The sequence below is a fragment of the Rhizobium sp. CF080 genome, assembly GCF_000282095.2.
In the GTDB taxonomy this organism is placed as follows: domain Bacteria; phylum Pseudomonadota; class Alphaproteobacteria; order Rhizobiales; family Rhizobiaceae; genus Neorhizobium.
Genome location: NZ_AKKC02000002.1, coordinates 1 through 55,935, shown reverse-complemented (window position 1 = coordinate 55,935; position 55,935 = coordinate 1). Strand labels below are relative to the sequence as shown.

General features: G+C 61.5%; 56 protein-coding genes and 1 pseudogene (1 of these 57 only partly in view). 31 read left to right on the top strand and 26 right to left on the bottom strand.

The genetic code is table 11. The annotated features are described in order from the left end of the window. On the bottom strand, positions 1–8 hold the start of the coding sequence (locus PMI07_RS01490; RefSeq protein ID WP_007759730.1) for a sigma-70 family RNA polymerase sigma factor. Its footprint begins 541 nt before the window's first position; only the first 8 of its 549 coding nucleotides appear in the window; the start codon lies at positions 6–8; its stop codon lies off the left edge, out of view. A gap of 186 nt (positions 9–194) precedes the next feature. Here PMI07_RS01490 and PMI07_RS01485 point away from each other — a divergent pair, with 186 nt between their 5' ends. The 3 genes from PMI07_RS01485 (at position 195) to PMI07_RS01475 (ending at position 2,162) form a co-directional block, all read left to right on the top strand. After that, positions 195–458 carry a pentapeptide MXKDX repeat protein gene (locus tag PMI07_RS01485; protein ID WP_007759733.1) on the top strand — a complete coding sequence of 88 codons (264 nt, stop codon included), beginning with the start codon at positions 195–197 and terminating at the stop codon, positions 456–458. Positions 459–546: 88 nt separating this feature from the next. Continuing rightward, the gene (locus PMI07_RS01480; RefSeq protein ID WP_007759735.1) at positions 547–1,389 is read left to right on the top strand and encodes a cytochrome b/b6 domain-containing protein; all 843 of its coding nucleotides are present in this window, start codon (positions 547–549) and stop codon (positions 1,387–1,389) included. Continuing rightward, positions 1,386–2,162: a molybdopterin-binding protein gene (locus PMI07_RS01475; RefSeq protein ID WP_007759737.1), complete on the top strand. Its 777-nt coding sequence runs from the start codon at positions 1,386–1,388 to the stop codon at positions 2,160–2,162. The genes PMI07_RS01480 and PMI07_RS01475 overlap by 4 nt, the downstream gene beginning before the upstream one ends. An 8-nt stretch (positions 2,163–2,170) precedes the next feature. Here the strand turns inward: PMI07_RS01475 and PMI07_RS33450 are convergent, their stop codons facing one another. The 4 genes from PMI07_RS33450 to PMI07_RS01455 all read right to left on the bottom strand — a co-directional run bounded on the left by PMI07_RS33450 (position 2,171) and on the right by PMI07_RS01455 (position 7,539). Continuing rightward, positions 2,171–4,081 carry a sensor histidine kinase gene (locus tag PMI07_RS33450; RefSeq protein WP_007759745.1) on the bottom strand — a complete coding sequence of 637 codons (1,911 nt, stop codon included), beginning with the start codon at positions 4,079–4,081 and terminating at the stop codon, positions 2,171–2,173. Positions 4,082–4,087: 6 nt separating this feature from the next. Then, a complete protein-coding gene (locus PMI07_RS01465) occupies positions 4,088–6,340 on the bottom strand; it encodes an EAL domain-containing protein (protein WP_197032457.1) in 2,253 nt (750 codons plus the stop codon). Between the two features lie 196 nt (positions 6,341–6,536). Beyond that, positions 6,537–7,166: a glutathione S-transferase N-terminal domain-containing protein gene (locus PMI07_RS01460; RefSeq protein WP_007759752.1), complete on the bottom strand. Its 630-nt coding sequence runs from the start codon at positions 7,164–7,166 to the stop codon at positions 6,537–6,539. A 7-nt stretch (positions 7,167–7,173) separates the two neighbouring features. Then, on the bottom strand, positions 7,174–7,539 hold the full coding sequence (locus tag PMI07_RS01455) for a metalloregulator ArsR/SmtB family transcription factor (protein WP_007759754.1): 366 nt from the start codon (positions 7,537–7,539) through the stop codon (positions 7,174–7,176). 217 nt (positions 7,540–7,756) lie between these two features. Between PMI07_RS01455 and PMI07_RS01450 the strand changes: the two genes are divergently transcribed. The 5 genes from PMI07_RS01450 (at position 7,757) to PMI07_RS01430 (ending at position 13,182) form a co-directional block, all read left to right on the top strand. After that, positions 7,757–8,599 (top strand): ABC transporter substrate-binding protein, encoded by an 843-nt coding sequence (locus PMI07_RS01450; protein WP_007759759.1) that lies wholly within the window; start codon positions 7,757–7,759, stop codon positions 8,597–8,599. Between the two features lie 10 nt (positions 8,600–8,609). Continuing rightward, complete coding sequence (locus tag PMI07_RS01445) at positions 8,610–9,740, top strand: LLM class flavin-dependent oxidoreductase (RefSeq protein WP_007759760.1); 1,131 nt, start codon at positions 8,610–8,612, stop codon at positions 9,738–9,740. Between the two features lie 62 nt (positions 9,741–9,802). After that, positions 9,803–11,596 (top strand): TRAP transporter large permease subunit, encoded by a 1,794-nt coding sequence (locus PMI07_RS01440; protein ID WP_245277093.1) that lies wholly within the window; start codon positions 9,803–9,805, stop codon positions 11,594–11,596. 29 nt (positions 11,597–11,625) lie between these two features. Beyond that, positions 11,626–12,624, top strand: a complete 999-nt coding sequence (locus PMI07_RS01435) for a TRAP transporter substrate-binding protein (protein WP_007769051.1) — start codon at positions 11,626–11,628, stop codon at positions 12,622–12,624. Between the two features lie 312 nt (positions 12,625–12,936). Next, positions 12,937–13,182, top strand: coding sequence for a helix-turn-helix domain-containing protein (locus tag PMI07_RS01430; protein ID WP_007769053.1), 246 nt, complete (start codon positions 12,937–12,939; stop codon positions 13,180–13,182). An 81-nt stretch (positions 13,183–13,263) separates the two neighbouring features. Here the strand turns inward: PMI07_RS01430 and PMI07_RS01425 are convergent, their stop codons facing one another. Beyond that, a complete protein-coding gene (locus tag PMI07_RS01425; RefSeq protein ID WP_007769054.1) occupies positions 13,264–14,145 on the bottom strand; it encodes a LysR family transcriptional regulator in 882 nt (293 codons plus the stop codon). A gap of 122 nt (positions 14,146–14,267) precedes the next feature. Here PMI07_RS01425 and PMI07_RS01420 point away from each other — a divergent pair, with 122 nt between their 5' ends. The 4 genes from PMI07_RS01420 to PMI07_RS35920 all read left to right on the top strand — a co-directional run bounded on the left by PMI07_RS01420 (position 14,268) and on the right by PMI07_RS35920 (position 18,300). After that, entirely contained in the window at positions 14,268–15,764 is a 1,497-nt protein-coding gene (locus PMI07_RS01420) for a CoA-acylating methylmalonate-semialdehyde dehydrogenase (protein ID WP_007769057.1), read from the top strand. A gap of 184 nt (positions 15,765–15,948) precedes the next feature. Beyond that, positions 15,949–17,040: a YjgN family protein gene (locus tag PMI07_RS01415; RefSeq protein WP_007769060.1), complete on the top strand. Its 1,092-nt coding sequence runs from the start codon at positions 15,949–15,951 to the stop codon at positions 17,038–17,040. Next, entirely contained in the window at positions 17,030–18,094 is a 1,065-nt protein-coding gene (locus PMI07_RS01410) for a M48 family metallopeptidase (RefSeq protein ID WP_007769063.1), read from the top strand. The genes PMI07_RS01415 and PMI07_RS01410 overlap by 11 nt, the downstream gene beginning before the upstream one ends. A 74-nt stretch (positions 18,095–18,168) precedes the next feature. Beyond that, positions 18,169–18,300, top strand: a complete 132-nt coding sequence (locus PMI07_RS35920; RefSeq protein WP_007769065.1) for a hypothetical protein — start codon at positions 18,169–18,171, stop codon at positions 18,298–18,300. A 12-nt stretch (positions 18,301–18,312) separates the two neighbouring features. Here the strand turns inward: PMI07_RS35920 and PMI07_RS01405 are convergent, their stop codons facing one another. After that, positions 18,313–18,561: a hypothetical protein gene (locus tag PMI07_RS01405; RefSeq protein WP_210164775.1), complete on the bottom strand. Its 249-nt coding sequence runs from the start codon at positions 18,559–18,561 to the stop codon at positions 18,313–18,315. Between the two features lie 277 nt (positions 18,562–18,838). On the opposite strand from PMI07_RS01405, the gene rirA reads away from it, so the two are divergent. Both rirA and PMI07_RS01395 read left to right on the top strand, forming a co-directional pair. Beyond that, positions 18,839–19,321 (top strand): iron-responsive transcriptional regulator RirA, encoded by a 483-nt coding sequence (gene rirA, locus PMI07_RS01400; protein ID WP_007769073.1) that lies wholly within the window; start codon positions 18,839–18,841, stop codon positions 19,319–19,321. A 171-nt stretch (positions 19,322–19,492) separates the two neighbouring features. After that, on the top strand, positions 19,493–20,524 hold the full coding sequence (locus PMI07_RS01395) for an AbrB family transcriptional regulator (protein ID WP_007769076.1): 1,032 nt from the start codon (positions 19,493–19,495) through the stop codon (positions 20,522–20,524). Positions 20,525–20,527: 3 nt separating this feature from the next. On the opposite strand, the gene PMI07_RS01390 is transcribed toward PMI07_RS01395, so the two are convergent. Beyond that, positions 20,528–21,766, bottom strand: a complete 1,239-nt coding sequence (locus tag PMI07_RS01390) for a TadE/TadG family type IV pilus assembly protein (protein WP_007769079.1) — start codon at positions 21,764–21,766, stop codon at positions 20,528–20,530. A gap of 169 nt (positions 21,767–21,935) precedes the next feature. On the opposite strand from PMI07_RS01390, the gene PMI07_RS01385 reads away from it, so the two are divergent. After that, complete coding sequence (locus PMI07_RS01385) at positions 21,936–22,466, top strand: gluconokinase (RefSeq protein ID WP_007769081.1); 531 nt, start codon at positions 21,936–21,938, stop codon at positions 22,464–22,466. 218 nt (positions 22,467–22,684) lie between these two features. Next, a complete protein-coding gene (locus PMI07_RS01380; RefSeq protein ID WP_007769083.1) occupies positions 22,685–23,341 on the top strand; it encodes a TetR/AcrR family transcriptional regulator in 657 nt (218 codons plus the stop codon). Between the two features lie 8 nt (positions 23,342–23,349). Here PMI07_RS01380 and PMI07_RS01375 read toward each other — a convergent pair whose 3' ends face one another. Together PMI07_RS01375 and PMI07_RS01370 are read right to left on the bottom strand one after the other, a co-directional pair. Continuing rightward, positions 23,350–24,648, bottom strand: a complete 1,299-nt coding sequence (locus tag PMI07_RS01375) for an FAD-binding oxidoreductase (protein WP_024163472.1) — start codon at positions 24,646–24,648, stop codon at positions 23,350–23,352. Between the two features lie 81 nt (positions 24,649–24,729). After that, positions 24,730–25,977 carry an FAD-binding oxidoreductase gene (locus PMI07_RS01370; RefSeq protein WP_024163471.1) on the bottom strand — a complete coding sequence of 416 codons (1,248 nt, stop codon included), beginning with the start codon at positions 25,975–25,977 and terminating at the stop codon, positions 24,730–24,732. A 235-nt stretch (positions 25,978–26,212) separates the two neighbouring features. On the opposite strand from PMI07_RS01370, the gene PMI07_RS34710 reads away from it, so the two are divergent. The 13 genes from PMI07_RS34710 (at position 26,213) to PMI07_RS01315 (ending at position 39,505) form a co-directional block, all read left to right on the top strand. Further along, the gene (locus tag PMI07_RS34710) at positions 26,213–26,392 is read left to right on the top strand and encodes a hypothetical protein (protein WP_007760784.1); all 180 of its coding nucleotides are present in this window, start codon (positions 26,213–26,215) and stop codon (positions 26,390–26,392) included. An 11-nt stretch (positions 26,393–26,403) separates the two neighbouring features. Further along, a complete protein-coding gene (locus PMI07_RS01360) occupies positions 26,404–26,694 on the top strand; it encodes a hypothetical protein (RefSeq protein WP_007760779.1) in 291 nt (96 codons plus the stop codon). 11 nt (positions 26,695–26,705) lie between these two features. After that, positions 26,706–26,870, top strand: a complete 165-nt coding sequence (locus PMI07_RS34705; protein WP_007760776.1) for a hypothetical protein — start codon at positions 26,706–26,708, stop codon at positions 26,868–26,870. A gap of 311 nt (positions 26,871–27,181) precedes the next feature. Then, positions 27,182–27,271: a K(+)-transporting ATPase subunit F gene (locus tag PMI07_RS01355; RefSeq protein WP_007760774.1), complete on the top strand. Its 90-nt coding sequence runs from the start codon at positions 27,182–27,184 to the stop codon at positions 27,269–27,271. A gap of 51 nt (positions 27,272–27,322) precedes the next feature. Then, complete coding sequence (gene kdpA / locus PMI07_RS01350; protein ID WP_007760772.1) at positions 27,323–29,026, top strand: potassium-transporting ATPase subunit KdpA; 1,704 nt, start codon at positions 27,323–27,325, stop codon at positions 29,024–29,026. Positions 29,027–29,046: 20 nt separating this feature from the next. Next, positions 29,047–29,199 carry a hypothetical protein gene (locus PMI07_RS34700; RefSeq protein ID WP_007760770.1) on the top strand — a complete coding sequence of 51 codons (153 nt, stop codon included), beginning with the start codon at positions 29,047–29,049 and terminating at the stop codon, positions 29,197–29,199. 56 nt (positions 29,200–29,255) lie between these two features. After that, positions 29,256–31,343, top strand: a complete 2,088-nt coding sequence (gene kdpB / locus PMI07_RS01345) for a potassium-transporting ATPase subunit KdpB (RefSeq protein ID WP_007760761.1) — start codon at positions 29,256–29,258, stop codon at positions 31,341–31,343. Positions 31,344–31,355: 12 nt separating this feature from the next. Further along, positions 31,356–31,922: a potassium-transporting ATPase subunit KdpC gene (gene kdpC / locus PMI07_RS01340; RefSeq protein WP_024163470.1), complete on the top strand. Its 567-nt coding sequence runs from the start codon at positions 31,356–31,358 to the stop codon at positions 31,920–31,922. Positions 31,923–31,986: 64 nt separating this feature from the next. Next, positions 31,987–34,692, top strand: coding sequence for a sensor histidine kinase KdpD (locus tag PMI07_RS01335; RefSeq protein WP_024163469.1), 2,706 nt, complete (start codon positions 31,987–31,989; stop codon positions 34,690–34,692). After that, on the top strand, positions 34,689–35,381 hold the full coding sequence (locus tag PMI07_RS01330; RefSeq protein WP_007753375.1) for a response regulator transcription factor: 693 nt from the start codon (positions 34,689–34,691) through the stop codon (positions 35,379–35,381). The genes PMI07_RS01335 and PMI07_RS01330 overlap by 4 nt, the downstream gene beginning before the upstream one ends. A gap of 30 nt (positions 35,382–35,411) precedes the next feature. Further along, positions 35,412–35,861: a PTS sugar transporter subunit IIA gene (locus PMI07_RS01325; RefSeq protein ID WP_024163468.1), complete on the top strand. Its 450-nt coding sequence runs from the start codon at positions 35,412–35,414 to the stop codon at positions 35,859–35,861. 110 nt (positions 35,862–35,971) lie between these two features. Further along, positions 35,972–37,879, top strand: coding sequence for a diguanylate cyclase (locus tag PMI07_RS01320; RefSeq protein ID WP_007754848.1), 1,908 nt, complete (start codon positions 35,972–35,974; stop codon positions 37,877–37,879). A 165-nt stretch (positions 37,880–38,044) separates the two neighbouring features. Further along, positions 38,045–39,505 carry an MDR family MFS transporter gene (locus tag PMI07_RS01315; RefSeq protein WP_007754846.1) on the top strand — a complete coding sequence of 487 codons (1,461 nt, stop codon included), beginning with the start codon at positions 38,045–38,047 and terminating at the stop codon, positions 39,503–39,505. Positions 39,506–39,640: 135 nt separating this feature from the next. On the opposite strand, the gene msrA is transcribed toward PMI07_RS01315, so the two are convergent. The 5 genes and pseudogenes from msrA to PMI07_RS01290 all read right to left on the bottom strand — a co-directional run. After that, complete coding sequence (msrA, locus tag PMI07_RS01310) at positions 39,641–40,369, bottom strand: peptide-methionine (S)-S-oxide reductase MsrA (protein ID WP_007754843.1); 729 nt, start codon at positions 40,367–40,369, stop codon at positions 39,641–39,643. Positions 40,370–40,422: 53 nt separating this feature from the next. After that, on the bottom strand, positions 40,423–40,914 hold the full coding sequence (gene msrB, locus PMI07_RS01305; RefSeq protein ID WP_007754829.1) for a peptide-methionine (R)-S-oxide reductase MsrB: 492 nt from the start codon (positions 40,912–40,914) through the stop codon (positions 40,423–40,425). A 169-nt stretch (positions 40,915–41,083) separates the two neighbouring features. After that, positions 41,084–43,477, bottom strand: coding sequence for a phosphoketolase family protein (locus tag PMI07_RS01300; protein ID WP_007754827.1), 2,394 nt, complete (start codon positions 43,475–43,477; stop codon positions 41,084–41,086). A gap of 73 nt (positions 43,478–43,550) precedes the next feature. Then, positions 43,551–44,750 (bottom strand): acetate/propionate family kinase, encoded by a 1,200-nt coding sequence (locus PMI07_RS01295; protein WP_007754826.1) that lies wholly within the window; start codon positions 44,748–44,750, stop codon positions 43,551–43,553. Continuing rightward, positions 44,747–45,688 (bottom strand): annotated as a pseudogene (locus PMI07_RS01290) (bifunctional enoyl-CoA hydratase/phosphate acetyltransferase); the annotation flags it as partial. The gene PMI07_RS01295 and the pseudogene PMI07_RS01290, both read right to left, overlap by 4 nt. A 281-nt stretch (positions 45,689–45,969) precedes the next feature. On the opposite strand from PMI07_RS01290, the gene PMI07_RS01285 reads away from it, so the two are divergent. Next, the gene (locus PMI07_RS01285) at positions 45,970–47,484 is read left to right on the top strand and encodes a bifunctional aminoglycoside phosphotransferase/ATP-binding protein (protein ID WP_007754822.1); all 1,515 of its coding nucleotides are present in this window, start codon (positions 45,970–45,972) and stop codon (positions 47,482–47,484) included. Positions 47,485–47,523: 39 nt separating this feature from the next. Here the strand turns inward: PMI07_RS01285 and adhP are convergent, their stop codons facing one another. Next, positions 47,524–48,561 carry an alcohol dehydrogenase AdhP gene (gene adhP, locus PMI07_RS01280; protein ID WP_007754820.1) on the bottom strand — a complete coding sequence of 346 codons (1,038 nt, stop codon included), beginning with the start codon at positions 48,559–48,561 and terminating at the stop codon, positions 47,524–47,526. A 213-nt stretch (positions 48,562–48,774) separates the two neighbouring features. Here adhP and PMI07_RS01275 point away from each other — a divergent pair, with 213 nt between their 5' ends. After that, entirely contained in the window at positions 48,775–49,218 is a 444-nt protein-coding gene (locus PMI07_RS01275; protein WP_155956358.1) for a hypothetical protein, read from the top strand. A 95-nt stretch (positions 49,219–49,313) separates the two neighbouring features. Here PMI07_RS01275 and PMI07_RS01270 read toward each other — a convergent pair whose 3' ends face one another. The 10 genes from PMI07_RS01270 to PMI07_RS35530 all read right to left on the bottom strand — a co-directional run bounded on the left by PMI07_RS01270 (position 49,314) and on the right by PMI07_RS35530 (position 55,192). Then, the gene (locus PMI07_RS01270; RefSeq protein ID WP_007754814.1) at positions 49,314–49,577 is read right to left on the bottom strand and encodes a DUF1488 domain-containing protein; all 264 of its coding nucleotides are present in this window, start codon (positions 49,575–49,577) and stop codon (positions 49,314–49,316) included. Positions 49,578–49,654: 77 nt separating this feature from the next. Beyond that, positions 49,655–49,798 (bottom strand): hypothetical protein, encoded by a 144-nt coding sequence (locus PMI07_RS34695; RefSeq protein ID WP_007754813.1) that lies wholly within the window; start codon positions 49,796–49,798, stop codon positions 49,655–49,657. A 200-nt stretch (positions 49,799–49,998) separates the two neighbouring features. Next, positions 49,999–50,289 (bottom strand): hypothetical protein, encoded by a 291-nt coding sequence (locus PMI07_RS01265; RefSeq protein WP_037085330.1) that lies wholly within the window; start codon positions 50,287–50,289, stop codon positions 49,999–50,001. A gap of 136 nt (positions 50,290–50,425) precedes the next feature. Continuing rightward, positions 50,426–51,466: a fatty acid desaturase gene (locus tag PMI07_RS01260; RefSeq protein ID WP_007754809.1), complete on the bottom strand. Its 1,041-nt coding sequence runs from the start codon at positions 51,464–51,466 to the stop codon at positions 50,426–50,428. Positions 51,467–51,550: 84 nt separating this feature from the next. Next, positions 51,551–51,931, bottom strand: coding sequence for a DUF6481 family protein (locus PMI07_RS01255; RefSeq protein ID WP_007754807.1), 381 nt, complete (start codon positions 51,929–51,931; stop codon positions 51,551–51,553). A gap of 180 nt (positions 51,932–52,111) precedes the next feature. Then, on the bottom strand, positions 52,112–52,321 hold the full coding sequence (locus tag PMI07_RS01250) for a cold-shock protein (protein ID WP_007754805.1): 210 nt from the start codon (positions 52,319–52,321) through the stop codon (positions 52,112–52,114). A 286-nt stretch (positions 52,322–52,607) separates the two neighbouring features. Further along, positions 52,608–53,423, bottom strand: coding sequence for a transglutaminase family protein (locus PMI07_RS01245; RefSeq protein WP_007754803.1), 816 nt, complete (start codon positions 53,421–53,423; stop codon positions 52,608–52,610). Between the two features lie 75 nt (positions 53,424–53,498). Next, positions 53,499–54,395, bottom strand: coding sequence for a transglutaminase family protein (locus PMI07_RS01240; RefSeq protein WP_007754802.1), 897 nt, complete (start codon positions 54,393–54,395; stop codon positions 53,499–53,501). Between the two features lie 173 nt (positions 54,396–54,568). After that, positions 54,569–54,814 carry a hypothetical protein gene (locus tag PMI07_RS01235; RefSeq protein ID WP_007754801.1) on the bottom strand — a complete coding sequence of 82 codons (246 nt, stop codon included), beginning with the start codon at positions 54,812–54,814 and terminating at the stop codon, positions 54,569–54,571. Positions 54,815–54,898: 84 nt separating this feature from the next. Then, complete coding sequence (locus tag PMI07_RS35530; RefSeq protein WP_245277078.1) at positions 54,899–55,192, bottom strand: hypothetical protein; 294 nt, start codon at positions 55,190–55,192, stop codon at positions 54,899–54,901. Positions 55,193–55,935: the final 743 nt, after the last annotated feature.

Sequence of the window (55,935 nt, the reverse complement as noted above, 5' to 3'; positions counted from 1 at the left end):
CTCATCATGCTGTTTCAATGATCATTCGGAAAGGCACGTAAACGGTTACAGGCGGAATGGAAAATTCTCCGGATGCCTCAGGCCTATCACATCGCCGTGAAGCTGTAACGACTTTCTGCGGGGATCGAATGGATGGTTGTGAGCCTTCGGCAGGCGGCCGGCGGACACATTGATTGATCCCAGGAGGACATCCCATGACCAAGCTTCTTTCCTGCCTCGCAGCCTGCACCTTCCTTGTCGGCCTTTCGCTTGCCGGTGTGGCGAGCGCTCAGAGCAGCATGAGTTCCGACGCGATGAAGAAGGACAGCATGAAGACCGACGCCATGAAGCCGGACGCGATGAAGAAGGACTCGATGGCGACGGGCAGCACCAAGACCGACTGCATGCACAACGCCGGCATGGAAAAGGATGCGATGAAGAAGTCCGACATGATGAAGGCCTGCGACGCGATGAAGTGATCCCATGAAATCCGCGGCCGCTGAAACTTTTTGTATCGCGGCCGCGTCTCATTGCCGAAGCCCACTTCCCGCATTCGGAGGAAACACCATGGCCACCATCGATGCCGGCGCTGCGACCGGCCGGACGGTCATCTACCGCCACAGCCTGCTGGTGCGCCTGTCGCACTGGGTGAATGTACTCTGCATGACCGTGCTGCTGTTCAGCGGCCTGCAGATCTTCAATGCCCATCCAGCGCTCTATTGGGGGCAGTATGGCGCCGACAACGATCCCTCCTTCATCTCCATGGAGGCGGTCGAAGAGGGTGACAGGGCCAAGGGCCTAACGCATGTCGGTTCGCTGACTTTCAATACGACCGGATTTCTCGGTCTCTCCGAAGTGGACGGCGAGGCTACCGCACGGGGCTTCCCCGACTGGCTGACGATGCCAAGCTATCAGGATCTCGCGAGCGGTCGGCGCTGGCATTTCTTCTTTGCCTGGCTGTTTGTCATCAACGGCTTCGCCTACCTCCTCTACGGGCTGTTGAGCCGGCATTTCCGCCGCGATCTGCTGCCCGCCGGAAATGAATTGACCCCCGCCCATATCGGCCACGAGATCGTCAATCACGCCCGGCTGCGGTTTCCGAAAGGGCCGGAGGCGCGGCACTACAACACGCTGCAGAAGCTCACCTATGTCGCGGTGATCTTCCTGCTCCTGCCGCTGATGGTCTTGACGGGCCTCACCATGTCGCCCGGCTTCAACGCGGTTGCGCCCTGGCTGCTCGACGTGTTCGGCGGCCGGCAATCTGCCCGCACGATCCATTTCCTGACGGCCTTTTCCCTCACCGCTTTCGTGGTGGTCCACGTGGCGATGGTGATCCTGTCGGGCGTCTTCAACAATCTGCGTTCGATGATCACCGGCTATTACGCCATTGAACAGGGAGACAAACAATGAGCCGCATCATCACCCGGCGCCGTTTCCTGATCGGCGCGACCATGACCGCCTCGGCGCTGGGCCTCAGCGGCTGCGACGCGCTCGTCGAAAGCGACCGGACGAAATCCGTCCTCAAGATCGCGGAAGGGTTTTCGATGAAGACCCAGCGTTTCCTGCTCGGCGACGATGCGCTGGCGCGCGAGTTCACCGAGGCGGATCTCTCCCCGGTCTTTCGTGCCAACGGCACCAGCATGCCGGACAATCCGCAATATCTCGACTGGATGAACCGGCAGTTCTCCACCTGGAAGCTCGAAGTCGGCGGCCTGGTCGAAAAGCCGATGCAGCTGTCGCTCGCCGAACTGAAGGCCTTGCCGGCCCGCTCCCAGATCACCCGGCACGATTGCGTCGAGGGCTGGAGCGCCATCGGCAAATGGACCGGCGTGCCGCTGGGTGCGCTTTTGAAGACGGTCGGCCTGAAGCCGGAAGCGCGCTACATCGTCTTCCATTGCGCCGACGAGTACGAAAAGACGCTGGACGGCAGCGGCTGGTATTATGAGAGCATCGACCTGGTCGATGCCTTCCATCCACAGACCATCCTCGCTCACACCATGAACGGCCGCGACCTTGAAGTCGCCCATGGCGCGCCGCTGCGGCTGCGCGTCGAGCGGCAGCTCGGCTACAAACAGGCGAAATACCTGACCCGTATCGAGGCGGTGGCGGATCTTGGCCGCCTCTATGGCGGCAGCGGCGGTTTCTGGGAGGATCGCGGCTATGAATGGTATGCCGGGATCTGAAGCGGGGCTTAGGTTTCCGCCTGTGCCGGAGCACTTTTCGGAAGCCGGATGATGAACCGGGTGCCGCGGACCTCGCCATCCGGTGGGCTCTCGACGGCGATCGAACCGCCGAGAACCTCGGTCACGATCTGGTGGACGATGTGCAGCCCAAGCCCGGTACCGCCGCTGTGACGGGCAGTGGAAAAGAAGGGTTCGAATATCTTCTGAATGTCCGTATCGTTGATCCCGCGGCCGTCGTCGGTGAATTCGATGAGGACCTGATCTGCCAGTTTCCGGACATTGATCGTGATCATGCCGGGTTTACCCGCATCGAAGGCATGCAGCAGCGAATTGTTGAGCAGGTTCGACAGGACCTGGGCAAGAGGCCCCGGATAGGTGGTTATCGCCACGTCCTGAGGGACGTTCAACGTCAAACCGATCCCGGCGCTGGCGTCCCATCTGCGCAGGCGCGGGTCGGCATCGGGAATGAACAAGGCGAGATCGATATCCCGCCGCTCCAACGTTGCTCGGTCCACCGCAACCTGCTTGAAGCGTTGAACCAGCGCGGCACATCGGTGGATGGCGTCGCGGACCATATCCAGGCTGACATCGCTGTCTGCGATATAAAGGTCGAGATCGGAGCGGCGCAGTCCCGTGGCGATCCTTTCCTTGAAAAGCCTGAGATCCTTGGCGGCTTTGCTGAGTACGAGTGCCGCGCTTCCAAGCGGCGTGTTCATCTCATGCGCGACGCCGGCAACCATGAGGCCCAGCGACGACAGCCGTTCGGCCCGCGCCAGTTCCCGTTGAGTTACGCTCAGTTTTTCATTCGTCTCGCGCAGCGTTTGGTTCGTGTCCTCCATTTGCCGTGCCCATTCCGCTTCGGCCTCCATGCTGTTGGCGAGGCGACCCGTTACCGCGAGCGCCACCACGGCGAGAATGGCCGCCACCATGCCGAGGATGAGTTTTCCCCTTGTTTCCTGGCTGTTGATCGCCCCCGCCGCGTCACGGGCAAGCAGATAGAGACCGGCATCCGGGGCACGCATTTCCACGACCTCGCCAGTTATCAGCAAGCCCGCACCCGGGTCGAAGCGACGGTAGCTCCAATCTCCGCCGACAGTGTGAAAAAGGCCCTTGTTTCCGGTGCTGACTCCCCGCAACAGCTCGGCTCGAGCCGCGTCGGGTGTCGGAATCCCGAGCTGCCAGGCCCAGTTCGCTTCTGGGTTGGGTCCCTGGATCCAGTATCCGGCCTGGTTCATCAGATAAAGGTCTACGCTCGTGTCGAGCCGCTTCAGGCGTTCGAGCAAACGTGTGGCGCGATAGTTGATGACGATGATGCCCTGCTTGATCCCGTTGCGGAAAACAGGGCTTGCAACACGCAATGTCGGCAGATGGGGCACCTCGACCACGCCGTTTTCGACATTGAGATCGAGAGTGGAGAAATACAGGCCATGCAGCGGCAGCGCCGCCGTGTCGCGAAAGTAAGGCCGGTCCACCTTGTTCTGCAATTGATCCTCGGCAACGACGATCGGTTCTCCGCCGCCCCGATGGTTGACGCGCAGTCGTTCATTGCCGCTAGTATCCAGCCACCGCACCTGATCGTAGTCCGGCGAGCTCGAGGCGAAACTCTGGAATATCTCGACACTCAACGGAGTGATCGGAGTTTCCGTATCGCCGAAACGCGATTGCAGGTCGGCAAGGAACAGGGCGTCGCGGCCGAGCCGGTCCAAGGTTCTGCTGAGAATGTCATAGGCCTGCGACAGGGTCTCCTCCCTGTTGCGGATCTGAGGTTCCCGCGCATTCACGACGATCTGATGCCAAAGCAATGGCACGCCGAGGCCGAGCCCGACGACCCACGGTATCACGAAGACGGCGAGGCGCCTGCGATGGCGATAGGCGGCCCAGAGAGACGGAAAGATGCGGGTTGCAGGCGTATGGATCATCAGCAGCTACGCAGTCTTGGCTGGCGAATTTCGCAGCCTTGCAAGAAATTGCTCGAAGGATTCCGGCGGGGCGTAGAGATAGCCCTGCGCCAGCATGCACCCTCTTGACTGCAGCCATTCCGCCTGCTGCTCGGTCTCGACACCCTCGGCAAGGACACGCATGTTCATGCGTTCGCCAAGCCGAATGATCATCTCGACGATCATCTCGTTCTGGATGGATTCTCCGAGACCGGCAATAAAAGACCCATCGATCTTGAGCATGGCGGCCTCGAAGGACCGGAGTTTCGTCAGGGAAGAATAGCCGGTGCCAAAATCATCGATTGCGATCGCGAATCCTTTTCGTCTGAGGGTGGAAAGCACATCGTTTGCGTGTTGATGTTCGTCCATAGCGACCGTCTCGGTGATCTCGAGCTCCAGCCGGTCCGGCGACAGGCCATAGCGGCGCGTGGTCGCGATCAGTTCGTCGATAAATTCCTGTCGGCCGAGCTGCACCGGCGAGACATTGACGGCGAGGGTGACCGCTGGGAAGCCCGCTTCGTCCATGGAGCGGAGAGCGCTGCAGGCCTGTTCGAGGATCTGCTGGCCCAGGGGCACGATCAGCCCGTTCGCCTCTGCCAGGGGAATGAAATCCGCTGGAAAGATGGTCGATCCGTCCGGACGCGTCCAGCGTGCCAGGATCTCCGCGCCGACGATCCGATTGTCGGTCAGGTCGATCTGTGGCTGGAACACGACACTGATTTCCCGGTTGAGCACCGCCTTGTAAAGCTGCTGCGAAAGAGCGTACCGGCGGCGCGTTTCCTCTTCGACATTGGGATCGTATTCGACGAGTTGCCCGCTTGTGCCCTTCAGTCCAGCCTTCTTCAAGAGCAGAAGTCCGGTCGCGATGACGGTTTGAGCCGACGTGAAATGATTGAGATCGAGAGAGGCTGCCTCTGCGCCGAAGAACAGGGCTTCGGGCGAATGGGCGCCCGCTTCGAGACGGTTTACATACTCGATCCGCACCAGATATTCCGGTCCGAGCACGGCAAATATGTCTTCGTGCAGACGCGCGATCATGCAGGGGGGCGGAAAGGCCGCGGCGAGGCGCTTCGCGAAAGCGCGTAGTAGGCGATCGCCCTGTTCGACGCCGAGGGAGACGCAGCTTCTCGCATATTGGTTCAGCTCGATGAACAGGACCTTCCGCCTGCGGGGCGGGGGAATCTCGAGTGCAGCCTGCACGCCGCGCTTCAGCGCATTGCCATTCGCAATTTCAAGCAGTCCATCTTCGTAGGCGATACGGTCGAGCTGGCTCGTCAGCGCTACATTGACCAGGCCCGTACCGATATTGGTCGCAAAGACCCGCAGCAGTTCCCGCTCCGTATCGTCGATCCGCCTGTTCGTTGCGATGTAGGCCGCCGCAGGAGGCGCGACGGCCTGGCCCGGGAAAAACAGGACCTGCGCCATCGCCGTCTCCATATTCGCCTGCTCGTCGAGCGCGTGCTGGATCAAGTCGCGGACGGATTCGTCATTGATGGTATCGAGGGTCTGGTTGAGGACGGAGGCGAAGCGCCCCGCCGACCCGATGATTTTCGGCGGCTGTTCCTGGTCACGCCCGCGAACGCAGACGATGCCGTCCTCGCTGACGCCCAGAAGCGACGCCAATTCGTGGATCATCCGGCGGGAGAAATCTTCAAATCCCGACGACTTCGCTAAGCTGTTGCTCGCCTCGACAATGCTCTGGAGGCCCCGGCGCGCACGGTTCAGCACATCGATCTGCTCGAATGTCCTGAGATTTGCGGTCAGAATGCTGTGAAGCCGCTCGTTGGTCAGATCGGTCTTCAGCCAGTAATCGCTGATATCGTAGGTCTCGAGCGACGACTGCATCGGTGCGATGCCCGGTTGTCCCGTGAGAAGCACGATACGCAGCTGCGAGTTACCGAGAACTTCGCGGATCGTGCGAACCAGCCGCAACCCCGCATCGTCGGTCTCCATCACGATATCGAGCAGCAGGACCGCGGTCGAAGGTGTTTCAAGCAGAAGTTTAGCTGCTTCGTTGGCGGAGCTGGCGACCAATATGCGCGGAGCGATGCCGCGATAGCTGAAGCCCGAGAGTGAGAGACGGAGGGAGTTCTGGAACATCTCGTCGTCATCGACGCTCAAGATGGTGAAATCATTCATCTCTGGGCGGAACTGGTGGGGCGAGTCCGGCGCTGCGGAATCGACTTCCGGTTGAAACTGAAAGAGATCCTGAGATGGTGTTTCTTTTTCGATATCGCCCACGGACACATCCCCCGATTGCCGTGCAAGGACTGCGCCCTGCATTTCCGCGAGTCTATTAATTGATCCAAAAACCTAGCATGTCTCGCAAAAAATGGACGCTGGCGAAAATTTTACCTCGTCGTAATCGCGCGGCAGCTTGGCGGCTCCTCCTGTCTGCAGCCGCACCTACTGTTTCCGCCGTGGTAGAAAATGGTGGTTATGGGACAGGTATCGTCGTGGTGAAATGCGGCACTTCGTAGCCCCGCTTGACCTGGGGCCGGGCTGCAAGCCCCAGATACCAGCGCCTGACATTCTGAAAATCGTTGAGATCGACCTTGTGGCGCTGAAACCGCGAGACCCAGGGCCAGACGGCCATATCGGCGATCGAATAGTCGTCGACCAGATAGTTGCGCCCCTGAAGGCGGGCGTCGAGCGTTTCGTAGAGGCGGCGGGTTTCCCTGGCAAACAGGGTTTCGGCGAAGGGCGCTTCGCCGGCGTTGTAGGTCAGGAAATAATGGGCATGGCCGAGCGTCGGGCCGAACCCGCCCATCTGCCACATCAGCCATTCGATCACCTGCAGCCGGGCGGGGCCGGAGGCGGGCATGAAACGGCCTGTCTTTTCGGCAAGATAGATGAGGATTGCACCGGACTCGGTGAGCGTGATGCCCGTCTCATGATCGACGATCGCCGGGATTTTCGAGCCCGGATTGATCTTCACATAGTCCGGTGAGAATTGGTCGCCTTTCGTGATGTCGACCGTGTGGGTGTGGTAGTCGAGGCCGAATTCCTCAAGGGCAATCGAGATCTTCAGGCCGTTCGGCGTAATCCAGGTATAGAAATCGATCATCGCCCGATCAATCGAACATCATTTCGTCGACCGGCAGCGTCTGCATGCCGTGCCGATTGGCGACGTCGTCGAGGCCGGAAAACAGGTCGCGCAGGGTGTAGACGATCGCCTGCACCTTCGGATCGCCGACCCGGTAGACGACCGCCTTGCCGTCACGGCGACCTTCGATCACACCGGCTTCGCGCAGTTCCGCAAGCTGCTGAGAAAGCGTCGGCTGGCGGATGCCGAGCTCGTGTTCGAGGGCAGATACGGACGCTTCCGTTTCCATCAGGTAACAGACGATCGCCAGCCGATTGGTATTGCCAACCAGCTTCAACAGCTCGCTCGCTTCGCCCACGCTGCGGCAGATTCGGTTCGATACAGGCTTCGTCACGGCATAGCGTCCCGCTTGGTTCTATAAAAAAGTAAAGTGTTCGCCGTTGAATTTCAATGACCTGTTGGGCGCTTGCCGCAAAAAGCGGCAGGAATTTTTGCATTCCAGCAATTCTGTAGATTTCTCATTTCTATTTCGGCCTCTTGTCAGGAGACGGTTCCTCGTCAACAATCTATAAAAAAGTAGATTGTTGTGCATTGCGAGGAGCGAAATGAATATGCGAATCGGGGTTCATCCGAACAATCTTCATCTGCGGCTGGCGCGGCTGTGGCCGGGCGCGTTTGCGGAGTTGAAACCGGAATTCGTCCCCTATGCCGAGGGCCGGGATACGGCGTCGCTTCTCGAAAGCGGAGCGATCCATTTCAGCGGAACCGGCTCGACACCACCGATCGAGGCGGATTTCCGCGGCCTCGGCGTCGAATACGTCGCGGCTTCCGCACCGCGCCCGGCAAACGGCGCCATTCTCGTGAGGGCGGATAGTCCGATCCATGCGGTCGCCGATCTCGCCGGCAAACGTATCTCGCTGGTCGACGGCTCGTTCCACACCTATCTGCTCGCCCGCAGCCTGGAAGGCGAGGGGCTCGGCCTGGCCGATGTCACCCGTGTCGAAAGCGGCAATTCGGATTCGCTGAGCGACCTGCTCGAAGGCCGGGTCGATGCCTGGGTCGCCATGTCGCCGCGCCTCGAAAAGGCGCTCGACCGCGACGATCTCCGCCTGATCGTCCGCTGCGGCTCGACCATTCCCAACCGTTCCTTGTTCTGGACGCTGCAGCGCCACGGGCTTTCGGCGAGCGACCTCAATGCCATCGCCGCAGAGCTCGACCGGCTCGGCAGGGCCGTCACCGCCGACCTGCGCAAGGCAGCCGAGCTGCTCGCGGCCGAGCCGGACAGCGAAGGCGATGCAGAGTCCTGGGAGCGAGTTCTTCGCTCGCGTGATTTCACCGTCGTGCCGATCGACGAGGCGATCATCGACGAACAGCAGGCCGAGGCCGATACGCTCTATCGGCACGGCCATTTCGACAAACCGGTCGCCCTGAAGCGGCCCCTGGCCATCGCCTAAGGAGCCGGACATGAACGTTTTCTGGTATATGTGCGCGCCCGACGGCGCCTATCCCTGGCAGCCGGAAGGCTCCCGCAAGGTCGATCTCGGTTACTACAAGCAGCTCGCCCAGGCCTATGACCATCTCGGCTATACAGGCGCGCTGTTTGCGACCGGGGCCCACGATGTCTGGGTGCTGGCGGGCGCCCTGCTATCTTACACAGAGCGGATGAAATTCCTCGTCGCCATCCATCCGGGCCTCGTGGCCCCGACGCTGCTCGCGAAAATGGCCGCGACGCTGCAGGAGTTCTCGCGCGGCCGCCTGCTGATCAACGTCGTGTCAGGCGATGCCAAGATGCTCGGCGCCTATGGCATGACCATGCCGCATGACGAGCGTTACGACATGGCCGACGAATACCTGCAGATCTGGCACCGACTGTTTGCCGGCGAGAGCGTCAGCTACCAGGGCAAATACTTCCAGACGGACGGCGCCAAGCTGGCGCTGCCGGTCAGCGATACCATCGCCCCGCCGCCGCTCTGGTTTGGCGGCTCTTCCGACAAGGCGCTCGATGTCGCGGCAAAGCACGTCGATACCTATCTCTCCTGGGGCGAGACGCCGGAGCAGATCGGCGCCAAGGTTGAAGCGGTCAAGGCGAAGGCCACGCAATACGGCCGCACGCTGGAATACGGCATCCGGCTTTATGTCATCGTTCGCGATACCGACGAGAAGGCCTGGGAAGCCGCTGCCGATCTCTATGGTCGGATGGACGACGCGGCGATTGCCGCAAACCAGCGTTTTGTCGGAAAAAGCGATTCCGTCGGCCAGCAGCGCATGACCGCCATGCATGGCGGGTTGAAGCCAGCAAACCTGCGCGATCTCGAAGTCGCCCCCAATCTCTGGGCCGGCATCGGGCTCGTCCGCCCGGGCCCCGGCACCGCGATCGTTGGTTCGCCCGATACGGTGATCCGCACGCTGGAAGCCTACAGACAAGCGGGCGTCGAAACTTTTATCCTTTCTGGCATGCCGCTGCTTGAGGAAGCCTATCGCTTCGGCGAAAAGGTATTGCCGCGTCTCGATGTTGCCCGCGAGGTTTCGGCAGCGCGTCATTTCACCTGGTCGACGCTCTTCGATCGTGATCTTTCCACGGTCAAGACCGTCTGATCCTCCTGCAAAGGTAAGAGCCCGTGGCAGCCAGCCCATCCGATTTTCTCGAGCAGACGGCAATCCCCGGCGACGGTATCGCGGCGAGGGTGCTGAAGGGCGTCGAGACTGTCCTCGGCGCTGTCGCAGCGCTCATCCTCGCCGTTCTTCTGACGGTCGTGCTGGTCAGCGTCTGCCTGCGTTATTTCTTCAATACCGGCTTCATCGGCGCCGAGGATCTCGGCATCTGGCTGCATGTGGCGCTGATCTCGATCGGTGCGCCGCTCAGCCTCAACAGCGCGCTGGCGATGCGGCTCGACGTCTTCGTACGTCTGCTTCCTGCCCGGCTGCTGCCGTCGACCCAGGTTCTGGCCGACGTGTTCACCGTGCTGGCGGCCCTGATCCTGCTGTTCGGCGGTTCCGAAATCATGGCCATGCTCGGCGGCATTTCCCCGACGCTGGGAGTTCCGGAGTGGATCCGCTTCGGTTTCTTAGGGGCCGGCGGCGTGCTGATCCTTCTCGTGCTCCTGCTGCAGCGGCTGGCGGAGGGCAGGGCCCTGCCGGTGCTGATATCTCTGAGCCTCGGGGCTGCACTCTATTTCGGCATTCCCGAAATCTTCGTCGACAGCGAATTGCCGCCGAGCCTGTTCCTCGCGCTGGTCGCCGCGCTCGGCCTGGTGCTGGCCGCGCCTTTGGCACATGCCTTTCTCGCAGCCGCCTATGTGGCAATCGCCTTCGGCAGCAGCCTGCCGGAACCGGCGATCGTGTCCTCGACCGTCACCGGCATGTCGAAATTCCTGCTGCTTGCCATTCCCTTCTTCCTGCTGGCCGGCGGGTTGCTGACCTCTTCCGGCGTCGCCAACCAGCTTGTCCGTTTCGCCGCCTCCATGGTCGGCCACCGCCGAGCAGGGCTGGCGCAGACGACGCTGCTGACCAGCGTGCTGTTTTCCGGGGCCTCGGGTTCGTCGGTGGCCAACGCTGCCTTTGGGGCCTCGACCTTCCAGCCGGAACTGGTGAAGCACGGCTATCCCCCGGCCCAGGCAGGCGCGATCATCGCCGCCACCTCGGTTCTCGACAACGTCATCCCACCCTCGATCGCCTTCCTGATCCTGGCGACCGCCACCAATCTGTCGGTCGGTTCGCTGCTGGTCGGCGGTTTCTTCGCCGGCGGCCTCATGGCGATCTGCCTGGCGGTAGCCATCCATCTGTCCGTCCGCGATCAGGTGGCGCTGCCGCGCGCATCGGGACGCGAGCGCTGGCAGGCGGCGATCTCCGCCATTCCGGCCTTCGGTCTCGGCATCATCGTCGTGGTCGGCATCCGCATCGGCATCGTCACCACGACGGAAGCGGCGGCTCTCGCGGCGCTCTATACGATTATCCTGGCCGTCTGGGGCAAGGTCGGGGCCGGCTCGCTGCTCGCCTCGTTCCGGCAGGCCGCCACCGAATCCGCTGCGATCGGCCTCTTGATCGGCACTGCCGGACCTTTCGCCTTTCTGCTGGCGGTTGACAACGTTTCCGGCCTGGTCTCGGATTTCGTGACCATGCTCGGCGGCAGCGCGCTCGCCGTCATCATCCTCTCCAACGTCATCCTTCTGGTCGTCGGCCTAGTGCTGGATATCGGCGCGGCGATCCTGCTGTTCGGCCCGATCCTGTTGCCCGCCGCCATCGCCGCCGGCATCGATCCCATCCATTTCGGCGTCATCATTGTGGTCAACCTGATGATCCATGGCCTGACCCCGCCGCTCGGCATGCTGATCTTCGTGGTCAGCGGCGTCACCCGCATTCCCGCGACCGCGCTGTTCAAGGCGGTCGTGCCCTATCTGCTCGCACTTCTCGTGTCCCTGGCGATCCTTTGCGCCTGGGCGATCATCTTTTAACCGCTTCACATCTCCGGGGACCTTGAGACATGGACAACATCAACCGCCGAACCCTTCTGAAGACTGCCGCGGCAACCGGCGTGGCGCTTGCCGCTCCGGTTTTCGTGCGCACTGCCGCCGCCCGCACGACGACGATCACCACCGCCTCGCTGCTTGGCGACGACAAGCCGGAAACGAAGATCTGGGTGAAGATCGGCGAGCTGGTGGAAGCCAAGCTGCCCGGCCAGTTCAAGTTCAACATCGTCAAGAGCGGCGCGCTCGGCGGCGAGAAGGAAGTGGCCGAAGGCGCCCGTCTCGGGTCCGTGCAGGCGAGCCTTTCGACCGTCTCGTCGCTGTCCGGCTGGGTGCCGGAGCTGCAGGTCCTCGATCTGCCCTTCCTCTTCCGCGACGCAGCCCATGTCCGCAAGACGGTCGATGGCAGCGTCGGGGCCGATCTCAAGCAGAAGCTCGCCGCCCAGAATTTCATCATCGGCGATTTCATCAATTACGGCGCGCGCCATCTCCTGACCAAGGAACCGGTCACCCGTCCGGAACAGCTCAAGGGCAAGAAGATCCGCGTCATCCAGAGCCCGCTGCACACCAAGCTGTGGAGCGCCTTCGGTACCGCCCCGGTCGGTATTCCGATCACCGAGACCTACAATGCGCTGGCAACCGGCGTTGCCGATGCCATGGACCTCACCAAATCCGCCTATGCCGGCTTCAAGCTCTACGAAGTCGTGCCCTATATGACCGAGACCGGCCATATCTGGGCGTCCGGCGTCATCTATTATTCCGCAAGCTTCTGGAACCAGTTGAACCCCGAACAGAAGACGGTCTTCCAGGAGGCCTCGAAGGAAGGGGCTGCCTATTTCAACCAGCTCATCATCGATGACGAGGCCGCATCGGTTGCCGTGTCGCTTAAGAATGGCGGCAAGCTCTTGAAGCCGGAAGTCTTCGAAGAATGGCAGAAGGGCGCGCAGGGAGTGTGGCAGGATTTCGCCACAATCGTTGGTGGCATAGACCGGATCAAGGCAATCCAGTCTGCCTGATACCGTTTCTCGAATATTAAGAAAATTTAATGTGGCACCGCGAAAGTGGTGCCATTTCTGTCTTTTCAGCTCAATTCCAGCCGGAATCTCCCCGATTCCAGCCCTTTCGAGCGACCCAAGTGATTTGACGGTGCCTTCTTTCGACCCGAAAGTGAACACATTTTTGTGCACTGCACTAATCGCCCTTGTCTCGGTCGTTAGCATGCCTATGTTTGCGGCAGCCGGTGCCTAAATTTTTAGACTCCTGCGTCTCGGGCGTTCGTCCCCCTTCACCTGACCGGTTTCGGCAGGCCATTCTAGAAGGAGCATACAATGACAATTTCGATCAATAATTTCGCATCCGCCAATGGAGCGAAGTTTTCTCCGCAGCACATTGCCTCAGCCGTCGCCGAAACGCGCCGTTCTGTCGGCTACAGCATCGAAGAGCTTGCCATCACGACCGGCCTCGTCAATGACGAGATCGTTCGCATCGAAAACGGCACCGATGCCGACCCGGCCAAGCTGAAGCGCATCGCTGCGGCACTCAAGGTTCCGGTCACGACCTTCCTGCCTTCCTGATCCAAAGGTTTTCCGGCCGCCTCGGCGGCCGGACCCTATTTTGGTCTTCTATCTCCTTTTCGCTGAAGACAGTCCGACCCATCACACGAAGATGTGGCCTTCCTCGTCGACCAGCTCCTTCAGAAACTCCACCACCGTCCGCAGCCGCATCAGCTCGCGCGTCGTTTCGTGATAGGTTGTCCAGTAGGACCGCCGGATGACGGTTTCGGGCAGCACCCGCACCAGTTCCGGATATTGCCGCGCCACATAATCGTGCAGGATGCCAATGCCGGCGCCAGAACGCACAGCCTCGGTCTGGCCGATGGCGCTCGATATCTCGAAGCTCGCATCCCAGTCTCGCATCACCTCGCCGGTGAAATTCAGCGACGGCGAAAAGATCAGGTCCTCCACATAACCGATGCGCGGATGGCTTTTCAGCGCCTCGACCGTCCGGGGCGTTCCGGCCTGATCGAGATAGGTCTTCGAGGCGTAGAGGCCGAGTGTATAATCGGTCAGTTTCGAAGAAACGAGCCGGCCCTGTTCGGGCCGCTCGATGGTGATTGCGATATCCGCCTCTCGCTGGGAGAGCGAAAAGGATCGCGGCACCGGCACCAGTTGCAGCTTGAGCTCCGGATGTCGGCGCGTCAGCCGCCCGAGCCGGGACGCGAGGAAGGAGACGCCAAAACCGTCGGGCGCGCCGATCCGCACCGTGCCGGCAATCGCCGTGTCGATGCGTCCGGTGCTCGCCTGCGCCGTCAGCATCTCCGTTTCCATCCGCTCGGCGGCGCGAAAGAACACTTCGCCTTCGGCGGTCAGCTCACAGCCATTGGTGCGGCGGATGAGGAGGCGGGTGCGCAAATCCTCCTCGAGCGCCGTCACCCGGCGGCCGAGCGTTGCATGGTTGACGCCAAGCCGTCGGGAGGCTGCGAGGATCTGGCCGGTGCGGGCAACCGCGAGGAACATACGCACATCGTCCCAGTTCATTTCAGGCTCCAATGTCGAAATCTGCACAACGGATGCGTAAACTACGGCGTTGCCTTGTGCAAATCTGAGAGTATCCTCGGCCATCCAAAAAAGATCGCCACAAAAGGCAGGAGGAGTTACCCATGCGTGAGATCGGGCATTTCATCGGCGGCAAGCATGTCGCCGGCACCAGCGGCCGCACGGCTGATGTCTTCAACCCCGCGACCGGCGAAGTCCAGGCGAAGCTTGCGCTCGCCAGCGTTTCGGAAATCCGCGCCGCCGTCGAAAACGCCAAGCAGGCGCAGCCGAAATGGGCTGCCACCAATCCGCAGCGCCGCGCCCGCGTGTTCATGAAATTCGTCGACCTGCTCAACCAGAACATGGACGAGTTGGCCGAAATGCTCTCGCGCGAACATGGCAAGACGGTCGACGATTCCAAGGGCGATGTCATCCGTGGCCTGGAAGTCTGCGAATTCGTGATCGGCATCCCGCATCTGTCGAAGGGGGAGTTCACTGAAGGTGCCGGCCCGCAGATCGACATGTATTCCATGCGCCAGCCGGTCGGCATCGGCGCCGGCATCACCCCGTTCAACTTCCCCGGCATGATCCCGATGTGGATGTTCGCCCCGGCGATCGCCTGCGGCAATGCCTTCATCCTGAAGCCGTCGGAGCGCGATCCGTCTCTGCCGATCCGCCTTGCCGAACTGATGATCGAAGCGGGCCTGCCTGCCGGCATCTTGAACGTCGTCAACGGCGACAAGGCGGCCGTCGACGCGATCCTCACCGATCCGGATATCGGCGCCATCTCCTTTGTCGGCTCGACCCCGATCGCCCGTTACGTCTATGGAACGGCGGCGATGAACGGCAAGCGCGCCCAGTGCTTCGGTGGCGCCAAGAACCACATGATCATCATGCCCGATGCCGATCTCGATCAGGCCGTCAACGCGCTGATGGGCGCAGGCTACGGCTCGGCCGGCGAGCGCTGCATGGCTGTTTCGGTCGCAGTGCCGGTCGGTGAGGAAACCGCCAACCGCCTTGTCGAAAAGCTGATCCCGAAGATCGAGTCCCTGCGTATCGGTCCCTACACGGACGAGAAGGCCGACATGGGCCCGGTCGTCACCAAGGAAGCCCATGCCCGCATCAACGGTCTGATCGACCGCGGCGTCGAGGAAGGCGCCAAGCTCCTGGTCGATGGTCGCGGTTTCAAGCTGCAGGGTTACGAGAACGGCTATTTCGTCGGCGGCACGCTGTTCGACCATGTCACGCCCGAGATGGACATCTACAAGCAGGAAATCTTCGGCCCCGTCCTCTCGGTCGTCCGCGCCCATAACTATGAAGAAGCGCTCGATCTGCCGATGAAGCATGAATACGGCAACGGCGTCGCGATCTTCACCCGCGACGGCGATGCCGCCCGCGATTTCGCCAGCCGCATCAATATCGGCATGATCGGCATCAACGTGCCGATCCCGGTTCCGCTCGCCTACCACTCCTTCGGCGGCTGGAAAGCTTCCAGCTTCGGCGACCTGAACCAGCACGGCACGGATTCGATCAAGTTCTGGACCAAGACCAAGACGATCACCGCCCGCTGGCCGTCCGGCATCAAGGACGGCGCCGAATTCGTCATGCCAACGATGAAGTAGTCGGACAATCAGCTCGGAGCATCAGGCGGGCCTCTTCGGAGGCCCGCCTTTTTTTATTTTCGCGGTCGAAAGCTTCGTCGCGGTATAGAGCGGTGATTGAAATGACATGTCCTGACCTTACAATGACGCGAAGAATCGGGCAGGGGCCATTGCGACGGGCATTCGGCAAAGGGGGCATGATATCATGGCAGTAGCGGAGACGACGCCTCGGGCGGCGGCGGAGCAATTTGAGCGCGCATCCTTCACGGGCAGCGCCAGCGAATATTTCGGTATCTGGATCGTCAACGTTCTCCTGACAATCATCACCCTCGGCATTTATTCGGCCTGGGCGAAGGTGCGGCGCATGCGATATTTCTTCGGCAACACGGTCATTCTCGGCCGTGCTTTCGAATACCATGCCACCGGCAAGCAGATCTTCATCGGCCGGCTGATCGTCATCGCGTTCCTGATCGTGATCAATATCGGCACGGCGATCTTTCCGCCAATCGGCATCCTATCCCCGATCGTGATCCTGATCGCTCTGCCGTGGCTCATCAAGCGCAGCCTGCGCTTCAACGCCCGGGTGACGAGCTATCGCAACGTGCGTTTCGATTTCGTCGGCACGGCAGGCGGCGCCTTCGTGGCTATCCTGCTCGGCAGCTTCGTAGCCTTCATTTCCTTCGGCATCCTGGCGCCGCTCGCGAGCCGCTGGACCTGGCGATACGTCTTCAACAACCTGCGTTATGGCGACCGGACGTTTTCCAGCGACCCGCAGCTCGGCCGGCTTTATGGCGTCTGGGTCCTGCCTGCATTGATCGTATTCCTGGGCAGCATCGTCTTCGGTGTCATTGCCTTCGTCGTGATCATCGGTGCTGCGGCCGTCATGCGCGAGAGCGCCGAACTGACGAGCGCGCAGGTGACCATGCTGAGCATTGCCGGTCTCTATGCCGGGATCTTCATCTATTTCATCCTCTACGGTATCGCTGGTCTCTTCTATCGGGCTGGTGTGCGCAATGTCGCCTGGTCGGCGGCGGAGCTTGACGGTCGCCATCAGCTGTTCAGCGACATTTCCCGGCTGCGTTATGCCTGGATCGCAATCAGCAATGTGATAGTCACCATGCTGACGCTCGGGCTGATGCGCCCTTGGGCAGCAGTCCGGATGGCGCGGTATGTAAACGAACACACGGGTATCCGCATCAACGGCGACCCGGGCGAGATCCTCTCCTCGATCGAAGTGAGCGGTGCTGCGATCAGCGCCGAATACATGGATATGGAAGGGTTCGACTTTGGCTTCTGACGGAGCGGTCATCGCGAAAGGCGAATGGCACCCGGCCAATTCCAGCCGCGCGGTCCCGGCTGTTCTGCGCGAGGAGGGGCCTCTCCTCGTGGCAGCGGAAGAGGAGCGGGTCCTCGCGTCTGCGGTGCCGGAGCGGACCGGGATCAGCTCGCGGGTCGGCTCGATCCCGCGGCGGGTGAGCTTTCCGGATGGCTCCGTATTCGAGACGCGCGACAACGACGGGGTCGACACCTATCTTCGCGGCAAGCGCGGTGCCCGGAGCGGCCTGGTACACCGGCTGGAACAGTTCCATCCGCGGCTGATCCTCATGACGCTCGCCGTCATCCTGCTGGCCACCACGATCTACCGCTTCGCCGTCCCGGCGCTGGTGGAAGTCGCGGTCTTGGTGACGCCACCCTTCGTGCCGGAACTGATAGGCTCCGGTACGCTCGCATCGCTCGACCGGACGATCCTGAAGCCGTCCGAACTGCCCGAAGGCGAGCGACAGGCGATCTCCGAGGGCTTTTCGAAACTCGCCGTGCATTCGAAAGGCGGGCAGGGCGCCTATGACCTTTATTTCCGGGATGGCGGTGTGATCGGCCCGAACGCCTTCGCGCTTCCGGACGGCAGCCTGATCCTCACCGACGCCCTGGTGAAGCTCGCCAATGGCGACCGGGAAATGATCCTCGGCGTGCTCGGTCATGAGATCGCTCATGTGGAAGGAGAGCACAGCCTGCGGCAGCTCTACCGTGCTGCGGGCATTGCTGCGCTCGTCATGCTGATTGCCGGCGATGTCGGCTCAGGCGTCGAAGACATCCTCACCCAGGGTGGGGCGCTCGTGGCGCTTTCCTATTCCCGTGCCGCGGAAGCGGAGGCAGACCGCCGTTCGGTCGAACTGATGCGTACCGCCGGTTACGATCCCGCTGCGCTCGCCCGGTTCTTTGCGGTGCTGGAAGACAAGCTCGGAGACCATGGGGATGCGAACATCCTGTCCAGCCATCCCGGCACGCCGCAACGTCAGCAGGACATCCGCAACTACGCCGCCGAGCTCGAAGGTCGGCCTCGGGCAAGGTAGCTGTGATCCATAGCCACCCATTGACGTATCCGCAGACTATTCTAATTTAGCTCGCGGAGTAGGAGTGGGGATGTATGTCCATGGTTTACGAGTGGGATGCCAAGCGTGCCCGCCGCACGTATCTGGCGAAGATCGGCCTTAGCCTGCTGGCTGCAATGGTGGTGGTCGCGGTCCCGACCTGGGTTGCGATGTCTATGACCGGTTGACGTGAACCGGAACTATTCCGGCGATCCGCCGCCGATCCTGAATAGCGATCTGAAGGCGCGCGAGATCGATATATAATTCGGCGGTTGCCGTTCAATCGCCGTGTATCCTGCCTCTGTCAGCGAGAACAGCCGCCCCGCCCGCGTGTCGCGGTGGGTGATGTATTGCATGTTGAGCGCCCGGTTCAGCGCCGGCGCCATGTCACTGGTCCAGTCGATCTCGGAGGCCGGGACACGCGAGGCGCCGGCTTCGTACAGGACCATCAAAACCTCATGCAGGTCGCGCGATATCATCGGCCATCCTTGCACAACCCGTCCGATACAGCCAGCGGTCGCTCTTCTGCAGACCGCAAAAATGCAAACGCCTGGGCGGGGGGCGGCCTTCCGGGTTTATTGTTGACGAGCAATTATGACTTGAATTCCGCGCCGATGAAGGCAATCTGGCTCGGCTCGGAAACTTGATGACAATTTTCTTATTTTGGAATTGTTCAAAACTAGCGGAGCCTCTATATAGGGTGGGTACGAGTCTCGGGAGACCAGCATGCGCTTGACCAAACAGACGAATTACGCAGTACGGATGCTGATGTATTGTGCCGCCAACGAAGGCCATCTCAGCCGCATCCCCGAGATCGCCAGGGCGTACGGCGTTTCCGAACTCTTCCTCTTCAAGATCCTGCAGCCGCTCAACAGGGCCGGACTGGTGGAGACCGTGCGTGGTCGCAACGGCGGCGTCAGGCTGGGCCGCGCTGCTGACCGGATCACGTTGTTCGATGTCGTCAAGGTGACTGAAGACAGCTTCGCCATGGCGGAATGTTTCGAAGAGGGTGTGGCGGAATGCCCGCTTGTTGACAGCTGCGGCCTGAACGCCGCGCTCCGCAAGGCGCTCAATGCGTTCTTCGACGTGCTCGCCGAATACACGATCGATGATCTCGTCAAGGCGCGTCCGCAGATCAACTTCCTGCTGGGCATCGATATGCTGCACCTGCCGAAGGCCATCCCCAAGGCCATCGCGCCGGCCGCCTGATCTTCCCGATCCATGTTTTTTGAGAGGCGCCGCCGTTGAGGCCGGCGCCTTTTGTTTTGCTTGGGAGCGGCGGAAGAGGTTGACCTCGTTCGCATTTGCAATAGAAGGGGACTAGGCGTTTTGCTGGCTTTTGTCAGTTTTCCTTCCTGTGGCGCCTTCAGGATCTAAGCCATGTCCCCTTCGGAATTGCGCGCATTTGCGCTGACTGCGCTGATCGGCACCGCCGGTGCGTTGATTGCAATTCTCGTTGCCTTTCCAGCCCCCTATCTCATCGGTCCGGCAATCGCGATCACCATTGCAGGGCTCGCCGGGCTGAACCTGACGGTGCCGGCGCAGGTCCGCAATGTCTGTTTCATCATCGTCGGGGTATCGATGGGGGCGACCGTCACGCCTGAGGTGATCGTCGCGGCGCGCACTTGGCCGCTGAGTTTCGTCATGGTGCTCGTGGCGGTCGTGATCCTGCTCTATGTGAGTTCCTGGGTACTGCAGCGGTTCTTCCATTATGACCGGATTACCGCGTTGCTCGCCTCATCCCCCGGCCATCTGAGCTATGTGCTGAGCCTCGCTGCCGAAACCCGCTGCGACCTGCGCGCCGTCAGCGTCGGCCAGAGCGTGCGCGTTCTGGCACTGACCATCACCGTCCCGCTGATCGTCGAAATCTTCGATCTCGTCGGCACCGATCCCGTTGTGATTCCGCTGGCGATGAACACCCCAGTTCTGGTCGCCATGCTCGCGGTCTCGGCGCTGTTCGGCCTGCTGTTCATGCGTTGGAATTTTCCGGCAGCGCTGCTGCTCGGCGGCGTCGTGGTGTCGATCGCCACGCATGTGACCGGGTTCATCAGCGGCGGCGTTCCGAACTGGCTCCTGGTTCCGACCTATGTGGTCCTCGGCTCGGTTATCGGCACACGCTTCTGCGGCGTGTCGATCAGCGAATTGCGCACCGCCTTCGTGGCCGGCGGCGTGGTGACGGTGGTCGTCATCGTCCTCGCGGCCGGGATTGCCGGCGGCGTTTCCTATCTGACCGGCGTGCCGCTCGATGCGGCACTGATCGCCTTTGCGCCGGGCGGGCTCGAGACCATGTCGGCGATGGCGGTGATGCTGCATGCCGACCCCACCTATGTCGGCGCCCATCACGTGCTGCGGCTGATGTTCCTGTCGGTGCTGATGCCCATCGTGCTCGGCAAGGATGCGCGGCAGCGTTGAGCGTCAGTTGACGAGGCGCACCGAGGTGATCTCGGAACCGGTCCCGCCCGCAACTCCCGTATAGGGTTCGATCGTCCAGTTGGACGAGTTCATGATCATGGTATTGACCACCAGCGTGATGAGATTCGTCTGGTTCGTCGTCGAATTGTAGGTGACGTCGCGGTTCGGAAGATGGATCACTCCCTTGAGAGTTTCCCCATTGGAACCGTTGAAGATGTATTGCTGCTTGCGGGCATTGTTGGCGGCATCGCTGGTCTTTTCGAACATCAGGATGCCCTTGTAGGTGCCGCTGGTCGGCGCCGATGCGGTGAAGCTCAAGCTGCCATTGGCGCGGATTTCGCTGTCGGTGTCGGGAAAATAGAAGGTCACTCCCTCCGCGACGACCGTCGAACCGGAATTGATGATCATTCGGCCTTTGACGATGTGGAGGCCGGGTTTGAACGTGATCTTCGGCGACCCGTTGAAGGTGGTGCCGCAATGGACGCCGGGCGCAAGTTCCTGCACCGCGCCGTCCTTCGTGCCGCTGGTGGTGCAGGTCGAGGAGACGGCCGGCTCGGCAATGCCGCCGGCATAGGGCTCTGCGGAAACCTTGCAGCCGGGCTTCAGGTTGCTGAGTGTCCCACCGTTCTTGATATATTGGGTGCCGGCAACGCAGAAGCTGGCCGTATCGATCGTCGCGCCGCTATTCATGATGAAGGCCGGATTTTGGGTCGAACTGACCTCCACGCCGCATTTCTCCGAATGCACGTTGGCGCCCGAATTGATCAGGACCGCCTGCGACGCATTGCCGAGCACGTAGATGCATGCGCCGGATGGCTTCGGGTTCCTGTTCGCGATGGCGGTGGATTGGACCTTGACGTCGATGCTGTGGATGCCGAGCAGGCCGAGGAAATTTGTAGGCACGCCTTGGGCATAGGTGCCTGTCAGGCTGCCGTCGCTATTTCCCGCGACGACGAGTGCGGTGTCGAGATCAGCGTCTTCCGGAACCGCATCGGTCAGAAAGCGCAGCGCTTCCCGGCGCTGACTGGTGATATCGGGTTTCGCAACGGCGCTCAGCAAAGCCGCGTCGAGCGTACCCTGCAGTTTGGCGCGTTCGAACGAAGCCTGGGCAAAATCGATAGCGCCACCAGCGGTCGCAACGAGGATCGGCAGCGCGAGAGCCGTCGCTATCGCAAAATTGCCGCCCGTATCGCGCAGGATATGATAGATGCGAAACGCTGTATTATCGATGAGTCTCCGCATGACGTGGGTCCCAAGTTGAATCCGGTGAGGGTAGAATGCACTTTTAAGGAGAGCCTTCTATCGCACTCTCTCTAAGGTTCCCGTAAGAGAATTGGAAAACCTGAGGTTAACTCCGTTTTGTCCTTCGACCCTTCCGCCCCCCTGAACGTGTTCTCAATGGAAGTTATTCATGCCCGCACTCAAACTTTCGTCCCCTCTTGCCATCGTCGTCATGGGTGTCAGCGGATCGGGGAAGACATCGGTCGGCGAACATCTCGCCGCGCGTCTCGATTGCGCGTTCGTGGAAGGTGACCGTCTGCATCCGGAGGTGAATGTCGCCAAGATGGCGAAAGGCATTCCGCTGACCGACGACGACCGCTGGCCCTGGCTCGATCTCGTCGGCAGCGAATTGGCCAGGGCAACGGGACGGGGCGAAAGCGTGGTTGTCTCGTGCTCTGCCCTGAAACAAACCTACCGGGACCGGCTGCGGCGGGAGAGCGGCGGCACGCTCTATTTCATCTTCCTCACCGGCGACCCCAAGGTGCTTGAGCAGCGGATGGGCGCACGCACCGGCCATTTCATGCCTGCATCGCTGCTTCAGAGCCAGCTTGCCACCCTGGAAAGCCCGGAATTTGAGCCCGGCGTGGTAACCGTCGACATCAACGCAAGTCTTAATACCATCGTCGATAAGGCTTTTGATGGTATTGCTAAGCTCCTGTGAGCATAGATAATAGGATTTAGGCTCTCGTTTTCTCCGATGTCCTGTCTTGTGCATGGGCGTGGAAAGTATTCTAAAAATTACCAGGCTTCGTGATCCGATGCTCTTCGGGCGCCGTATAAACAACAGTTTTGCGTTCAAGCAATTCCGCCTGACTTACCGGAGATTTCACCGGCAACGACAGGCAACGGCTGACAGGTGTTTTAGGAGACGGTTTGCGGATGCCAGATTCGACGCAAGGACCGGGGCGGGGTTCCCTTCGCCGGGTGCCGAAACAGGAACGAAGCCGCGAGCGTATCGATGAGATCCTGAAAGTATCCATGGAACTGATCGGCCAGAAGGGCATCGACGCAGTGACCATGAAGGAGATCGCCGCTCTTTCCGGCGGGCCCATCGCATCCGTCTATCAGTATTTCCCGAACAAGTCCGCCATCATCGCAACGCTTTACGAACGTTATGTCGAAGAGGTTCGTTCCTTGGTAACGGGGCAGATTGAAAAGATCGCCACCGCCGAAGACGCGCTGCAGGCACCGGCCGCACTTTTCGATCTGTACTATTATAACATGCGGGAGAGGCCATCGCTTCAAGATCTCCTGAACGCGATCCAGGCCGACAAGGCGCTTGCGGATCTGGATATTGCCGAGACCCGCTTTCAGGCTGATGTATTCTACAAGGCCACCGAGCCCTTTGTGGAAGAGCCGCTTCGCGAAAGTTATGCACAGACGCTCCTGGTGATGTTCCACCTGTCGGGTGCGACCATGCGGCTGGCTCTCATGGTTCCGGAAGACGAAGCCGCCAGGGCCGTAGCGCAGTTCAAGTCCATCATCAGCGCGCAGGCGACCTATTATTTCACCGGCAGCTTCCCAGCTTCGCTCTGATCCGTTGATCAGACGCCCAACCGGTCGCGCCAGCCATACCACCAGGCGCCGAGCACGGTAAGCGGGACCCGGAACGTCTGTCCGCCCGGAAACGGCAGGTTGGGCAGCGACGACCAGATGTCGAAACGTTCCGCATGGCCGGCGACCGCCTCGCCGAGGATTTTGCCGAGCAGATGGGTGGTGGTCACTCCGTGGCCGCTGTCGCCGTGTGAGAAATAGACCTTGTCCGACAGTTTCCCCATATGCGGGATGCGGGTGAGGGTCAGCGCGAAATTGCCGCTCCAGGCGTAGTCGATCTTTACGTCCTTCAGTTGCGGAAACGTCTTCAGCATGTTGGGGCGGATGACCCCCGTGAGGTCGCTCGGGTCATGGCCACCATAACCGATGCCGCCGCCATAGAGCAGCCGGTTGTCCGCGGTGCGCCTGTAGTAGTCGAGGATGTAATTGGCGTCCTCGACGCAATAATTGGCCGGCAGCAGGCTTTCGATCAGCGCGGCGTCGAGCGGTTCCGTCGCCATAACCTGGCTGGAAACCGGCATCATCCGGCCGCTGATCTCCGGAAATTGCGGGGAGAGATAGGCGTTGCCGCAGACGAGCACGTAAGAGGCTTTCACCGAACCGTTTTCGGTTCGCACCACCGGCTTTTCGCCCATGTCGAGACTTGTCACGCGCGAAGCTTCGAAGATGCGTCCGCCAAGGCTTTCGAAAGCAGCGGCTTCCCCGAGCACCAGATTGAGCGGGTGGATATGGCCGCCGAGCCTGTCGATCATGCCGCCGGCATAACGGTCGGTCTTCACGTACCGTCCGACCTCGGCCTTCGAGACCATCTCCAGCCCGCCATGGCCGTATCGTTCCCAATCGGCCTTGTGATGCTCCATTTCGCGGATCTGCTTGTTCGTGAAGGCCGCGAAGAAGCCGCCATGCACCAGATCGCAGTCGATCCCGTATTTCACGACGCGGCTGCGGATGATCTCACCGCCTTCGAGCGACATCGCCCCGAGCTTCACCGCCTTGTCGCGGCCATAACGGCCGGCGATGGTTTCGAGATCGCGGCTGTAGCCATTGACGATCTGGCCGCCATTGCGGCCCGAGGCGCCAAAGCCGATACGTTCTGCTTCCAGCACCACGACCGAATAACCGCGTTCGGCAAGCTCCAGCGCCGCGGAAATCCCGGTGAATCCGGCGCCGACGACGCAGACATCTGCTTCTATCGCGCCTTCGAGGGCAGGGCGGACACGCTTGTCCTTGGCCGAGGCCGCGTACCACGAATTCGTGTGGCGGGGATTGTCGCTTGTCTCGAAGACCATCTCACACCGTCCGAATATAGGCCCGTCGGTCACGCCCGACAGCCCCTGCCGCCTGCTGGCCAGCCCACTCTTTATGTAAGGCTAGGCGTTGAAACGCTCCGGGCGATAGGCCGAGATATCGATCAGCGGCTTCTGCCCCGTGATCGCTTCGGCGATCACCTGCCCGGTCACTGGTCCAAGCGTCAGGCCGTGATGCGCGTGGCCGAAGGCGAACCAGAGGCCCTCGTGCCGCGGCGCCTTGCCGATCACCGGCATCATGTCCGGCGTGCAGGGGCGGGCGCCCATCCACGGCTCGCTGTCGAGCCGCTCCGCCAGCGGGAATATGCTGCGCGCGACGGCCTCGGCGCGATCGAGCTGAACAGGCGTCTTCGGCGCATCGCGGCGGGCGAATTCCGCGCCCGTCGTCAGCCGAATACCCTGGTTCATCGGCGCCAGGAAATAGCCGCGCTCCGCATCCATGGTCCAGCCGTTGAGCTTGGCATTGCCCTTGGCCGCATAGTGCATGTGGTAGCCGCGTTTGACGCCGACCAGGAAATTGTAGCCGAGCGGCTTCGTAACCGTATCGGACCAGGGGCCGAGCGCCACCACCACGTCCTTGGCTTCCACCGTGCCTTCGCCCGCGACGATCCGCCAGCCGGTCTTGGTCTGCGACAGGCTCTTGGCATCGCCCTTCAGCACGCGGCCGCCGAGCTTTTCGAACAGCGCCACATAGGCGCGCGTCAGCGCCAGCGGGTCCTTGACCGACCATGGGTCTTCCCAACGCAGGCCGCCGACGAAATCGGTGGAAAGATTGGGCTCCTGTTCGGCGATATCGGTAGGCGAAAGCTCCTTGAAGGCGACGCCGTACTCCTTGCGGAGCCGTTCGGCCTCGCCGATCTCGCCGTCATGCTTGGCGCGGGTGCGGAACACCTCCGTCCAGCCGTTCTTGGCGATCAGATCCTGGGCCCCGGCTTCCTCGATCAGCTCGTTATGGGTCGCGATCGAGTGCTCTATCAGCGGCGCATAGGCGCGCGCGATCAGCTGGTGGCGGGTCAGGTTCGAATGCCACCAGTATTTCGCCAGGAACGAGGTGACTGATGGGATCGCCCGCCAGTGGAAATGCGCGTCGATGCGGTTGTTCATGGCATAACGCAGGATCAGGCCGAACTGCTGGGGAAAGCCATAGGGTACGACGCCCTCGCGCTGGATCAGCCCGGCATTGCCGTAGGATGTCTCCATCCCGGGTTCCTTCCGGTCGACGAGCACCACCGATTTGCCGCGCCGGGCGAGCTGCAATGCCGTCGAAACGCCGACAATGCCGGCTCCCAGCACGATCGCATCTGCTGTCATGATCTGAATTCCATTTCCCAAGTCTTTTATAGTTCGAGGATTTCGAACATGCCGCCCGGAATGCTGCGGCGCAAATGAAAAATCACGGATGCTTATATGGATTCCCTATTTCTTCGTGCCCGACGCCCAATCGAAAGCCTATGAGGCCGTCGCTACCTTCTGGATCGTGCATCGGTTTCGATGCCGGCTCCGTGCGAACAATGCCGCGAGCCAATCCCAACAAGGAGTGACTGAAATGTTTGGTCGTTTGGGGAACGTCTACGTCCTGCATCTGGCTGAAGCCAAGGCCCAGCAGCGCCGGCTGTCGCAGCCAGGTCGCCCGGTCGATGCGAATCTCGGGGTCTTCCTGAGGCTTCTCGGCGTCATCGGTCTCGGCCTCTGCGCCGCGGGCCTTGTTTCCATGATGGTGGCTTGAGGAGAAACACGATGAGCAAGGCAATGTTGAAAAGCGAACCTCCCGCGCGTGGCGTGCGTTTCACGGTCGGCCGCGATGCCGGTGGCCGCTGGGTCGTCTCCGACCGGGAAGGTCTCATCGGCGGCCTCTTCACCGACCGGGCGTCGGCGGTGCATTTCGCGATGTTCGAAAGCGATCATGAGCCCGGCGCCGTCTGCTGCGTCCCGGAAGACGTGACCTTGAGCCTCGGGCCGGTTTTCGAGCCGCCGGTCAGCCGCTCTCGGGCGAAAAGCTCCCACATGAAGATCGTGGGACGGGCGTGAGGAGAATGCCGATGTCCAGGGCCATCTACTATATGCGTGGGAATGTCTATCCGCGCTCCCGCCCTTTCGGGAAGCCAGACCGCCTGCGTGCTTCGAACATCATCCTCGGCATGCTCGCAGTCATGCTGGTAATGCTCGTCACCGCCTACGCGATAACCTTTGCGGCCGCATCCTGAGGATAGCCGCCGCCGGAAAGAACGAAATTCCTATAGGATTTTTATTTCTTTCCTCTGCGCTCCGTCTCGAACCCCTATGCGGTCGCGCCGCATATTAGGGTCCGAGAGATCGCAAAAGATCATCTCCAAGCCGGAAAGCATCAAGGTGCCGTCCCATCAGGATGGCACCCTTTACCTTGTCCGGCCTCGCCTTAACAACAGGAGTCCAGATCCATGATGGACGTCATTCTACTCGGCACCGCAGTCGTCTTTTTCGGTCTCTGCTTTGCCTACACCCGTGCCTGCGACAGGCTTTGAAGGGAGAAGCTCCGATGATCCTCGATTATGTCCTGAGCGGTGCCGTGACCGTGTTCCTCACCGTCTACCTCACCTACGCTCTCATTCGTCCAGAACGCTTTTGAAGAGAACTGGCGCTTCTAGTCAAGCTGCCGGGTATTGAAAGTTAACCCCAAATGACCCTCAACGGATGGCTTCAGATCCTGCTTTATTGCGGGATCATCATCGCGCTCGTCAAACCGCTCGGCGGTTACATGACGCGTGTCTTTTCAGGCGAGCGCACTTTTCTGTCACCCGTCCTCGTTCCGATCGAACGGGGACTTTATGCCGTGGCCGGCACCAGCGAACGCGAAGACCAGCATTGGACCTCCTATGCCTTCGCCATGCTGATGTTCAACCTCTTCGGCGTCCTCGTGCTTTATGCGGTGATGCGGCTGCAGGCCGGCCTGCCCTATAATCCGGCCGGCATGGGCGCCGTACCGCCGGAGCTTTCCTTCAACACCGCCGTCAGTTTCGTCAGCAATACCAACTGGCAGAACTACGGTGGCGAAAGCACCATGTCCTATCTCACCCAGATGATGGGCCTCAACGTGCAGAACTTCGTTTCTGCCGCGACCGGCATGGCGATTGCCGTCGGCCTGATCCGCGCCTTTTCGCGCGCATCGGGTAAGGCGATCGGCAATTTCTGGGTCGATATGACCCGCGCCACGCTCTACATCCTGCTGCCGATCTGCATCGTGCTGACGCTGGTCTATGTCTATCTCGGCGTGCCGCAGACGCTTGGGCCTTATGTCGAGGTAACGACGCTGGAAGGCGCCAAGCAGACCATCGCTCTCGGTCCGGTCGCCTCGCAGCTTGCCATCAAGATGCTCGGCACTAACGGCGGTGGCTTCTTCAACGCCAACTCCGCCCATCCGTTCGAGAACCCCGACAACATCTCCAACATGATCCAGATGCTGTCGATCTTCGCGATCGGCGCGGGCTTCACCAACGTTTTCGGCCGCATGGTCGGCAACCAGCGCCAGGGCTGGGCGATCCTCACCTCGATGGGCATCCTGTTCATCGTCGGTGTCGGTATCACCTACTGGGCGGAAGCGGCCGGCAATCCTCTCATGCACCAGCTCGGTCTTGCCGGCGGTAACATGGAAGGCAAGGAAGTCCGCTTCGGCGTCGCCATGTCCTCGCTGTTTGCTGTCATCACCACGGCGGCCTCCTGCGGTGCGGTCAATGCCATGCATGGTTCGTTCACGGCACTCGGCGGCCTGATTCCGCTCATCAACATGCAGCTCGGCGAAGTCATCGTCGGCGGCGTCGGTGCGGGTTTCTACGGCATCATCCTCTTCATCATCGTCGCGGTCTTCGTGGCCGGGCTTATGGTCGGTCGCACGCCGGAATATCTCGGCAAGAAGATCGAGGCGAAGGAGATGAAGATGGCTGTGCTTGCCATCCTCTGCCTGCCGCTCGCCATGCTGGTCTTCACGGCGATCGCCACGGTCCTGCCGTCCGCCGTCGCCTCGATCGGCACCGCCGGCCCGCACGGCTTCTCCGAAATCCTCTATGCCTATACGTCGGCTGCGGCCAACAACGGCTCGGCTTTCGGCGGGCTTACGGGCAACACGCCCTGGTACAACGTGACGCTCGGCATCGGCATGCTGATGGGCCGCTTCCTGGTCATCATCCCGGCACTTGCGATCGCAGGTTCGCTGGTTGCCAAGAAGACGGTTCCGGCCTCGGCAGGCACCTTCCCGACCGACGGCCCGCTCTTCGTCGGCCTGTTGGTCGGCACGATCCTGATCGTCGGCGGCCTCACCTTCATGCCCGCTCTGGCGCTCGGCCCGGTCGTCGAACACCTGGTCATGATCGCCGGCCAGACCTTCTGAGGTCCTGAGGGAGCAATGCCATGAGCATCCGCAAAGCCCTCCGCAGACAGGCCACCCTTGCCTCGCAAAAGCGAGGCAAGGGTGAGCAGAACCCCTACGGATCCTATGCAATTTTTATCATGACGGCGGTCATTCTTGCCGTTGTGCTCGTGATCGAAGTCTTGCGCGGCTGATCGACCCTTCGTCGCCTCGTTTGACAAGGCAACTCATTTCAAAGCTGGAGTCTCTTATGAGCCAGGCAAAATCCGCGAGTATCATGGATAGTCGCATCCTCATTCCGGCCGTGGGAGCCGCTTTCAAGAAGCTCAACCCCCGGAGCCTTGCCCGAAACCCGGTCATGTTCGTCGTGGCCACGGTCTCGGTCCTCACCACCGTGCTTTTCCTGCGCGATCTCGCGGCGGGCAACGGCAATCTCGGTTTCTCCTTCCAGATCAACATCTGGCTCTGGTTCACCGTGCTGTTCGCCAACTTCGCCGAAGCGGTCGCGGAAGGCCGCGGCAAGGCGCAGGCGGATTCGCTGCGCAAGGCCCGCACCGAAACCCAGGCCAAGCTGCTCTCGGGCAGCGACCGCACCCATTACAAGATGGTCGCCGGCACCAGCCTCAAGGTCGGCGACGTCGTGCTCGTCGAACCGGGCGACATCATTCCCTCCGATGGTGAAGTCATCGAGGGTGTCGCCTCGGTCAACGAAGCGGCGATCACCGGCGAGTCCGCCCCGGTCATCCGCGAATCCGGCGGCGACCGCTCGGCCGTGACCGGCGGCACCCAGGTGCTGTCCGACTGGATCCGCGTCCGTATCACGGCTGCCGCCGGCTCCACCTTCCTCGACCGGATGATCTCGCTCGTCGAAGGCGCCGAGCGCCAGAAGACGCCGAACGAGATCGCGCTCAACATCCTGCTCGCCGGCATGACGCTGATCTTCGTGCTCGCCACCGCAACGATCCCGAGCTTCGCGATCTATGCCGGTGGTTCGATCCCGATCATCATCCTCGTCGCGCTGTTTGTGACGTTGATCCCGACCACGATCGGCGCGCTACTCTCGGCGATCGGCATCGCCGGCATGGACCGTCTCGTCCGCTTCAACGTGCTCGCCATGTCCGGCCGCGCGGTGGAAGCCGCCGGCGACGTCGATACGCTGCTCCTCGACAAGACCGGCACGATCACGCTCGGCAACCGCCAGGCCACCTCGTTCCGCCCGGTCCGCGGCGTCTCCGAACAGGATCTCGCCGATGCGGCTCAGCTCGCGTCGCTTGCCGACGAAACGCCGGAAGGCCGTTCCATCGTGGTGCTTGCCAAGGAGAAATACGCGATCCGTGGCCGTGATATGGCGAGCCTGAAGGCGACCTTCGTCCCCTTCACCGCGCAGACCCGCATGAGCGGTGTCGATCTCGAAGGCTCGCAGATCCGCAAGGGTGCGGTCGATGCGGTGCTTGCCTATGTCGGCGCCGGTTCGCTGCCGGTCTCCGGCAATGCGGCAATCGCCGCCAGCCCGCAATCTGATATCGTGCGCGAGCTGCAGGCAATCGCCGACGAGATCGCCAAGGCCGGCGGCACGCCGCTCGCCGTTGCCCGTGACGGCAAGCTGCTCGGCGTCGTCCAGTTGAAGGACATCGTCAAGGGCGGTATCCGCGAGCGTTTTGCGGAACTGCGCCGCATGGGCATCCGTACCGTGATGATCACCGGCGACAATCCGATGACGGCCGCTGCGATTGCCGCCGAAGCCGGTGTCGATGACTTCCTCGCCCAGGCGACCCCGGAGAACAAGCTGACGCTGATCCGCGAGGAGCAGGCCAAGGGCAAGCTCGTCGCCATGTGCGGCGACGGCACCAACGATGCGCCAGCACTCGCCCAGGCCGATGTCGGCGTCGCGATGAACACCGGCACGGTCGCCGCCCGCGAGGCCGGCAACATGGTCGACCTCGACTCGGACCCGACCAAGCTCATCGAGATCGTCGAGATCGGCAAGCAGCTCCTGATGACCCGCGGCGCGCTGACCACCTTCTCGATCGCCAACGACATCGCCAAGTATTTCGCCATCATCCCGGCGATGTTCCTGACCTTCTATCCCCAGCTCGGCGTGCTCAACATCATGGGGCTCGCCACGCCGCAAAGCGCCATCCTGTCGGCGATCATCTTCAACGCGCTGATCATCATCGCGTTGATCCCGCTATCGCTGAAGGGCGTCAAATACCGCGCCATCGGTGCCGGCGCGCTGCTGTCCCGCAACCTGCTCGTCTACGGTCTCGGCGGTATCATCGTCCCCTTCATCGGCATCAAGGCGATTGACATGATCATCACCGCGATCGGTCTCGCTTAAGGAGAAATGACAATGTTCAAGCAACTTCGTCCCGCGATCGTCATGATCGTCGCCACTACGGCCATTACCGGCCTTATCTACCCCTTCGCCATGACCGGCATCGCCCAGGCCGTTTTCCCGACCCAGGCAAACGGCAGCCTGATCGAGAAGGACGGAACCGTTGTCGGCTCGACCCTGATCGGCCAGGCCTTTGCCGGCGACCAGTATTTCCACGGCCGCCCGTCGGCCGCCGGCGACGGCTACAACGCCGCCTCGTCTTCCGGCTCCAACCTCGGCCCGACCAGCGCCAAGCTGATCGACCGGGTGAAGACGGACTATGAGGCCGCCAAGGCGACCAACCCGAACGCCGAGGTGCCTATCGACCTCGTCACCGCATCCGGCAGCGGCCTCGACCCGCATGTCTCGCCGGAAGCCGCCCTCTTCCAGGTGCCGCGCGTCGCCAAGGCCCGCAACATGGATGAGGCTGCGGTCCGCGCGCTCGTCGAAGCCCATGTCGAAGGCCGGGAACTCGGTTTCCTCGGTGAACCTGTGGTTAATGTTCTGGCGCTCAACATGGCGCTTGACCAGCCGCGTTCTTAAATTGAAATGGCGGCGGCTGTCAGCATCGACAGCCGCCGCTTCCCGCACGGGAGACAGGTAGCCAATGCCCGACGACAGTCGCGAGAGTGAAAACAGGCCTTCGCCGGATGCGCTCCTGGAGCATGCCGAGCGGGAATCGCGTGGGCGGCTGAAGATTTTCCTGGGCGCCGCCCCCGGCGTCGGCAAGACCTACGAGATGCTGATGTCCGGCCGCGCCCGCAAGGCCGACGGCCTCGACGTGGTGATCGGCGTCGTCGAGACCCATGGCCGCAAGGAGACCGAGGCGCTGGTCGAAGGCTTCGAAGTGGTGCCCCGCAAGCTGATCGACTACCGCGGCCAGCAGCTCGATGAAATGGACCTCGACGCCATTCTGGCGCGTCGCCCCGCCCTGGTCCTGGTCGACGAGCTCGCCCATACCAACGCCGCCGGCAGCCGCCATCCGAAGCGCTACATGGACGTTCAGGAAATTCTCTCGCAAGGCATCGACGTCTATTCGACGCTCAACATCCAGCATGTCGAAAGCCTGAACGACGTGGTCGCGCAGATCACCCGTATCCGGGTGCGCGAGACGGTGCCGGACAGTATCATTGACCGCGCCGACGACGTCGAGATCATCGACATCACCCCGGACGACCTCATCAAGCGGCTGAACGACGGCAAGGTCTATGTGCCGACCACGGCGCGGCGCGCCATCGAGAACTACTTTTCGCCTGGCAACCTCACGGCTTTGCGCGAACTGGCGCTTCGCCGCACTGCCCAGCGCGTCGACGAGCAGCTCCTGAACCACATGCAGGCGCATGCCATTTCCGGCCCTTGGGCTGCTGGCGACCGGGTGCTCGTCTGCCTCGACCATGGACGCAACGGCGCGAGCCTCGTCCGGTACGCCCGCCGGCAGGCCGATCGCCTGAGGGCGCCATGGGCGGCGCTGCATCTCGAAACGCCGCAGTCGGTCAATCGGTCGGAGCAGGACAAGGATCGGCTGGCGGCCAACATGCGGCTTGCCGATCAGCTCGGCGCCGAGACTGTGACGCTGCCGGCGCTGCAGCCGTCACGCGAGATTATCGCCTACGCGAATGCCAACAACTTCACCCATATCGTCGTCGGGCGCCCTGGCAAGCCACGCTGGCGGCAGATCTGGCAGGGATCGGTCACCCATGACCTGATCCGTTATGCGGGCGATATCAGCGTCCACGTCATCTCCGGAGATGCCAAAGAGGGCGAACCGCAGCGCGGTGTGAAGGCAGCGCAGCTGCCCAAGGCATTCCGCTTCAAGCCCTATGTCAAAAGCACGATTTTCGTCGTTCTCGCCATCATCGCCGGCGCCGCGCTCGACCAGACGCTTGATGTCCGCAACCTCGCTCTCGTTTTTCTGATGGCTGTGCTGGCGGCGGCGGTGCGCGGCGGGTTGGGGCCGGGCCTGTTCGCTTCTGTGGCCGGTGCGCTCTCCTTCAACTTCTTTTTCCTCGAGCCGCGCTATACGTTCACGGTCCGGGATCCGGAAAGCCTGGTGGCGCTGTTCTTTTATCTCGGCGTGGCGGTCGTCGCCTCCAACCTCACGGCGGCCGTGCAGCGCCAGGCTGCCGCGGCTCGCCAGCGGGCGCGCACCACCGAAGACCTCTATCTTTTCTCGAAAAAACTCGCCGGCACCGGCACGCTCGACGACGTGCTCTGGGCGACCGCCTTCCAGATCGCTTCGATGCTGAAAGTCCGGGTCGTCATCCTCTTGCCGGAAAACGGCTCGATCGCCGTCAAGGCCGGTTACCCGCCGGACGACACGCTGGTGGATGCCGATATCGCCGCCGCCAAATGGGCCTGGGAGCACAATCGCCCGGCCGGCCGCGCCGCCGATACGCTGCCAGGCGCAAAGCGCCTTTATCTGCCGATGCGTACCGGCCGCGAGGCGGTCGGCGTCATCGGCCTCGACAACGACAAGCAAGGACCGCTGCTGACGCCCGAGCAACAGCGGCTGTTCGATGCGCTGGCCGATCAGGCCGCACTGGCGATCGAGCGCATCCAGCTCGTCTCGGATGTAGACAAGGCCAAGCTCGCCGCGGAGACCGACCGCCTGCGCACCGCACTGCTCACCTCGATCTCGCACGACCTGAAGACGCCGCTCGCCGCGATCATGGGTTCGGCCGGCACGCTTAAGGACTTTGGCGCCGATATTCCGGAAGAGGCGCGTGCCGAACTTCTGACCAGCGTGGTCGACGAGTCCGAGCGGCTGAACCGCTTCATTTCCAACCTGCTCGACATGACCCGCATCGGGTCCGGCGCCATGGAGCCGAACTATGCCTTCCACTTTGCCGGCGATATCGTCGGCACGGCATTGAGCCGGGCAGCAAAGATCGCCTCCGGGCACAAGCTCAATGTCAGCATTCCGGCGGACATGCCGATGCTCAAGGTCGATCCGGTCCTGTTCGAGCAGGTCCTCTTCAACCTCATTGACAATGCTGCCAAATACGCGCCCGACGAGACGGTGATCGATATCCGCGGCTGGCAGGACGGCGGCTCGATCCTTATCTCCGTGATGGATGAAGGCCCGGGCATTCCGCCCGACGATCTCGAGCGCATCTTCGACAGCTTTTACCGTGTGCGGAAAGGCGACCATGTGCGGGCCGGCACCGGGCTCGGTCTTTCCATCTGCCGCGGTTTCATCGAGGCCATGGGCGGCACGATCCGGGCCGCCAACCGCTCGGATCGAGCAGGTGCGGTCTTCACGATCCGCATGCCGGTGCCGGCCGAAATGCCCATTCTGGGAGAACAAGAATGACCAATACTGCCGTTAGAGTCCTGATCGTCGATGACGAGCCGCCGATCCGCAAGCTCTTGCGCGTGGGCCTCTCCACCCAGGACTATGCGGTCAGCGAGGCGATGAACGCCAAGGTCGCGATCGATCTCGTTAAGACCGACAAGCCGGATCTGATCATCCTCGATCTCGGCCTGCCGGACATGGCCGGCCACGATCTGCTCGCCCGATGGCGTGGCGAGGGGCTGGACCTGCCGATCGTCATCCTGTCGAGCCGCACCGACGAGGCGGGCATCGTCAAGGCGCTCGAACTCGGCGCCGACGACTATGTGACAAAACCCTTCGGCATGAACGAGCTCGTCGCCCGCATCCGCGTGGCGCTCCGCCATCGCCTGCAAACCCAAGGCGAAAAGCCCGTCTTCCAGACCGGCGAGCTTTCGGTCGACCTCGTCAAGCGCATCGTCAAGGTGGCGGATAGGGAGATAAAACTGTCCCCGAAGGAATATGACATCCTGCGTATCCTGGTGCAGCATGCCGGCAAGGTGCTGACCCACCGTTTCCTGCTCGAACATGTCTGGGACGGCCTGACCGACGTGCAATACCTGCGCGTCTATGTGCGTCAGCTGCGCCAGAAGATCGAAAAGGCGCCCGACCAGCCGCAATACATCCTGACCGAGACCGGCGTCGGTTATCGGCTGCAGGAAGGCCAATAGGCGCTGCGATCCCAATCAATGGACATGACAATGAAACTCCGTGATTACCTCCCGCCGGAGAATATCGTGCTCGACCTCGCGCCGCCGTCAAAGGCGATCCTGATCCGGCAGCTCGCCGCGCTTGCCGCCGAAAGGCTGGCCTTCGATGCCAACGAGATCGTCCGGGTGCTGACCAATCGCGAAATCCTGGGTTCGACGGGGATCGGTGCCGGCATTGCCATTCCGCACGCGAACGTGAAGGGCCTCGATCGGAATTTCTGCCTTTTCGCGCGGCTGGCGAAGCCGGTCGATTTCGAGGCTGTGGACGACGAGCCGGTCGATCTCGTGTTCCTGCTCCTCAATCCTGAAAGCCGTCCGAACCATCTGAACATCCTGTCCTGCATCGCGCGCCGCGTGCGTGAGGAGGAGGTGGCTGCAGCCATTCGGCGAGCGATCGGCGTGCAGGACGTGCATTCGCTGCTTTGTCCAGCAAATCCATGATTAAAATACAGGCAAGTTAATTTAGGCGAACGTAAACGACTTCTTCCTAATGTTCTTGACGGCGGATCGCAACTCCTGAGCCGCCTGTTGCGTCGGTTTGGGAGAGAGAGATGACTGGTGCAATCAAATTCCTGCCCGCCAAGACGTTTGTTGCCGTTGCGTTTGCCGTTTTCGGTTTTTTGGGTCTGATCGTCTGGGGAGAGTATTCCAGTTGGAAATCCCAGGTCGCCCACATCGAGTCGGAGCTGATCCAGACGGCCAAGGCGCTGGTGCAGCATGCCGACGATACGGTCGACATGGCGAAGTTTCCGCTGGCGGCCCTGATCACTCAGATCGAGCAGGAACGCGATGTGCCGGACATGCCGGCGAAGATCACCCAGGTGATGAAGCGCCAGGTCGATACCACACCTTGGCTCGGCGCTCTCTCCGTCGTCGATGCCGATGGCAGAATTGTCGCGACGTCGTCGTCTATCAACACCAGCGGTATCAATTTTGCGGATCGGGAATATTTCGTATTCCACCAATCCTCCGACACGCTGGAACCTGTTTTGGGCAGGCCGTTGAAAAGCAAGTTGTCCGGCCAGTGGATATTGCCCGTCACGCAAAGGATCAGCAATCCGGACGGGAGTTTCGGTGGGGTTGCGCTCGCGGCCTTCATCCTGACCGAGCTGACCAATTTCTTTCAGGGTTTCAGCCTCGGCGGCGAGGGCTCGTTCCTGTTGGCCCGCCGCGACGGCGTCGTACTGGCGCGCGCGCCATTTCTTCAGACGCTGCTGGGATCGAGCATCTCCTCCTACGATCTCTTCACGACCCACCTTCGCCAACGACATTCCGGCTCCTATCACTACATCTCGCCGATAGACGACACGCTGCGCATCGGCGGCTTTTATCAGAGCGAGCACAGCGGCATGGTCGGGCTTGCCGCCGCGTCCCAGTCCGAAGCGCTGGCGACGTGGATGAAGGGCGCGCGGATACGCTGGCTGTCCTGCTTTATCCTGGTGACGATCACCGGTTTCCTGGTTTGGCGTTGGCGACGCCAGATCATGTTGCGGCGGGCGAGCGAAGCGCTTCTGGTGGCGCGCGAAGCCGAATTCCGGTTGCTTGCGGAAGGCTCCGGCGACCTGATCCAGCGTTTCAACGGCCACGGGATCAGGGAGTATCTGTCGCCATCCGTCAGGGAGATATTCGGCGTCGATGCCGAGGCGATGCTCGGCACCCATATCCTCGAGAATCTGCATGAGGACGATCACGAGGTCGTCACCCAGGTCATGGATCGTCTGCGGGAAGGTTCGACCAGGGAAAACATGGTCGTCCGTCGCAAACGGGCCGACGGCAAGCAGATATGGCTCGAAACCACGCTGAACAGGCTGCCGGGAGGGACTGGCGGCACCGATATCCGCATCGTTGCCGTCGCACGCGATGTCACGCGTCAGAAGAGCATCCAGGAGGAGCTGGACGCGCTCGCCAATACCGATGAGCTCACTCAGCTTGCCAATCGCCGCTCCTTCAACATCCATTTCGAGGAAATGGTACTGCAGGCCGCACAGAAGCTCACGCCGCTTTCCATTCTGATGATCGACGCCGACCGCTTCAAGTTCTTCAACGATACCTATGGCCACGCCTCCGGTGACGATTGTCTGCGTGCGCTCGCGGATGTGGTGCGCGGCTCGATCCGCCGGTCGAGGGATCTCGCCGCCCGTTATGGAGGCGAGGAAATCGCCGTCCTCCTGCCTGATACGGATGGCGCAGGCGCGTTGAAGGCGGCGGAAAATATCCGCCAGCGCGTCGCTGGCCTTCGATTGCCGCATGAGAAGAATCTTCCCTGGGGATATGTGACGATCAGCATCGGCACGGCGACCTTCCGCCCTGCAGGGGGCGACAGCCTGACGACCGCGGAGCTGTTCGAGCGCGCCGATCATGCGCTCTACCGGGCGAAGAACAGCGGCCGCAATCGGGTCGCGGCTGCCGGAGACGAGGTGGTGGTGACAATCGACCGGTCGGGCATCAAGTCCGTCTGAGCCGCCCGCCACGGTCACGGGCTCGTTACCTCCTTGATAAATGCCAGATTTCGCGCTTGACGCCGGCCCGCAGGGGGATACTAAGAAATATCCCGCACGACGGCCGTTTGACCGCCGAACATCCATCCCTATCGTGTTCGCCGCGTGGCGTTCCCAGGTGAATCCATGACCCATCCAAGCTCCAACCGGGCGCTCGTCATTGCGGCCGTCATGGCAAGCATGGCGATGATCGCAATCGAGGCGACCATCGTTTCGACGGCCATGCCGCAGATCGCTGCCCAACTCGGTCAGTTGAATCTCTATAGCTGGGTGTTCTCGTCCTTCCTTCTCGCCCAGACGGCGACGACCGTGGTGTTCGGCAAGCTCTCCGATATCTACGGCCGCAAGCCGATCATCCTGATTGGCACGGCAATCTTCCTGATCGCCTCCATTCTTGCGGGCTTTGCCTGGTCGATGCCGTCGATGATCGCCTTCCGGCTCCTGCAGGGCATCGGTGCCGGCGCGATCCAGCCGGTCATCATGACGGTGGTCGGCGATCTGTATCCGGGGGCGGAGCGCGGCAAGGTGCAGGGATATCTCGCCAGCGTCTGGGCGCTTTCCGCGGTCGTCGGCCCACTGCTCGGCAGCATCATCGTCCACAACCTCCCCTGGGCCTGGGTGTTCTGGATCAATGTTCCGATCGGCATCATGTCGGCGGTGGCCTTCATCCTTTTCCTTCACGAAGAAAAACAGACCCGCACGGCATCGATAGACTTTCTTGGAGCGGGGCTCTTTGCCGTGGCCATTTCCGCCCTGATGATCGCACTCACCGAAACCGAGGGCGCCACCGCCTACATGTTCGTTTCGCTGGCGATCTTCCTTGTCAGTTTCGTGCTGTTCATCTGGCAGGAGCGGCGCGCCGAGGCCCCGATGGTTTCCCTCCAGCTCTGGCTAAAGCGGCCGATCGCATTCGCCAATACGGCGGTCTTTCTCGCCAGCATGGCGATCATGGGCCTGACGACCTTCCTGCCCATGTATGTGCAGACGGTGCTCAACCGCTCGCCGCTGGTCGCTGGTTTCACGCTGACCATGCTGCTAGTCGGCTGGCCGAGTGGCGGGACCTTCGCCTCGCGAATGTTCCCGCGCTTCGGACTGCGGCCGTTGATGATCGCCGGAAGCATCTTCGTGCCGGTCGGGGCACTTTTCCTGGTCCTGCTGACGCCGGAAAGCTCGCCTATCCAGGCCGGCGCCGGCTCGCTCCTGATGGGTTTCGGTATGGGCCTGCTCAATATCTCAGGTCTTGTGATCATCCAGGAGAATGTCGGCTGGTCCGAACGCGGCAGCGCGACCGCCTCCAACGTCTTTTCGCGCAATCTCGGAAGCACGCTCGGTGCAGCGCTTCTCGGTGCCGTGCTGAGCTACGGCCTTGCCAACTCCGTCTCGGGACCGATTACCTCCGATGAATTGCGCGATCTGTTGCAGGGGGTCGGCGGCGGGCTTGCAGCCGACTCGCCCATCCGGTTTGCGCTTCAGCATGCACTGCACATGACCTTCATCGCGATGTTCCTGATCACCGCCCTGATCGTCGTCGCCTGCCTCTGCGTGCCGGGCGTCGCACGGCGCACCGAGGCCGTGCAGGAAAGCTGAGGTTGCGCAGGCGAGGGCAGAGCTTTCGCCTGTCGGCGCCCATTGGGCGGCCGGGATGCCCGGCCCGGATCATTGAGTTGACCAGGCCCCATATCCTGCCGGCTTACCAGCCGATGTGGGCCGGCGTTCGAAGTCTCAGTTACCAATGCCTGCCTGTGCGACTAGGACCGGTTTGTCGCGGTAGTCGTCCGGGAAGATCTGCCGCAGGTTCTCGATCTTCGGCAGGTCGTTGTAGACGATATAGGGATAGGTCGGGTTCTGGGTCAGGAAGTCCTGATGGTAGGCTTCTGCCGGATAGAAGGCCTTGCCCGGCTCGATGGTGGTGGCAATCGCTGCACGGAAGACCTTGGCCTTGTTGAGCTGGTCGATATAGGCCTTGGCGACGCGCGCCTGATCCTCGCTGGTCGGGAAGATCGTCGAGCGATATTGCGTGCCGGTATCCGGTCCCTGGCGGTTGAGCTGGGTCGGGTCATGGGCGACCGAGAAATAGATCTGTAGCAGGTGTCCGTAGGTCACCTTCTTCGGATCGAAGGTCACACGAACCGCTTCCGCATGGCCCGTTTTGCCGTAGCCGACCGCCTCGTAGACGGCAGTTTCCTTGGCGCCGCCGGCATAACCGGAAACCGCATTCTTGACCCCCTCGACATGCTGGAACACACCCTGGACGCCCCAGAAACAGCCGCCGGCGAAGATGGCGGTTTCTGTCGCAGCCGTGCTCGCCGCCTGATCGACTGCGGGGGCGGGGATGGCAATTCCCTCCTCGGCCGTGGCGCTGGTGGCCGCGCCGAACGTCAGGCCGGCCAGGACCAGCGCCGCACCGGCAAACGCGGAGAGGCTATAGGATATCTTTGTCTTGTTTTTCATGGCGGTCTCCTCAGGCGAAGTGGATGAAGGGGCGTGAAGGATAGGGTGGCGGATCAGGCCGATACCGGACGGAATTTCATGACCGCGCCGTTCATGCAGTAGCGCAGGCCGGTGGGCTTCGGTCCGTCGTCGAAGACATGGCCGAGATGGCCGCCGCAGCGTGCGCAATTGACGGCGACACGGACCATGCCGAGTGTCGTGTCGCGCACCGTGCCGACGGCATTGGTGAGCGGTGCCCAGAAGCTCGGCCAGCCGGTACCGCTCTCGAATTTCGTCTCCGAGGAGAAGAGTGCCTGGTCGCATCCGACACAGGAGAACGTGCCTTTGCGGTGCTCGTTGAGAAGCGCGCTGCTGCCGGGATATTCGGTGCCTTCCTCGCGCAGGATATTGTACTGCTCCGGCGTCAAAAGCTTGCGCCACTCGTCCGCCGTATGCGTCACAGGGAAACTGCCGGCCGCGGCGAGCGTCGACCGGATGCTCATTACGAGAGGCACTGCGGCAAGCGTTAGCGCGCTGCCGGCCAGGAATATACGTCTGTTCATCATGGTGGAGCCTCCCGGTCCATAATCTGCTTTCCTGCATGATTACGGAAGAGGCGGGCGATTGGTTACACACATAGCCGCGAAACACCGAAACGTGATCTCGCCTCGACGCCCGTTTGCCCACCGCGGTGAAGGCCCTGTGCCAGAAGCCGGGGCCTTCATGGATGCGACGTCAGCGTGTCGGCCATTTCCAGTCGCGGATTTCAGGCATGTCCTCGCCATGTTCGCGGACATAGCTTGTATGTTCGCCAAGCTTGCCCTTGAGCATGTCGACCACGCCGGCCGCCTTTTCCTTGAGGCCCGGCACGCGCTCGATCGCCTCGATGGCAAGGTGGAAACGGTCGAGTTCGTTCAGCACCGTCATGTCGAAGGGCGTCGTCGTCGTGCCCTCCTCGATGAAGCCGCGCACATGGATGTTCCGGTGGTTGGTGCGTTTATAGGTCAGCCGGTGGATGAGGTATGGATAGCCGTGATAGGCAAAGATCACCGGCCGGTCGGTGGTGAACAACCTGTCGAACTGTTCGTCCGGCAGGCCATGCGGATGCTGGTCCTGAGACTGCAGAGCGAGCAGATCCACGACGTTGACGACGCGGATCCTGAGTTCCGGGATCGCCTCGCGCAGCAGGGAGACCGCCGCCAGCGTTTCCAGGGTTGGCACGTCGCCGGCGCAGGCCATCACGACGTCGGGCTCGACTGCACCGCCCTCGTTGCTCGCCCAGTCCCAGATGCCGATCCCGGCCTCGCAATGCCGGATCGCCTCGTCGATCGTCAGCCATTGCGGTTCCGGCTGCTTGCCGGCGACGATGACGTTGACGCGGTCCCAGGTCTTCAGGCAGTGGTCGCCGATCCAGAGCAGCGTATTGGCATCCGGCGGCAGATAGATGCGCACGATATCCGCCTTCTTGTTGGCGACGAGATCGACGAAGCCGGGGTCCTGATGGGAGAAACCGTTGTGGTCCTGCCGCCAGACATGCGAGGTGAGCAGGTAGTTGAGCGAGGAAACGGGCTTCCGCCACGGCAGCTCGCGCGACACTTTCAGCCACTTGGCATGCTGGTTGAACATCGAATCGACGATGTGGATGAAGGCCTCGTAGCACGAGAAGAAACCGTGCCGGCCGGTCAGCAGGTAGCCTTCCAGCCAGCCCTGGCAGAGATGCTCGGAAAGCACCTCCATCACCCGGCCATCGCGCAAAAGATGGACGTCATAAGGCTCGATCCGCTCCATCCAAACGCGGTCGGTGACCTCGAAGACATTGCCGAGCCGGTTGGATTCCGTTTCGTCCGGACCGAAGATCCGGAAGTTGGAATTGGCGTCGTTGAGTTTCAGCACGTCGCGCAGATATTTACCGAGTATCTCCGTCGTCTGGACCATGTCGGCACCCCGCGCCCCGACGGGTACCGCGTAATCCCGGATGCTGGGCACGATGAGTTCCTTGCGCAACAAGCCGCCATTGGCATGCGGGTTGGCACCCATGCGGCGCTCGCCACCTGGAGAAAGCGCCCGCAGCTCCTCCTTCAGCCGGCCATTGCCGTCGAAGAGATCGTCCGGATTGTAGCTCCGCATCCAGTCCTCGAGGATCCTGCGGTGGCCGTCGTTCTCGCGGCAGCCGGAGACCGGCACCTGGTGGGCGCGCCAGAAGTCTTCGACCTTCTTGCCATCGACTTCCTTTGGTCCGGTCCAGCCTTTCGGACTGCGCAGCACGATCATCGGCCAGCGCGGGCAGCCTTCGGGCGCCTTGCCCTCGCGAGCTTGGCCCTGGATCGCCCGGATACGATCGAAAACCTTCTCAAAGGTCGCGGCCATCTGCCGGTGCATATCAGCCGGCTCATGGCCTTCCACGAAGAACGGCTCATAACCGTAACCGCGGAAAAGATGGTCGATATCCTCATCCGGCATGCGGCCGAGGACAGTCGGGCCGGCGATCTTGTAGCCATTGAGATGCAGGATCGGCAGCACGGCACCGTCGCGGGCGGGGTTCAGGAACTTGTTCGAGTGCCAGCTTGCGGCGAGCGGTCCGGTCTCGGCCTCACCATCGCCGACGACGCAGGCGACGACGAGGTCGGGGTTGTCGAAGGCCGCTCCGTAGGCATGCACCAGCGCATAGCCGAGTTCGCCGCCTTCGTGGACGGAGCCGGGTGTTTCCGGCGCCGCGTGGCTGGGAATGCCGCCCGGGAACGAAAACTGCCGGAACAATTTCCGCATGCCGGCCGCGTCTTCGCTGATCTCCGGATAGATCTCGCTATAGGTGCCTTCGAGATAGGTGCTGGCAACCATTCCCGGCCCGCCATGGCCGGGACCGCAGACATAGATCATGCTGAGATCGCGGTTGCGGATGATCCGGTTGAGATGCGCGTAGATGAAGTTGAGGCCGGGCGTCGTGCCCCAGTGGCCGAGCAGCCGTGGCTTGATATGCTCCGGCTTCAGCGGCTCCTTGAGGAGTGGATTGTCGAGCAGATAGATCTGCCCCACCGAAAGATAGTTCGCCGCCCGCCAGTAGCGGTCGATGAGGGTCAGTTCCTCCGAGCCGATCTCGGGCATAACGGGCGTGGCTGTGTTTGACTGCATCTTCTTGCTCCTTCGGGAGGGCGAGTTGATCGGAAAAATCTGTCGTGAGCTGAGAGTGTGTCCCCAGCGCTGATCACGAAGCGGCGGAGTGATCCTTCGCGTGCAGGACGGAAAGGCATTCCTCCGCAATCATCTGTTCTTCATCCGTGGGGATGACGTGGACGGCAATCCGGCTTGCGGCGGTACTGATCGTGAGCGCGCCCTTTTCGTTGGCGGTCGTATCCAGCTCTACGCCCAGCCATAGAAGTTGTTCCGTGACACTTTTGCGTATCTGCGGTTGGTTCTCTCCGATGCCGGCGGTGAAGACCAAGGCATCGAGCCCGCCGAGCGTTGATGCGAGCCTCCCGACCTCACCGGCGATCCTGAGCGTGAAGAGGTCGATCGCTTCCCGAGCCTGCCTGCCGCCGTCCTCGATGAGTTCGCGGGTATCGCCGCTGAGGCCCGAGACGCCGAGGAGACCGGATTTGTGATAGAGCATGTCCTCGACTTCCTCGACCGATTTTCCGAGCGGCCCCAGGAAATGCAGGAGTACGCCGGGGTCGAGCCACCCCGGCCTCGTCGCCATGGGAATGCCGTCGAGCGTCGAGAAGCCCATGCTGGAATCCCGGCTGATACCGTTTTCAATGGCGCAGAGGCTGGCGCCGCTGCCGAGATGGGCGATGATGACTTTGCCGTTTGCGATGTCCGGCGCCTTGGCTGCCAGTGTACCGGCCACATATCGATAGGAAAGTCCGTGAAAGCCGTACCGTTTGATGCCCTCATCATGATAGGCGCGCGGAATGGCGAGACGCCGCACCAGATCGGACTGGGTCGCATGGAAGGTGGTGTCAAAGGAGCCGGTCTGGAAGAGATGCGGCCGTAGGTGCCTCACGGCCCTGATCATCCGCAGCGCCTGGGGCTGGTGGAGTGGCGCCAGGTCCGTCAGCGACCGGACCTTCGCGATCGTCTCGGTCGTCAGTTCCACGGGGCCGTCAAAGACGTCGCCGCCATGGACGATCCGGTGGCCGGCGCAGGTGACGGCGTTAAGGTCGAAATGCGTGTCGAGTTCCCGGAACACTTCGTCCATCAGTTCGGCGAGATCGTCGCCGGCCTCGCCCTTCAGCGGCAACTCGAACTGCTCCGGGCCTTCCTTCAGATGCAAAGTCAGCGGATAGGTTCCGAAGTCGACGACTGCCTTGCCGATCCGCTCCGGCGTGCCGCCGCCCACCTTGAATATGCCGATCTTCACGGTCGAAGAACCGGCATTGAACGTCAGGAGAAGGTTGTCCGTCATAGAGGCATCCTTGCTTCAAGTCGTTTTGCAGCCGTCAGCCGGGCGAGGGCGGCGGATGCCGTTCGAACTTTGTCCGGGTCCGAGCGGCTTGTCAGTATGATAGGGACGCGGGCGCCAAGAACCAGCCCGGCGGCATCCGCACCTGCGAAATAAATAAGTTGCTTGGCCAGCATGTTGCCGGCTTCGAGATCGGGAACCAGCAGGATATCCGCCTGGCCGGCGACCGGGGAGGCAATGCATTTCGCCTGCGCGGCCTCGATGCTGATCGCATTGTCGAAGGCGAGCGGACCGTCGACGATCGCCCCTTCGATCTGCCCGCGGGCCGCCATGACGGTCAAGGCTGCTGCGTCCAGCGTCGAGGGCATCTTGCTGTTGACGGTCTCGACGGCGGCAAGCACCGCGACGAGCGGTCTTTCGACGCCGAGAAGATGCATCAGGTCGACTGCGTTCTGGCAGATATCGCGTTTCTGGTCGAGGTCCGGCTGGATGTTGATCGCGGCATCGGTGACGATCAGCAGCTTGTCATAGGCCGGGATGTCCATGACGTAGGCGTGGCTCATGCGCCGCGCGGTCTTCAGTCTCGACGCCGGCGCAATCACGGCCGAAAGCAGTTCATCGCTGTGCAGGCTACCTTTCATCAGGGCGGTGACCCTTCCGGCGGAGGCAAGTTCGACGCTGCGATCTGCCGCCGCATGGCTGTGTTCGACGGGCTCGATGTCGATGCCGGCGAGCGACAACTCGGCGGCGTCCGCGATCGCCCTGATCCTGTGCTCCGGGCCGACCAGGACCGGATCGAGAAGGCCCTGTTCCCTGAGTTCGACAGCGGAACGCAGGGTTTCCGTCGAGCAGGGATGGACCACTGCCGTTCGCATCGGCGGCAGCGAAATCGCCTCGCGGATGATGGCCTCGTAACGGCCGTGATGTCTGAGCGTCATCTCCACAGAACGCCTTTCCTAGTGGTGCAGGGTTGGTATCGCTTTTGGACTGCGGCCACCGGCGGTGCCTTGACGCAGCGCAACGCCCCGCGAGCCGTCACCAAAGATTGGTCTTTGGGAGACAGGCTGGTGGAACGTGCATGGAGACACGATGTCGTGGAAATCTTGGCCGGGCACCGCGTAAGGTGCAACCGGCGTCGTGCTCGCCCGTTGACCGATATCAAGGCCCGTGAGACCGTTGAATGGCCTCCTGTCGAAGAGGCTGCAGCGCAGGGAGAAGGGGTATGGCGGTTGAGGATCAAGGCGACACGATTGCCTTTCTGGCCAACCCGGCATCCTATGGGCTTGCTGGCCCCGTCGAACGGGTGGAGACGCATATCTCCTTGATCTTCCTGGTCGGCGACAAGGTCTACAAGCTCAAGAAGGCGCTGAAACTTCCCTATGTCGATTTTTCGACGGCCGCGATCCGCGAGGATGCCTGCCGCAAGGAAGTCGCGCTGAACAGCGAGACCGCGCCCGGCCTCTATATCGGCGTGCGGCGGATCACCCGGTCCGACGCAGGCCCCCTGGAGTTCGATGGGGACGGCCCGCTTGTCGATGCCGTCGTCGAGATGAGCCGCTTCGAGCAGAGCCAGCTCTTCGACCGCATGGCGGTTGCCGGCAGTCTGACGCCGGAGCTAGCGACACAGACGGCCCGGATGATCGCATTCTATCATCGCCGGGCGCCGGTGGTCTCCAAGGGCGGCGGGGTGGCCAATATCGAGGCCGTGCTCGATATCAACGATGCCGGGTTTGCGACCAGCCATGTGTTCGGCGCGGCGGAGGTGGCGAAGCTGAGCGAGACCTTACGGTCGCGGCTCATGCGGCATGGCGAACTTCTCGACCGGCGAGCGCTGGCGGGCAGGGTCCGCCGCTGCCACGGCGATCTTCACCTGCGCAATATCTGCCTGCTGGGCGGCAAACCGTGCCTGTTCGACTGTATCGAGTTCAATCTCGGGATCGCTACCGTCGATGTCCTCTACGACCTCGCCTTTCTGCTGATGGATCTCTGGCACCGCGGTTTCCCCGACCTCGCCAATCTGGTGATGAACCGTTATCTCGATGGGATCGACGACGAGGACGGGTTCTGCCTTCTGCCGTTTTTCATGGCGATCAGGGCGGAGGTCCGCGCGCATGTGACGGCGACGCAGGCTGAAGAGCCCGGCCAGGATGCCGCCAGCCTGGCGCAGGAGGCGAAGTCCTATTTCGATCTCGCCCATGCTCTCCTGAAGGAAACGCCACCACGTCTGATCGCGATCGGCGGCCTCAGCGGTTCGGGCAAGACGACGGTCGCGGATCGTCTGGCTGCGAAGGTGGGCGCGCCGCCGGGAGCCAGGATCGTCGAAAGCGACCGAATTCGCAAAGCCCTGCATGGCGTTTCCGCCGAGACGAGGCTTCCCGTCTCCGCCTATCAGCCCGATGTGTCGAGAAGGGTCTATCATGAGATGGCGAGGCACGCGGAGCTGATCCTTGCCGAGGGCGGATCCGTCGTCGCCGATGCGGTCTTTGACGATCCGGCCAATCGGCGCCTCATGGAGGCTGCTGTCACAAATACCAGGGCAGTTTTTCAAGGCATTTGGCTCGAGGCCGATCCGGAACTGCTCTGGAAGCGGGTCCGCGAGCGTGCAGGAAGCCCCTCGGATGCGACCACGGACGTGCTGTCCGGCCAATTGGCCCGCAAGCCCACGGATATAACATGGCGGCATCTCGATGCATCAAAAGAGCCCGATGCGGTCGCCGCCGCCATCCTGCAGGACTGATCCAGTGTCGGGCGGCAGCCGCCCGACACTGGGCGATGATCAGGATGCGGACGAGAAATCCAGCACCATGCGCCCGTCGATCTTACCGTCCTTCAGGTGTGCGAAGATGTCATTGATGTCTTCGAGCGGCGCCTTGTGGATTTCCGCCTTGACCTTGCCTTCCGCGGCAAACGCGATCGCTTCGTCAAGATCGCGCCGTGTTCCGACGATCGAGCCGCGAACGGTGATGCGTTTGAGCACGACATCGAAAATCGGCGTCGGGAACTCGCCCGGCGGCAGCCCGACGAGGCTGACCGTGCCCTTGCGGCGGACCATTCGGATCGCCTGGGAGAAAGCTGGCGGGGAAACGGCGGTGACCAGCACGCCATGCGCGCCGCCGGCCGTTGCCTTCAGCGTATCCTCGACTGCGGTGAGCGACCGGGCATCGACGGCGAGATCCGCGCCGAGGCTGCGGGCAAGCTCCAGTTTTTCCGAGCTGACGTCGAGCGCCACCACATGGAAGCCCATTGCCTTGGCATATTGGATCGCCACATGGCCAAGCCCGCCGATGCCGGAGATTGCCACCCATTCGCCGGGCTTCGCCTCTGTTTCCTTGAGCCCCTTGTAGGTGGTCACGCCGGCGCAGAGGATCGGCGAGATCGCCGCGAAGTCGACATTCTGCGGCAGTCGCGCGGCAAAGGCGGCGGAAGCGATAACATATTCGGCAAAGCCGCCGTTGCAGCTATAGCCGGTATTGTGCTGATGCTCGCAAAGCGTCTCCCATCCGGTTTCGCAATATTCGCAAGCGAGGCATGCATCATGCAGCCAGGCGACGCCCACCGCATCGCCTTCCTTCAATCCCGTCACGCCGGGGCCAAGCTCGACGATGATACCGGCAGCCTCGTGTCCGGGAATGAACGGCGGTGTCGGTTTGACGGGCCAGTCGCCATCGGCGGCGTGAAGGTCGGTGTGGCAGACGCCGCAGGCCATGACCTTCACCAGGATTTCACCCGGCCCCGGTACAGGCACCGGGACACACTCGATCGCAAGCGGTTTGCCGAATTGATGCACCACGGCGGCTTTCATCGTTCTGGCCATAACTCGTCTCCTTGTTGTGGAAGCATGAATGCCGCAACGATTATCTTGAACCCCGGCCGCTTCATTGACCCAGCGCAAGCGAAGACCCACGCTTCGACTCTGCGCCCGTTGATGCGCGTCAATGTCCACGGCGCTGACGGTGCTACGAAATGGGGTTCAGGGAGCCGGCCTGTGCGATCTGCACGGGTCTTGTTGGAGCGAGGATATATGGAGATGGATTACGACGTAGGTGTCCTCAACGCGGCGGATGTCTATCGCGCTTTCGCGGTCGTCCGGCTGATCATGTCGGACCTGGATCTGCGGACGTGGAAACGGTTGACCGCTTCGGCCTCATCGCGCCGCGATTGGCTGACCGTGACGGATGCGCAAGGATATATTCGCGGCCTCTGCCACGTATTCGCCCGCGAGCATCCGGTTCACGGGCGCCGGCTGGAAATCCCGATCTTTGCGTCCGTCAGTCTCCACGATGACCAGGGTGTTGCCAGGCGCCTTTTCGAATTCGCCAAGCTACGGGCAAAACTGGACGGATGTGAAAAGGTCCATTTCTGGTCCTTCGCATCGAAGGATTGGGATAACCTTGATACGCTCAGGGACTTGGAGCGTTGGGACGATGGCCTCGTTTATGATCTGGGCACCGATCGCGCCACCATTCATTAGTGGCGTAGCCGCTTAGGACGTCTTGAGCGCGGTAGTTGGGCGATCACGCGGAGCAACAGTCCGACCACGGTCGGGATCCGATTTCCAAACCCGGATCAGCCGAGATCGGCGGCCGTCAGCGTATAGGTGGTGCCCCGATTGGGATGATATGCCTTGATTGCTGCATTCTGGATGCTGGATCGCGCCGCATCGAAAGCCCTGAGGTAATCGTCCTCCGACATGCCCGTCGCCGTGGAGTTGGTGAGTGCCTTGGCCTCCACGAAAAACCGGACCTCGAACATCCCGTCATAACCCAGGAAGCGAACGACCTTGCGCGTTTCGTCGAAACTGCGGCTTCTGTTCGGAAATATCAGGGTCATGACGATTTCAGTTCGAGATGGAACGCGTTTCTCTCGGGAGGCGGCGTTCCGGGTTTCTGATGATGCGTATTGCCAGGTCAGAACAGATCGCGCAGCAGGATGTAGAGAATGAATGCCATGGAAATAGCCGGCACCGCCATGCGGAACAGGTATCCGTAGCCTGCCCGATGTAACTGCGGGCCTGTCTGGGAAGAAGGTTGGATTCGCCTGATGGAAGACATTTTGTCCTCCTCGTTTGGGCCAGGGCTCAAGCCCTTGATCGCAGCGCCCGTTCTGAATCTGCTACCTACCCGCAATATGGGTCGAATACGGACAAATACAAGGGGAGTTCTCTCCGCTCCTCAAGAGCTGAGAGATCTGCCGCAGCCGCATTTCACGTGATCCGGCTGCTTCAGGTCGGGCGGATTTGGCCGCGGATCTGTTACTTGTTCTTCAGAAGCCACATCTTGCCGGCCATGGTGATCCCATGGGCGGATTCTTCCACCGAGACGTCCTCGTTGAGGATACGCAGAAGGCCGTATTCCCGCAGTTCGTTCAACGTCGTCGTTGTCAGGAACTTGATCTTCTGCGGCCGTTCCTTGAACCGGTCGTTCCGCGCATAGGTCACGACCGCATTCAGATGCGTCCACTTCTTGGCTTCCTGCGGAAACAGGTCGCCATCCTTGGCGAGCTTGAGGCCCCTGATCTGGGTCGGCGTCAGTTCGACGGTCAACGCGTGCGCCGCAGCGGTCGGGGCAGCGGTCGTTTTGGTATTCTCGGTCGTGTTCAATGTTTAGTCCTTGATCGGTACGGAGGTAGTTTTGCATTCGGCGCGCGGGCGGTGTTTCAGCCCCGACCGATTGCCTGGTTCAGGAAGTCTTTGCCACCTTGGCGGCATCGCGAAACGACAGGAGCCTTCGGCTCTTTTCGTCCCAGAGCACGAGCTTGACGCATTGGATGCTCTGCCAAAGCGTTATGCGGCCGATGCCGGCCAGTTCGGGATGATCGCGCAGCACCTCGGGCAGCCGGTAATAGGGGATCCTGCTCGACAGGTGATGGACGTGGTGGATGCCGATATTGCCGGTCAGCCAGCGCAGCGCCAGCGGCAGGTCGTAATGGGAAGCGCCGTGAAGAGCGGCCTCCGGAAACTGCCAGTCCTCGGTCTTCGACCAATGGGTTTCCTCGAACTGATGCTGGACGTAGAAGAGCCAGACACCGGCGGCCCCTGCGATCAGCACGATCGGCAGGTGGACCAGCAGAAAGGGCACGACCCCGATCGCCCATATCATCAGGGCCGCCAGAACAGCGATCGCGAGGTTGGTCGCCATCGTCGAAATCCAGGGCAGGGCACCGGAACGCATCATTCCGAACGGCAGGCGTTGTTTGAAGAGGAAAAGCCAGGCGGGTCCGATGCCGAACATCACCAGAGGGTGGCGATAAAGCCGATAGGCGAGCCGGCGCGACCAGGGAAGGGCCTGGTATTCGGCGATGGTCAGGGTGGTAATGTCGCCGACGCCGCGTTCGTCGAGGTTGCCGGCCGAGGCGTGGTGGGCGGCATGCGCCCGTCGCCAGTAATCATAAGGCGTCAGGGTCAGTACTCCGAGCATCCGCCCGGTCCAATTGTCGAGGCGCCGGCGTGCGAAAAACGAACCGTGCCCGCAATCGTGCTGGATCATGAACAGCCGTAACAGAAAAGCCCCGGCCGGAAGCACGAGGATCAGCCCGATCGTGTAGCCCAAGAAAACGGAAATATAGGCGCCGGCCCAGAAGGCGGCGAAGGGTAGTACCGTGACGATCAGCTCGAAGGTGCTGCGTCCAAAGCGCGGCTGGCGATATTTGGAAAGAATCTTCAGCCACGCGCCGACATCGTCTTCGGTCTGGGGCGCAGGCGCATAGGCTCTGGCGTTCATGGAAATCGATCCACCTTTTCGGCCCGGTATGCGGCGCGCCCGAAGCGGGATGTGCCTGCACGTTCTCAGGCACATGCCTCAATGTCAGCCCTGACGGGCCTTGCGTGCGGCGTAACGACGATCGCGCTCCGCCTTGCGGGCTGCTTCATCGGCAACGACCCGGGCAACCCGGTCGTTGGTTTCCGCTTGCCGGGCCTCAGCAGCGGCCTTTTCATGGGCTTCAGCAGCGGCGGCCAGTTCGGCAGCTTCCCGCAGCTGGCGCTCGTTTTCGGCGGCCTTCTGCGCTTCGCGCTCAGCGCGGCGGGCTTCTCTTGCGGCGGCTACGGCCTCGCGCTCGGCGCGCCGCTCCTGCATGGCAGGGTCGCTCAACTTCGGTGCGGACGCAAATTTCGCCAAAAGCTCTCGCTTGGCATCCGCGGCTGTTTTGCGGCGCTCGGCAAAGCTGTTGTCGTTTGGATGTCTCAATGTATCTTCCTTGTCAGATCTGGAAATGTCGCAGTTGAAACGAATGTCGCGCTTAACGGGAAGTCATGCGGATGTTCGCGTCAGTCAATAGCCTCAACAGAAAAAGGCCAGACATACGCCTGGCCTTCACATACCTTTGCCACCATGCCAGTACATCCGTGGTCATGGGAGGCTAAAGTTTTAGGCAGCCTGGAGCTGGCCTGCGGACATCTTGCCCGACTTCTTGTCACGCTCGAGTTCAAAGCCGAGCTTCTGGCCTTCAACGATCGAGCTCATGCCGGCGCGTTCGACGGCCGAGATGTGAACGAAAACGTCGGCGCTGCCGTCGTCAGGCTGAATGAAGCCGAAGCCCTTGGTGGCATTGAACCATTTAACTGTGCCAGTGGTCATAACGAACCCTTTCATAGCAACATTGACTACCGCCATGCGACGCAGGGCGGGTGTTTCGACTTTTGAGAGGGGAAGTTCGTCACGAAGCGCTAAGCGCAGCAAAAACAAATATCGGCAAACAAAGTATCGATGACCATTACCTATCCCTTTGCGATTGAACTGTCAACTTTTTGTTTCCGGAATTGCTGAATATTCTATCCTTGGTTGCGGAACTTCGCGGCGAGAGGATATCTGCGGTACCTGTAGCCAGCTCTGGAATCCAGGCGGATCGGGAATTTTTATGATCCTAGCCGGAGACCGGCATTTCTTCGGTTGTCACTTCGAAACACGCCAGGAGTGCCGGGCCGAAGGCGGTCGAAAGAGCCACGTCCGTGGCATCCCGCCCTGTCGCCATCAGGATGCGCCCGATGCGAGGCTTGTTGTGGCGGGCATCGACCGTATTCCAGCGACCGCCAAGATAAACTTGGAACCAGGCGCTGAAATCCATCGGATTGGGATCTTGCGGGACACCGATATCGCCGAGATAGCCGGTGCAGTAGCGCGCGGGGATGTTCATGCAACGGCAAAGCGTGATGGCGAGATGCGCGAAATCGCGGCAGACGCCGGTGCGATCGGTATATCCGCCGAAGGCCGTCCGCAGCGGGTCTGCCTTCTGGTAGTTGAAGGTGATGTGGTTGTGGACGAAGTCGAGGATCGCCTGCACCCGCGGCCAGCCGAGAGGGGTCGAGGAGAATGTCTTCCAGGCGAAGTCCGCCAGACGGTCGGTGTCGCAATAGCGGCTGCCGAGCAGGAAGACCAGCACGTCGTCCGGCAGATCCTTGATGTCATGCTGGAAGGCATTTTGCGGCACGGGGTCGGGCAGACCGTCGTCATAGATCTCGAACTCGGTGGAAATAGTCGTCAGCCCCGGCGGGGCGACGATGCGGCTGCAGGCGTTTCCGAAGCTATCGAGATAACTACGGGCCTCGATTGGCCGGTCGAAACTCAGCACCTGGTCAGTCAATAGATCCGCGCGACGCGTGGGATGTATATTGAGGACCAGCAGCATCGCCGTATCGTGCTGGCATTCATACCCTATGCGAAACCCCGCGCGTATCTTCATGATCGTATCCCTATGGTGAAACTCTTGCCAAAACGGCAGTTCAGCGGCAACGCTCGAATAACCCGGGTGTTCCGGTCATCCGTGGAGTTTCACGCTATGGTCATCGGTCGTCACGTTAACCTGCACGGACATGCTGTCGAAATCGGCTTCATCGCCGTCGTAGCTTCCCGATAGCGGCATTGCCTGCCGTGGGTCGCGAGCGACGCCTACGCGTATCAGGTCGCGGTTCCCGACGATACCGTTGGTGGGATCGAATTCCACCCAGCCGGCGCCGGGAAGATAGATCTGGCACCAGGCATGGGTCGATCCGCCGCCGAGCGTTATCGATCCGTCGCGGTCCGGCACGTAGATGTAGCCGGTGACGAAACGTGCCGCCAAGCCGAGCGATCGCGCCGCCTCCATCATCAGCAGTGCGAAATCACGGCAGGTGCCACGGCGCTGCTGCAGGGTTTCAAGCGGGGGCTGGGTTCCGTGTTCCGAACGCCGTGCGTAGATGAAACCCTCGTGGATCGCAAAACACATCGTCATCAGCAGGTGGCCGGTTTCGGTCGGATGGCCGATCTTGACGAATTGCCGCGCCCATTTGCCGACCCGGTCCTCGGGATCGGGATAGTGGCGCTGGATCGTCCTTTCCAGATCGAAGGTTTCTTCCGGATCGTATGTGAAGGGATAGGTGAGGGCATCCTCGTCGATCTGGAAATCCATCGCCACCTGCGGCGTGTGATCGAGGCGGATATTGGTTTCGAACCGGAGCTCGGACGAGGCTTTCGAGATCTCGACGAGCGCGACGCAATTGCCGAAAACATCGTGGATCCACCGGACATGGTCCGGTTTTGGATAGATGTCGAGTTGGGAACTCAGCAGGGTCTGGTCAAAACTGTCCCGCGGCCGGAACATCAGCCTGTGTTCGCCGAACTCTACCGGCCTCTTATACCGGTAGGAAGTGACATGCCGGACGGAAAATATCGTCATCCAATCACCCCAAAAGCATTAAGGTCGCACGCGCTGGCGCGGGGGGCTTTCATCCAACTCTGCATGGATCATCGCTATAGCAGGCACCATGCGAAGGCGACAGGAAAAACCGGCGGCAACCGGTAAAATGCGAGGAAGCTGAACGCCGGATGAGAACCCGGAACGTCGCTGCCTCACTGGTCTTGGCGCTGCAGTGGATATTCGCCGGCGTCATAGAGTCTCTGTATCTGGGCACTGTCGAAACGAGCTTCCTCGACTTCGAGAATGGAGCCGCGCAACAGGGACGCAGGCATGACCTCGATCGCGAAGCGAAGTGCTTCCGCGACGGTATCGAATCTCTTGTAGCCAAGCCTGCTTGTTCTCTTCCAGTTCTTGCACGGGTAAAGCCCTGCGCTGGCATTATAGTCGAAAGCAGCCATGGTGGTGTCCTTGTGGTCAAAGAGGTGGGGCAGGGGATTGGCCGATACTCCGAAACGAATTGTCCTCGTCGGAGCGCAAACACGTCAGGCCGGTTGCATCTGCGTCGCGCGCTTCTGGAGGCGTTCCTCCTTTTGAGCAATCTTGAGCTCGCGGCTTCTCAACGCCTGTCTGTTGCGGACTTCCTGCAGCTTGGCTGCATTGGAGCCTTCCTCGGCATTGGGTTTTTGAAACAGATTCTGGGCGGCGTGGCGGACTGTGTCTATCATGATGGTAACCTTAAGGGTAGGATTGCGAGGCGCGACAACGGCCCACGCAAGAATTCTCCAGCCGACAGGGCGGAGTTCAACGTTCACAAAATCAAGGGTGTCGCCAAGCAACCGGCATGGCCGGGAGGATCAGGGAGCCGAAAAGGCTGGAAACGTGAATAACATATGGCGATATATTGAGTCACTTTCAAGACGTATTTGGCGAGAGCTGTCCGGAAATGCCGAGCGTCGCTTGCTATGGTGGAAAATGAAGCCCATGGTACCGCGTCGGTCGCAACTGGTAAGGGCGTGACCGCCTGAGGGACCTGACGCGAGCCCTAGCCCCGACAAGAAGGAAGGGCGCGATGTCTTCACGATCCTCGCATCCGACTTTTCTGCTTTATTTCCAGAAAATGCTCGTGAACAGCAGACTCGAAACCGGGCAGAACTTGGAGAGCGGACCCGTACGCGCGGTCTTGCGGGATATCCTGATCCAGGGTCCGCCGCGAACAGGTTCCGATATACGGCTGGACGGCATCCTTGCCGGCCGGGTTGCAAAAAGACGCCCCGTATCCCGCTAATCGGCACCTGTTCTTCCCTTCCCAGCTCAGCGTCGAGTGTCACCGGGGGGTATATTCCAAACCGAGGATACGGTCGGACGGTCATTCGGAGACAAGCCATTGCGCCATCGACCATTGAGGGCACTGGCCCTGACGACCTTCATGCTTCTGCTGACGACGCCCTTGTTCACGCTCGCCGCCTCGGCCCAATCGGCTGGGTCGGTGCCTGCCAATGCCGAGGCAAATCGCTATGGATCGGGCTGGGAATGCAATCAAGGCTTTCGAAAGCAGAACGATGCGTGCCTAGCAGTGAAG

Bases quoted from the DNA above. Each gene is read 5' to 3' on its own strand.
- PMI07_RS01485 (WP_007759733.1), top strand. From the start codon at position 195: ATGACCAAGCTTCTTTCCTGCCTCGCAGCCTGCACCTTCCTTGTCGGC.
- PMI07_RS01480 (WP_007759735.1), top strand. From the start codon at position 547: ATGGCCACCATCGATGCCGGCGCTGCGACCGGCCGGACGGTCATCTAC.
- PMI07_RS01475 (WP_007759737.1), top strand. From the start codon at position 1,386: ATGAGCCGCATCATCACCCGGCGCCGTTTCCTGATCGGCGCGACCATG.
- PMI07_RS33450 (WP_007759745.1), bottom strand. From the start codon at position 4,081: ATGATCCATACGCCTGCAACCCGCATCTTTCCGTCTCTCTGGGCCGCC.
- PMI07_RS01460 (WP_007759752.1), bottom strand. From the start codon at position 7,166: ATGATCGATTTCTATACCTGGATTACGCCGAACGGCCTGAAGATCTCG.
- PMI07_RS01450 (WP_007759759.1), top strand. From the start codon at position 7,757: ATGCGAATCGGGGTTCATCCGAACAATCTTCATCTGCGGCTGGCGCGG.
- PMI07_RS01445 (WP_007759760.1), top strand. From the start codon at position 8,610: ATGAACGTTTTCTGGTATATGTGCGCGCCCGACGGCGCCTATCCCTGG.
- PMI07_RS01435 (WP_007769051.1), top strand. From the start codon at position 11,626: ATGGACAACATCAACCGCCGAACCCTTCTGAAGACTGCCGCGGCAACC.
- PMI07_RS01430 (WP_007769053.1), top strand. From the start codon at position 12,937: ATGACAATTTCGATCAATAATTTCGCATCCGCCAATGGAGCGAAGTTT.
- PMI07_RS01425 (WP_007769054.1), bottom strand. From the start codon at position 14,145: ATGAACTGGGACGATGTGCGTATGTTCCTCGCGGTTGCCCGCACCGGC.
- PMI07_RS01420 (WP_007769057.1), top strand. From the start codon at position 14,268: ATGCGTGAGATCGGGCATTTCATCGGCGGCAAGCATGTCGCCGGCACC.
- PMI07_RS01415 (WP_007769060.1), top strand. From the start codon at position 15,949: ATGGCAGTAGCGGAGACGACGCCTCGGGCGGCGGCGGAGCAATTTGAG.
- PMI07_RS35920 (WP_007769065.1), top strand. From the start codon at position 18,169: ATGTCCATGGTTTACGAGTGGGATGCCAAGCGTGCCCGCCGCACGTAT.
- PMI07_RS01405 (WP_210164775.1), bottom strand. From the start codon at position 18,561: ATGGTCCTGTACGAAGCCGGCGCCTCGCGTGTCCCGGCCTCCGAGATC.
- rirA (WP_007769073.1), top strand. From the start codon at position 18,839: ATGCGCTTGACCAAACAGACGAATTACGCAGTACGGATGCTGATGTAT.
- PMI07_RS01395 (WP_007769076.1), top strand. From the start codon at position 19,493: ATGTCCCCTTCGGAATTGCGCGCATTTGCGCTGACTGCGCTGATCGGC.
- PMI07_RS01390 (WP_007769079.1), bottom strand. From the start codon at position 21,766: ATGCGGAGACTCATCGATAATACAGCGTTTCGCATCTATCATATCCTG.
- PMI07_RS01385 (WP_007769081.1), top strand. From the start codon at position 21,936: ATGCCCGCACTCAAACTTTCGTCCCCTCTTGCCATCGTCGTCATGGGT.
- PMI07_RS01380 (WP_007769083.1), top strand. From the start codon at position 22,685: ATGCCAGATTCGACGCAAGGACCGGGGCGGGGTTCCCTTCGCCGGGTG.
- PMI07_RS01375 (WP_024163472.1), bottom strand. From the start codon at position 24,648: ATGGTCTTCGAGACAAGCGACAATCCCCGCCACACGAATTCGTGGTAC.
- PMI07_RS01370 (WP_024163471.1), bottom strand. From the start codon at position 25,977: ATGACAGCAGATGCGATCGTGCTGGGAGCCGGCATTGTCGGCGTTTCG.
- PMI07_RS34710 (WP_007760784.1), top strand. From the start codon at position 26,213: ATGTTTGGTCGTTTGGGGAACGTCTACGTCCTGCATCTGGCTGAAGCC.
- PMI07_RS01360 (WP_007760779.1), top strand. From the start codon at position 26,404: ATGAGCAAGGCAATGTTGAAAAGCGAACCTCCCGCGCGTGGCGTGCGT.
- PMI07_RS34705 (WP_007760776.1), top strand. From the start codon at position 26,706: ATGTCCAGGGCCATCTACTATATGCGTGGGAATGTCTATCCGCGCTCC.
- PMI07_RS01355 (WP_007760774.1), top strand. From the start codon at position 27,182: ATGATCCTCGATTATGTCCTGAGCGGTGCCGTGACCGTGTTCCTCACC.
- kdpA (WP_007760772.1), top strand. From the start codon at position 27,323: ATGACCCTCAACGGATGGCTTCAGATCCTGCTTTATTGCGGGATCATC.
- PMI07_RS34700 (WP_007760770.1), top strand. From the start codon at position 29,047: ATGAGCATCCGCAAAGCCCTCCGCAGACAGGCCACCCTTGCCTCGCAA.
- kdpB (WP_007760761.1), top strand. From the start codon at position 29,256: ATGAGCCAGGCAAAATCCGCGAGTATCATGGATAGTCGCATCCTCATT.
- kdpC (WP_024163470.1), top strand. From the start codon at position 31,356: ATGTTCAAGCAACTTCGTCCCGCGATCGTCATGATCGTCGCCACTACG.
- PMI07_RS01335 (WP_024163469.1), top strand. From the start codon at position 31,987: ATGCCCGACGACAGTCGCGAGAGTGAAAACAGGCCTTCGCCGGATGCG.
- PMI07_RS01330 (WP_007753375.1), top strand. From the start codon at position 34,689: ATGACCAATACTGCCGTTAGAGTCCTGATCGTCGATGACGAGCCGCCG.
- PMI07_RS01325 (WP_024163468.1), top strand. From the start codon at position 35,412: ATGAAACTCCGTGATTACCTCCCGCCGGAGAATATCGTGCTCGACCTC.
- PMI07_RS01320 (WP_007754848.1), top strand. From the start codon at position 35,972: ATGACTGGTGCAATCAAATTCCTGCCCGCCAAGACGTTTGTTGCCGTT.
- PMI07_RS01315 (WP_007754846.1), top strand. From the start codon at position 38,045: ATGACCCATCCAAGCTCCAACCGGGCGCTCGTCATTGCGGCCGTCATG.
- msrA (WP_007754843.1), bottom strand. From the start codon at position 40,369: ATGAAAAACAAGACAAAGATATCCTATAGCCTCTCCGCGTTTGCCGGT.
- msrB (WP_007754829.1), bottom strand. From the start codon at position 40,914: ATGATGAACAGACGTATATTCCTGGCCGGCAGCGCGCTAACGCTTGCC.
- PMI07_RS01300 (WP_007754827.1), bottom strand. From the start codon at position 43,477: ATGCAGTCAAACACAGCCACGCCCGTTATGCCCGAGATCGGCTCGGAG.
- PMI07_RS01295 (WP_007754826.1), bottom strand. From the start codon at position 44,750: ATGACGGACAACCTTCTCCTGACGTTCAATGCCGGTTCTTCGACCGTG.
- PMI07_RS01285 (WP_007754822.1), top strand. From the start codon at position 45,970: ATGGCGGTTGAGGATCAAGGCGACACGATTGCCTTTCTGGCCAACCCG.
- adhP (WP_007754820.1), bottom strand. From the start codon at position 48,561: ATGGCCAGAACGATGAAAGCCGCCGTGGTGCATCAATTCGGCAAACCG.
- PMI07_RS01275 (WP_155956358.1), top strand. From the start codon at position 48,775: ATGGATTACGACGTAGGTGTCCTCAACGCGGCGGATGTCTATCGCGCT.
- PMI07_RS01270 (WP_007754814.1), bottom strand. From the start codon at position 49,577: ATGACCCTGATATTTCCGAACAGAAGCCGCAGTTTCGACGAAACGCGC.
- PMI07_RS34695 (WP_007754813.1), bottom strand. From the start codon at position 49,798: ATGTCTTCCATCAGGCGAATCCAACCTTCTTCCCAGACAGGCCCGCAG.
- PMI07_RS01260 (WP_007754809.1), bottom strand. From the start codon at position 51,466: ATGAACGCCAGAGCCTATGCGCCTGCGCCCCAGACCGAAGACGATGTC.
- PMI07_RS01250 (WP_007754805.1), bottom strand. From the start codon at position 52,321: ATGACCACTGGCACAGTTAAATGGTTCAATGCCACCAAGGGCTTCGGC.
- PMI07_RS01245 (WP_007754803.1), bottom strand. From the start codon at position 53,423: ATGAAGATACGCGCGGGGTTTCGCATAGGGTATGAATGCCAGCACGAT.
- PMI07_RS01240 (WP_007754802.1), bottom strand. From the start codon at position 54,395: ATGACGATATTTTCCGTCCGGCATGTCACTTCCTACCGGTATAAGAGG.
- PMI07_RS01235 (WP_007754801.1), bottom strand. From the start codon at position 54,814: ATGGCTGCTTTCGACTATAATGCCAGCGCAGGGCTTTACCCGTGCAAG.